Origin of the sequence: Streptomyces sp. NPDC014764, from assembly GCF_043082785.1 — a bacterium.
Classification (GTDB): domain Bacteria; phylum Actinomycetota; class Actinomycetes; order Streptomycetales; family Streptomycetaceae; genus Streptomyces; species Streptomyces althioticus.
Genome location: NZ_JBIBXY010000018.1, coordinates 1 through 55669, shown reverse-complemented (window position 1 = coordinate 55669; position 55669 = coordinate 1). Strand labels below are relative to the sequence as shown.

The window sequence follows — 55669 nt, the reverse complement described above, 5'->3', positions numbered from 1 at the left end:
AGGACGTGTCGGACCATCCGTGGGCGGCCTGGGCGGACGAGGCGGCGCACGCGTCGGCGCGGCTGCCCGGCGCCCCGAGCCGCTGGACGGGCAAGAAGGACCTGTCGTGGGTGCCGCTGCGGCCGGAGCGGGTGGCGGAGGTCGCGTACGACCACATGGAGAACGGGCAGCGCTTCCGGCACACTGCCCGTTTCCGCCGCTGGCGCCCCGACCGCACCCCGGAGAGCTGCACGTACGCGCAACTGGAGGAGCCGGTCCGCTACGACCTCGCCGAGATCCTCGGCGGGCCGTGAGCGGAGGGGCCGCCGGTCAGGGCTGGAACAGCACCTTGACCGCGCCGTCCCGCTTCTTCTGGAACATGTCGTAGGCCTCGGGGGCCTCGGCCAGGGACACGCGGTGGGTCGCGAAGTCGTCGACGCCCAGCGGGTCCTCGTCGGTGAGGTAGGGGATGATCTCGTCGCTCCAGCGGCGCACGTTGGCCTGGCCCATGCGCATCTGCACCTGCTTGTCGAACAGGGTCAGCATGGGCATCGGGTCCGCCATGCCGCCGTAGACGCCGGACAGCGAGATGGTGCCCCCGCGGCGTACCAGGTCGATGGCGGTGTAGAGGGCGGCGAGCCGGTCGACGCTGAAGCGTTCCGCCATCGGGCCGCTGATCTTGCGGGGCAGCAGCGCCGAGGCGTTCTGCACCATGCGGGCCGCCGCGCTGCCGTGCGCCTCGGTGCCGACGGCGTCGATCACGGCGTCGGGGCCCCGGCCGTCGGTCTGGTCGCGGATCGCCTCGACGAGTTCCTTCTCGTCGTCGAAGGAGCGCAGGTCGAAGGTCTCCACACCGCGCGCCTTGGCCCGCCGCAGCCGTTCCGGGACCAGGTCCACGCCGAACACCCGCCCTGCGCCCTGGACCTGGGCGATCCGGCAGGCCATGTCGCCGATGGGGCCGAGGCCGAGCACCGCGACGCTGCCGCCCTTGGGGACCTCGGCGTAGGCGACGGCCTGCCAGGCGGTGGGCAGCACGTCGGAGAGGTAGACGAAGCGGTCGTCCGCCGGGCCCTCCGGCACCTTGATGGGGCCGTACTGGGCCTGCGGCACCCGCAGGTACTCGGCCTGGGCGCCGGGCACCGCGCCGTACAGCCGGGTGTAGCCGAACAGGGCCGCGCCCATGCCCTCGGCGGTGACCTGTGTGGTCTCGCACTGGGTGGGCAGCCCGGTCAGGCACATCCAGCAGTTGCCGCAGGCGATCTGGAAGGGCACGACGACCCGGTCGCCGACCTGGAGGTCGGGGACGGCCGCGCCGACCTCCTCCACGATGCCCATCGGTTCGTGCCCGAGGATGTCGCCGGGGGTCATGAACGGGGTGAGCACCTCGTACAGGTGCAGGTCGGATCCGCACAGGCCGCTGGAGGTGATGCGGATGATCGCGTCCGTCGGCTCCTCGATCTTGGGATCGGGGACGGTCTCGACCCGTACGTCCCGCTTCCCCTGCCAGGTCAGTGCCTTCATCGCCGCCTGCTCCCTCCGTGCCGGCCGGTGTGTCACGCCGTGCGGGTCCGTGCGCCGCCCGTGCGGTTGCGTCCGGGTACCCGAGGCGCCGGCCGCCGAACCGCCGATCGCTGGGCCGATCGGCGGACTCCACCGCGCGGAATCCCGGCTGCTCGGCCAGCGGCGTAGACGATCGGAAAAGCGCACAATCGAATCAACGGATGACTGAGGACGGCCGGTGGCGACGGTGGGCACGGAACGAGGGGCACGGCGACGGCGCGGCGGCAGGCGGGCCGGAGTACTGCTGGCCGCCGTGCTGGCGGCAGGACTGGCGGCGGGATGCACGTCGGGCGGCGACGGGGACGACGGACGCGGAACACGGGAGTCACCCACCGCCACGCGGGACGGGGCGGCCCCTCCCGCCCTGGCCGTGAAGATCGACAACGCGCCCGCCGCCCGGCCCCAGTCCGGCCTCGACGCGGCCGACGTGGTCTACGTCGAGCAGGTGGAGGGCGGGCTGAGCCGGCTGATGGCGGTGTACGCCACCCGGCTGCCCGAGTCGGTGGGGCCGGTCCGCAGCGCCCGCGAGTCCGACCTGGAGCTGCTCCGCCAGTTCGACGAGCCGCTGCTCGCCTTCTCCGGCGCCCAGAGCAAGCTGCTGCCGCTGATCGACGAGGCGCCGCTCACCCCCGTGGACCCCGCGTCCGAGGCCGGCGCCTTCGACCGGGACCCCGCCCGGGCGGCGCCGCACAACCTGTTCCTGCGCCCGGACCGGGTCCTGGAGGACCCGCCCGGCGAGTCCGCGCTGACCACCGGCTTCCACGAGGGTCCCGCACCCTCCGGCGGGACGCCCGAGGAGGAGGTCACCGTGCGCTTCCCGGCGGCCCGCTTCACCTTCACCTGGTCGGACGCCGACGGGCGCTGGCAGGTGTCGATGGACGGCTCCCCCGCGACCACCCGGGACGGCGACCGGCTGACGGCGGCCACGGTGGTCGTCCAGGACGTGACCGTGCGCCGGTCCGGCTTCCGCGACTTCCTCGGCAACAACACGCCGTACACGGAGACGGTGGGGTCGGGGAAGGCGACGGTACTGCGCGACGGGCGCGCCCACCCGGCGTCCTGGAGCCGCCCGGCCGCCGAGGACGGCACGTCCCTCACCACGCCGGACGGCGACCCGGTGAACGTCGCGCCGGGACCGGTGTGGGTCCTGCTGACGTCCGCGCGCTGAGCGTCCGCGTCAGCGCGCGGCGGCGGGCCGGTCCGGGTCGCGGAGCGTCTCGGCGGCGTCGGCCACCCGCCGGATCAGGTCGATGAACACATCTCGCTCGTCGGGGCCGAGGGGGGCGAGGAGCACCTGGTTCATGCGCGCGGTGCGCACCGTCAGCTTGCGGTGGACGCGGGCCCCCTCGCCGGTGACCCGCAGCAGGGACCGCCGCCCGTCGCCCGGGTCGCGCACCTTGTCGAGCAGGCCGCGGCGCAGCAGCCGGCCGACGACCTCGGCGATCGTGGAGCGGTCCAGCCCGACCCGCTCCCCCACGGTGCGCTGGTCGAGTCCCGGTTCGGCGACGAGCGTGTTGAGGACGGCGTACTGCGGGGAGGTCGTCTCCTCGGAGACCATGCTGGTCCACAGCAGATGGTGCGCCTGCTGCAGCCGGCGGGCCAGGTGCCCGGGGTGGGTGGTGAGGTCCACGGCGGCCATGCGCGCTCCCGAAGGTCGTCCGCGTACTGAGGGTCTGGCGATGCGGAACAGTACTGGACATGGGAGTCACCCCACCCAATACTCAGTGCGCTGACCGTTTCCAGGTGGACCGACCCTCGGGGAGGGGCTGTCGTGGCCGACGCGCTCACGCAGGCCGGCATCGACCGGGAGATCGCCGCGCGGCGCGCTGCGTACCGGGAGCGCGTCGACGGGGGCGCGCCCGTCGAGCACCATCCGCGCCGTGACTACGCGCCCTACCGGTCCTCGGCGCTGCGGCACCCCAAACGCCCGCCGGTCGCGGTCGACGTGTCGCGGGACCCGGAGCTGGTGGAGCTGTCGTCCCCCGCCTTCGGGGAGCGGGACGTCACCGAGACCGACAGCGACCTGACCCGGCAGCACACCGGGGAGCCGATCGGCGAGCGCATCACCGTCTCCGGGCGGCTGCTGGACCGGGAAGGACGTCCGGTACGCGGCCAGCTCGTGGAGATATGGCAGGCCAACGCGGCCGGACGGTACGCCCATCGCAACGAGCAGCACGACGCGCCGCTCGACCCGAACTTCACCGGCGTGGGCCGCACCCTCACCGACGCCGACGGTCGCTACCGGTTCACCACGATCCGCCCGGGCCCCTACCCGTGGCGCAACCACGTCAACGCCTGGCGACCGGCGCACATCCACTTCTCCGTCTTCGGCTCCGCGTTCACCCAGCGGCTGGTGACGCAGATGTACTTCCCGGACGACCCGCTGTTCCGCTACGACCCGATCCTGCAGTCGGTCACCGACGACGCGGCGCGCCGGCGGCTGATCGCCGCCTACGACCACGACCTGTCCGTGCCGGAGTTCTCCCTCGGTCACCGCTGGGACATCGTGCTCGACGGGCCGAGGGCCACCTGGGCCGAGGAAGGGCGCCGGCCGTCATGACGCAACTCGGCACCGGCGGCACGGGACATCTGCCGCCCACCCCCTCGCACACCGTCGGCCCCTTCTACGGCTACGCGCTGCCCTTCCCCGGCGGCGAGGACGTCGCCCCGCCGGCCCATCCGGACACGGTCACCGTGCACGGGTACGTGTACGACGGCGCGGGGCGGCCGGTGCCCGACGCGCTGCTGGAGGTGTGGGGGCCGGACCCGCACGGGGAGATGCCGCGCGTCGACGGCTCGATGCGGCGCGACCCGGCGAGCGGAGGGTACGCGGGCCGCAACGGCGTGGAGTTCACCGGCTTCGGGCGCATCCAGACCGACGCCGACGGCCACTGGTACGTCCGCACCCTGCGCCCCGGCGCGCGCGGACGGAACGCGCCGTATCTGAGCGTGTGCGTCTTCGCGCGCGGTCTGCTCGTCCACCTGTACACCCGGATCTACCTTCCGGGCGACGCGACGGCGCTGGACGGGGATCCGCTGCTCGCGCGGCTGGAGCGGGAGCGGCGCGACACGCTGGTCGCGGGCGAGGAGGGCTCCGGCACGTACCGTTTCGACATCCGCCTCCAAGGCGAGGACGAGACCGTCTTCCTGGAGTTCCCGTGACAGCAGCCGCAGCAGACACCGGGCTGCTCGCCCCGGGCCGGGCCGCCTCCGCGGCCACCGAGGAGACCGGGGACGCCGCGTATCTGCGGGCCCTGCTCGACGCGGAGGCCGCCCTGACCCGGGCCCAGGCCGCGCTGGGGCTCGCCCCGGAGGCGGCCGCCTCGGCGGTGACGGAGGCCGCCGACCCGCGCCGCTTCGACCTCGCCTCGCTCACCGTGCGCGCCCGGGAGAGCGGCAACCCGGTCGTCCCGCTGGTCGCGGACCTGACCCGGGCGGTGGGTGAGGAGCACGGTCCGTACGTGCACCGGGGGGCGACCAGTCAGGACATCATGGACACGGCGACGATGCTGGTCGCCCGCCGCGTGCTCGCGGTGGTCCTCCCCGATCTGGAGTGCTGCGCGCGGGCGCTGGGCGGACTGGCCGCCGAGCACCGTGACACGCCGATGGCCGGCCGCACGCTCACGCAGCACGCCGTGCCGACGACGTTCGGGCTGAAGGCCGCCGGGTGGCGGTCTCTGGTGCTGGACGCCCGTGACCGGGCGACGGCGGTCCGGGACGCGCTGCCCGCCCAACTCGGCGGTGCGGCCGGAACCCTGGCCGCGTTCACCGCGTACGGCGCCGAGGACTCGACCGCGCCGCCCGCCGCCTACGGCCGTGAACTCGGGCTGCGCGCACCCGCCTTGCCGTGGCACACGCTGCGCACGCCGGTCGCCGACCTCGCCGGGTGCCTGGCGTTCACCGCCGGTGCGCTGGGCAAGGTCGCGGCGGACGTCCTCACCCTGTCCCGCACCGAGATCGCGGAGGTGTCCGAGCGCAGCGGCGGCGGCTCCTCGGCCATGCCCCACAAGGCCAACCCGGTGCGGGCCACGCTGATCGCGGCGGCGGCCCGGCGCGCCCCGCAGCTCGCGGCGACGCTGTACGGCGCGCTGGACGCCGGGGACGAGCGGCCCGCCGGGGCCTGGCACGCGGAGTGGGAGCCGCTGAGGGACCTGCTGCGCCTCGTCGGCGGGGCCGCGCGGGACGCCGCCGAACTCGCCGAGGGACTGCGGGTGCACCCGGAGGCCATGCGCCGCAACCTGGACCTCACGGGCGGCCTCGTGCTGTCGGAGTGGCTGGCCGCGTCGCTCGCACCGGTGCTGGGCCGGACGCGGGCGAAGGAGCTGCTCACGGAGACCGCCCGGCGCGCCCGCGCCGAGGGCCGCCCTCTGGTCGAACTCCTCTCCGCCCAGCCGGAGTTGCGGGGCATGGATCTCGACGCGCTGACCGATCCCGTACGCTGCGCCGGAGCCGCCGGTCTCCTCACCGACCGTGCACTGGAGCGGCGTTGACCGACACCCTGCTCGACCACCGTGTCGAGGGCCCCGCCTCGGCGCCTCCGCTGTTCCTCGGGCCCTCCCTCGGCACCTCCTACGCGCTGTGGGACGCGGTGGCGCCGGAGCTTGCCGTCACCCACCGCACCGTGCGCTGGAACCTGCCCGGCCACGGCGGGGCGGACCCCGGGCTCGTCGGTCCCGGCGCGACCGTGGGCGACCTGGCGGACCTGGTGCTGGCGCTCGCCGACGCGCTGGGCGTCGAGCGGTTCGCCTACGCGGGTGTCTCCCTCGGCGGGGCGGTGGGGCTGCATCTCGCGGTGCACCATCCGCACCGGCTGTCGTCCCTGGCCGTGATCTGCTCCTCCGCCCGCTTCGGCGCCCCGGAGCAATGGCGGGAGCGGGCGGCCACGGTACGGGGCGGGGGGCTCGCGGACCTGGCCGCGAACGCCGACGCCCGCTGGTTCACCCCCGGGTTCACCGTGCCGCGGCTGGTGCGGGACCACCGGGACGCCGATCCGGGCGCGTACGCGGCCTGCTGCGACGCCCTCGCCGTGTTCGATCTGCGGGGCCGGCTGGCGGGGGTCCCCGTGCCGACGCTCGCCGTGGCCGGCCGGGACGACCCGGCGACGCCGCCCGCGCATCTGCGGGAGATCGCGGACGCGGTGCCGGACGCCTCCCTCGTGGAGATCCCCGGCGCCTCGCACCTGGCGGTCGCGCAGTGTCCGGAGGCCGTCCTCACGGCGCTGCGGGCGCACCTGCGAGGGCACGCCGGCCTCGGGACGGCCGTGCGCCGTGAGGTCCTGGGGGACGCGCACGTGGACCGGGCACAGGCCCGTCAGACACCGTTCGCCGCCCGCTTCCAGGACCTCATCTCCCGCTACGCCTGGGGCGAGATCTGGACCGACCCGACACTCACCCGCCGTGAGCGCAGCATGGTCACGCTGACCGCGCTGGTGGCACGCGGCCATCAAGAGGAGCTGGCGCTGCACGTGCGGGCGGCCCGGCGCAACGGGCTGACTCCGGAGGAGATCGGCGCGGTGCTGCTGCAGACGGCCGTCTACTGCGGGGTCCCGGCGGCCAACACGGCGTTCGCCGTCGCGCAACGGGTGCTCGACGAGGAGGACGAGAGCTAGCGGTGGTCGGCCCGCGCCCGCGTGGCCGTCTCCGGATGCACCGCCGATCCGACGGGCGCAGAGTGGACGCGTGAGTGGAAGGCCTACCGAACCGGGCGGGAGCACCCCGCGTGCCGGTCACGACGCCGCCTCCCAGCCGCTGGCGCTCGCGGCGATGATGTGCGCGGTGGCGATGACCTTCATCGACCAGACGATCGTGTCGATCGCCGCCCCCGACATCGTGTCGGAACTCGGCCTGTCCGCCTCGGGCATGCAGTGGGTGATCAACGCCTATCTGCTGTCCCTGGCGGCCTTCTTCGCTCTCGGCGGGCGCCTCGCCGATCTCTGGGGTCCGCGCCGGGTCGTCATCGCGGGCACCGTGGTCTTCGTCGTCTCCTCGGTGCTGTGCGGCTGCGTGCCCGACGACGGCTACGCGCTGCCCTGGCTCGTCGTCTTCCGCGCCACCCAGGGCCTCGGCGCCGCGCTGCTCTTCCCCGCCGCGCTCGCCGTGGTCGTCGCGGTGTTCCCCGTGGAGCGGCGGGGCCGCGCCCTCGCCCTCTTCTTCGGCCTCACCGGCGCCCTGACGGCCCTGGGGCCGCTGCTCGGCGGCTGGTTGACGGCCTGGACCTGGCGCGCGGTCTTCTGGGTGAACGTCCCCGTCGCGGTCGTCGCGCTGGTCCTCACCGTGCTCGCCCGGATCTCCGACCGGCGACGCAAGGAGCCGCTGGACGTCACGGGCGCCCTGCTGATCGTCGCCGGCATGGGTCTGAGCGTCCTCGGCTTCCAGCAGGCGTCGGCGTGGGGCTGGGACAGCGCGTGGACCTGGCTGTGCATCGCGGGCGGCCTCGCCGTGCTCGCCGTGTTCTGCCGTTACGAACTGCGCCAGCAGCACCCCCTGGTCGACCTGGCCGTCTTCCGCAGCCGCGCCTTCACCGTGGACGCGCTGGTGCTCTTCTTCGCCATGCTGGCGTTCGTCCCCGTCTTCTTCTTCGCCTCGGTCTACGCCCAGGTCTCCCTCAGCGCCTCGCCCAACCAGGCCGCGCTGTACCTGCTGTACTTCTTCGCCGGGTTCGCCCTCGCCTCCCAGTGGGGTGGACGCATCCTCGACAAGCAGGGTCCCCGTCCGGCCCTGCGGCTCGGCTGTGCCGTCGGCGCCGCCGGCTTCGCCCTCTGGGCAGGCAAGCTCACCGACCTCTCCATGCACGACCAGTGGCCCTACGTCGCGCTGGCGGGCGCGGGCATCGGGTTCATCCTGGCGCCGGCCTCGACGGAAGCCGTCAACCGCGCGATCGACGCCTCTTACGGTGAGGTCACGGGCATCACGCAGACGGTCCGCAACTACGCGGCGAGCGTGGGCCTGGCCGTGTTCGGCACGGTTCTGACGCACACGATGACCGACCGGGTCACCGAGACTCTCCGCGGCAGCGGCGTCCCGCCGGACGCGCGGCCGTCCGTCGCCCGCGACATCACCGAGGCCGTCACCGGCCACGCGGACGAGCGCACGCCCACCGGCGGCGACGCGACGGCGACGGCGATGCGGGAGGCGATGCCCGCGATCCGCATGGACTTCGCCGAGGCCAACCAGTGGGTCTTCTACGGCATGGCGATCGCCCTCGGCATCGGCTACTTCTGCGCTCTGCGGCACCCGGGAGGCCGGGCGGCCGAGGCGACGCCGGCAGACGGCCGGCAGACGCAGCACGCGCCCAGTGCGTGACGGGCCCTAGCGGCGTCCGACACCCGTGGCCAGTTCGGCGCGGGCCCGCTCCGCCAGGCCGTCCGCGCCGCAGGAGCGGGCCAGCGCCTCTCCCCGCTCCAGGTCGGGCAGGGAACGGGCGAGGACGCCGTACTCGATGCGGGCGGCGGCGTGCTCGTACTGGCAGGGCGAGGACTCCAGGTAGGTGACCGCCTGACCCGCGAGACGGACCGCGCGCTGCCCGGTGTCCAGGGCGGCCGCCACCCTCAGCGCCTCTCCTATCGCCGTGTCCGTGCCGAGACGTTCGGCGCGGCGGCGGACGTCGACGGCGAGCCGGGCCGCTCGGGCGGGATCCTCGGTGGCGAGGGCGCGGGCCAGGTCGGCGGCGGCGAAGACGTGCACCGGGTTGAGGTGGCCGCGCGCGGCGGCGGCCTTCTCCGCCGCCTCCAGTTCGTTGACGCCCTCCTTGGTGCGGCCCACGGCGAGCAGCAGCCGGCCGCGCACGGAGCGCGGGTCGGGCAGCACGACGGTGGACGGGTAGGGCGGCGCGAACCCGTGCCGTTCGGCCATGGCCCACGCCTCCTCGACGTGGCCGCGGGCGAGTAGCGTGTCGACGAGGTTGCAGGTGGCCGTCCAGTACAACGGCAGTCCCCGGCCGACGCGTTCGGCGAGGCGCAGCGACTCGCGCAGGGAGTTCTCCGCCGCCTCCAGTCTGCCGCGCCTGCGGTGGGCGAGACCGACGTAGGCGTGGGCGAGGACCAGGTGGCCACCGCCCCAGCCTGCCGTGTCGTACGCCTGGAGCGCCTCGCTGTAGAGGGCTTCGGCGCGGTCGAGTCGGTCGGTGTAGGCGTACGAGCCGGCCAGCATCAGCAGCAGTTCGACGCCCCACTCGCCGTCCGTCCAGCCGAGGCCGGGGGCGAGGCGGCCGTTGACCAGGGCGCGGTCGCAGATCTCGGCGATCTCCTCGGCGTTCTCGCCGCGCATCATGGCGTCGAAGCCGCGCAGGATGAGCAGCGCGCGCTCGGCGTTGTCGCGGCCGGTGCAGGTGGCGGCGAGCTCGGCGAGGCGTTCGGAGCGGCCGGGGGTGAGGGACTCGCCGGCGTGCACGCCCTCCCACATGAACTGCACGGCCTGGAGCCGCATCCGGGTCGGTCCTGGCGGCATCCTCGCGGCCTCCGCCTCGACCGTGCGGACGGCTTCCTCCATCTGGTCGTTGTGCAGCAGTGCCTGGGAGAGGCGGATCACGGCGTCCACCCGCCGGTCGCCGTCCAGGCCGGGCATGCCGAGAGCGGTGCGCAGATGGCCGATGGTGCGGGCGGGCGCGGTGAGGAAGGTGGCGCAGCCCAGTTCGTGGAGGACGTGCGCGTGCACCTCGGGGCGGGGCGGCTCCTCCAGGGCTCGTTCCAGGCAGCGGCGGGCGGCGTCCGGCGCGCCGACGGCGAGGTGTTCGCGGGCGGCCTCGCGCAGCTGCCAGACGAGTTCCTCGTCGTCGTCCGGGTGGACCTCGAGGAGGTGCCGGGCGGCCGCGGCGGCGCCGCGCCCGGAGTCGGTGACGATACGGGCCGCGATGCCGTGCATGGCGCGGCGCAGGGCGTCCGGGACGGAGTTGTAGACGGCGGTCGCGATCAGCGGGTGCACGAACTCCAGCTCGGCGGGTCCGGCGGACGCCGGGTCGCGCACCGTCAGGATGCGGGCGCCGCGGAGGCGTTCGGCGCAGCGGACCGCCTCGTCGGGGCCGAGCGTGGCGAGCTGGGCCACCAGGTCGACCGTGATGCCGTCGCCGAGGATGGCGGCCGCCCAGGCGAACCGGGTGGCGTCTATGCCGAGTTCCTCCAGGCGGGCGACGAGGCCGCCGCCGCGGGCGGAGCGGTTCAGCTCACGCAGTTCGCCCGCGTGGGCCTCGACCGGGTCCAGCTCGGTGTCCTGCACCTTGGCGAGGAGCTCGACCGTCTCGTACGGGTTGCCTCCTGTGACGGCCCACACCTCGCGGCAGAACGCGGCGTCCGCGTTCTCCCCGAGCGCGGCGCGGGTGAGTCCGGTCGCCGCCTCGGGGGTGAGGGCGCTGAGGTTGGTGACGGGGCGTCCGGCCGCCTCGGCGACGGCGTCCAGGTGACGGGCGCTCACCCCGGTGATCTCGCCGGGGCGGCGGGCGACGACGACCAGCACCGACAGGTCGGCGAGGCGTTCGGCGAACACGGCGAGCCAGTACAGGGTCTCCTGGTCGGCCCAGTGGGCGTCGTCGACGAGCAGCACCAGCGGCCAGTCGCGGCGGGCCAGCCGGCGGACCGCGGCGACCAGACCTTCGCACACACCCTGCGGGTCGGCCTGTCCCTCGCCGGGGTCGGCTATGCCGAGGGCGGGGCCGGCGATGCCGTACCAGTCGCCCAGGTACTCGCGGGCCTCCTCCGGCAGCATCGACACCAGGGCGGGCTGGAGGAGTTGGCGCACCACGTTGAACGGCACGGTGCGCAGGGTCTCGCCGCCGCGGGCGGACCAGACGGTGCAGCCGCGCCGTTCGGCGATGCGGCGGGTCTCGGCGAGCAGGGCGGTCTTGCCGAGACCCGCCTCGCCGCGCAGCACCAGCAGGGTGCCGGGCGAGTGGCGGTCGGCGCACAGGACGTCGACGGCCTCCGCGATGGCGGCGAGTTCCTCGTCGCGCTCCCACAGGGCGGCCGAGGGTGCCGCCGGGGGCCGTACCTCCGTCATCCCGCTACCTCCCCGAGTCGCCCGAATGACGTACGGGACCCGAGCGTAGTCCTCCGCCCGGCCGAGCGGAGCCCGGTCGCGCCACGTGTTGCCGTGACGAGTGACACCGGTCGCCGCGAGTCGACGCGGTCCGCCCCTCACCAGGGACCTGTCGGTCAACACCTGTCCTCTTCCGACCCGTTGACGGCGCACGCGCCGTACCGGTAAAGGGCCGCTCCGCCTCGACCGCGGACTCTCTCATCCGCCTTTCACCGACGCCTCATACGGTGGGAACATGACGCAGGTGACTCCCGCCGGGTGGTACCCGGACCCCGGACAGAAGCACGACGGCCCGCCGACGGAGCGGTGGTGGGACGGCACGGCCTGGACGGCGCGTGTCCGGAGGACGGGTACGGCCGCTCCGGCGACGCCGGACGCGGGTGCCGCCGCGGGGCGGGCGGACGGGGCTCCCGGGCAGCGCGCCGGAGACGACGGCCCCGCGGGGCGGGCGGATGCGGGAGAGGCGGGCGCCGGGCGCGCCGGTGCCGCGGGGCCGGCAGGCACGGGGCACACCGCCGCAGGGCAGGTTGATGCGGACGACGCCCCTGCCGGGCGGGCGGAAGCGGGGCGAGCTGTCGACGGCCGGGCCGATGCGGGGTCGACGGCCGCCGGTCAGGCCGACGCGACGCAGACGGACGGGCAGCAGGCCGATGCCGGTCGGGGGACCGAGGGCCGGCTCGACGCCGGAGAGGCGGCCGCGGGTCAGGGCGGCGGCCGGATCGACCCGGTGCAAGGGGCCGGAGACCCGGCCGCCGGCGGGCAGGCCGCGCCGGGGCAGGTGACCGGTGGCTGGGGCGCCGGGCCCGGGTACGGCGTGCCCGGTGCGGGGCACGACGCGCCCGGTGCGGGGCAAGGTGGGAGCTGGGGGCCCGTGGAGACCCTGGGCGGCGGGATTCCCGGTCACCCCGGCTACCCCGGCTACCCCGCCACGCCCCCTCCCCCGCGCGGGCGCCGGCTGCGGATCGGGATAGCCGTCACCGTGGCCGCCGCCGTCCTGGCGAGTATCGGGGTGGGGGTGTACGCCCTCACCGACGACGGCGGGGGGCGGAGTACCGCCACCTCTCAGCAGCCCGGCGCGCCGGAGGACGACGCTCCCGATCGCGAGGGCGACGGCGGCGGCGACGAACCGCGTCGCGTCGAGAGCGGCGCCGTGACCGACTCGCTGAGCGGGATCAGTCTGCCCGTGCCCGACGGGTGGTACGGCGAGGAGTTGCAGGTCGGCGCCGCTCTCACGTCGAAGAAGTCGTACGACTGCCCCGGCGACACCTCGAAGACCTGCGTCAAGGGCGGCGCGTACTCGGCGCCTGCCGTGGTGCTCGGCACGCGCGGTGACACCGCCGAGGAGGTCGCGAAGGCGGACATCGCGGCGAACGCGGAGGAGAGCTACGGCGGCGAGGCGTACGGGCGGATCACCTCGCACGACGTGCTGGCGTCGAAGGCGGTGACCGTTGCCGGGCAGAAGGGGTACCTGGTCCGCTGGAAGGCGTCGACGCAGGAGGGGTCGGACGGTTTCGTGCAGTCCCTCGCGTTCCCGTCCCCCTCCCGCCCCGACCAGATCGTGGTCGTCCGCTTCGGCGTGGACACCGACCAGCAGCAGAAGATCCTGGACGAGATCACCGAGGGCATCGAGGTGGCCGAGGGCGGCCGCGGCAACGGGCAGGACGTCTGACGGGCCGCCGGGTCCGACGTAGTACGGCCGGGTGGGGCACCCCTCCGCTCAAGAGGTGTCCCACCCGGCCGGGTGGTGCGCCGCCCCCGTCCCCACGGTGCGGCGCGCTCGGGCCTCCGTCCGGTCGTCCCCATGACCGGCGGGGCCCGGGTCTCATTGCAGTCCGAGCGCCGGCAGCACCGCCGCCTCGACGAAGCGGAGCACGTAGTCCGGGTCCGCGTTGCGCCCCTCGAGCACGGGCCTGACCCGCAGCACCCCGAAGATCTGTGCCGGGATGTACTCCAGGGCCGGGTTGTCCGCGTCGACCTCCCCGCGCTCGACACCCCGCCGCAGGATCTCGTTCAGCGCGGCGATCTCCGGGTCGATCAGCGCCTCCCGCAGCGCCTGCGCCAGCTCACGGTCCTGGAGAACCGCGTGCCCGAGCGCCTGGAACAGCGTGGCGTCCTCGGGCGACCACTCCCCCGCGCAGCGCGCGGCCTCCCGCAGGTCCCCGGCGAGGGTGCCGGTGTCGATGAGAGCGAACCGCGCCCGTGCGCTCGACCGGAGGGCGGCGGCGACGAACTGCGGCTTGGTCCGCCACTGCCGGTAGAGGGTGGACTTGCTGCACCGCGTGCTGGCGGCGACGCCCTCCATGGTGACGGCGTCGTACCCGCACGTCCGGATCTGCTCCAGTACGGCGTCGAAGAACTCCCGCTCCCGCTCAGGCGTGATCTTCGAGCGGCGCGAGGCACCGGCCGGTCCCGGTCGGTCCGCGTCCTGCGACGTCATCGGTTCGGCTCCCTCTCCCTCGACGGAGTGTGTCGTACGCAATCGGTACTCGAGTGTACCGGTACACGACCGTATCGGTACACTGGCGTATCGGTACGGATCCGTATCGGTACGTTCGCGTATCGATCATGGTCCGCACCGATGAGCTGGACCCGGTCCCCGAGTCAGCAGCTCCGCCTGCATCACGACACGCACCACCGTCAGCGAAGGGACCGGGGGCATGCACGCGCGCGAGGAACCCGAACCCGTACCACCGGGACCCCGTACCCGCGACCGGCCGCCGCTGTTGCGCGAACTCCTGCTGGTGGCGGGCCTGTTCCTCGTCTACAAGCTGGGCCGGCAGCTCGCGGCCGGCCACACCGCCCAGGCGTACCGCAACGGCCGGGAGATCTGGGACCTGGAGCGGGCGCTGCACCTCCCCGGGGAGGGCGCGGTGCAGTCCTCACTGCTGCACGGCGACACGCTCGTCCAGCTCGCCAACACCTACTACGCGGCCGTCCACTTCCCCGCCACCGCGGCCTTCCTGGTCTGGCTCCACCTGCGCCGCCCCGGACACTACGTCTGGGCCCGGCGCGCGCTGGCGGCGGTCACCGCGGCGGCGCTGGTGCTGCACCTGGCGTACCCGCTGGCCCCGCCCCGGCTGCTCCCGGCGACGGGCCTGGTGGACACGGCGCGACTGTACGGGCCGTCGGTCTACGGACCGCCCGACGCCGACCAGTTGTCGAACCAGTTCGCGGCGATGCCGTCGCTGCACTTCGGCTGGGCGCTGATGGTGGCGATCGGCCTGATCGCCGTGACCCGGACGGCGTGGCGGTGGCTGTGGCTGCTGCACCCGCTGGTGACCCTGCTGGTGATCGTCGGAACGGCGAACCACTTCTGGCTGGACGCGCTCGCGGCGGCGGCCCTGCTCGGTCTCACGCTCGCGGTGGTACGCCGACCGCGCCGCGCCCCCGCGCCGGCGCCGGTCCCCCGGCCGAGGCGTCCGGGCGCACTCGTGGGGGCGGGCCGATGAGCGCCCTGCTGATGGCGGTCCTGCTCTCCCTGGTGTCGGCCGTCGCCTACGCCTTCGCCGCCGTGACACAGGCGCGGCTGGCCACCCGCGACTCCGGCCCCGGGGCGCTGCGGCTGCTGGGCAGCGGCGCGTGGTGGGGCGCGGTCGCCCTGAACGCGGCGGCCGCGCTGCTGCACGTCGTGGCACTGAAGTACGGCCCGCTGACGGTGGTCCAGCCGCTGGGCGCGCTCACCCTGGTCGCCGCGGTGCCGCTGGGAGCGCGGATGGCGGGGCGGCCGGTGAGCGCGGTGGAGTGGCGGGGCACTGCCCTGACCCTGGCCGGTCTGGCGGCGCTCCTCGCGGCGGCGTCCGGACCGGCGCCGGACGACGTGCTGAGCGTGCCCGAGGCGCTGGCCGTCGCGGGCGCTACGGCGTCACTGATCGGCCTGCTGTCGTGGCCCGGCAGCCGTCCCGGTCTCCGTCACGCCACGGCGTCGGGCATCGCGTCGGGGATCGCCTCCGCGCTGACGCAGACGGTGACGGTCGCGGTGACCGACCGCACCGGCCCGCTGCTCGACGTGCGCGTGATCGGGGTGGCGCTGCTGGTCGCCGTCTTCTCGGCCGGGGGCCTCCTCCTCGCGCAGACCGCGTACCGGGGCGGCCTCGGGGCCCCGTTGGCGATGGTCACGCTCGCCAACCCGCTGGCGGCGGCGGTGATCGGCCTGGGCCTGCTCGGCGAGCACCTCCGGGGCGGCGCGTCCGGCGCGGTGTTCGGCCTGGTCGGCGCCGGCCTCGCGGCGTGGGGCGTGGTCCTGCTGTCACGCGCCGCCGAGGGGACCTCCACCGGTCCGTCGGAGGCTCCGGACGAGCCGGACACACCCCCGGCGGCGGTACGCGTACCGGTTCCGGCGTCCACAGGCGCGTCCGGCTTCCCGCGCCGGACGCCTTCGGGGGTCGCGGGACCGTACGCGCCGAGCCCGGCCGTCCTCCCCCCGGCTCGCGCCCAGGACCCCACGGCTCTCCACCCCTCCCGGAGGCGGCCCGGGCTGCGACGGAGGAGGCGGCACGGGTGTCCCGGGCGGAGGGCCGGGGAGCGCCGCGCCGCCTGAAGCACGCGCTGCGTCACACGGAACGGCGGGTCGGTTCCGGCGCCCTCCGGCCGACGTACGCCGGCCAGTCCATGATCGGCACCGCCGCGCCCGCCGCCTCCGCACCCCGGCAGTGGGCGTGGTGCCGGCGGGCGATGCCGTCCAGGTCGAGGTGCGGGCCGAAGGCGGGATGCGCGGTGAGCCGCCGGGCGTAGGCCAACAGCCGCGGATGTCCGGTGATGCGGTGCACCGCCGACGCGTCCAGGTGGTGCCGGTGCACGGTGTCCAGCTGCACCAATGTGACCCACAACCGCACGTCGGCAAGAGTGAGTTCGTCGCCGAGGACGTACTCCTGGGAGGCGAGCCGCAGTTCCAGCACGTCCAGGGCGCTGAGCAGCGTGGCGAGCGCGGCGTCGCGTTCCGCGCGGTCGCCGCCGTGCAGCCCGGCCCGCTGGGCGGTCGCGTCGACGCCCTGCTCGCAGAGCCGTTCGACGGCGGCGTACGCCTCGTCGGCGTCGCGCGGGAGCAGACAGGTCCCGCGTCCGCCGAACCGCCGGGCCAGGTCCCGGACGATGTCCGGGGCGTGGGTGCTGACGACGGTCCCGGTCCAGTTGTCGTGGAGGACCGGCGCGAGGGCCGGGCCCGGGTGGAGGTGCGCACTCGCCTCGTACAGCGGGCGCAGCGCCCGGTGCCCGCCGTCGGGGGCGTCGGGCACGGCGGGCAGCAGCGTCACGGGGAGGACGTCCCCGAGGCCGAGGAGGCTGTGGGTGACCGCGATCTGGAGAGCGTGCGGACACGTGAGCGACAGGTGGAGGCGGTAGCGGTGGGGCGTGGCGTAGTACCCGCTGCGCGGGTCGTCGCCGATCCTGCCCCGGAACGGCGGCACGGCGACGGTCGGGGTCGAGGCGGACATACGTCTCCCAGGGTGCTCGGTGACGGGCGTACGGGCGTGGCACGGCGCACCGGAGGGGCCGTCGGGGCGGCCGGGATGCGGTGTCGGGGACGGAAAGGGCGAGAGAAGAGGGGGCGTCAGAGGGGCGTGGGGACGGCGTCGTCCGCGGAGCCCGTCGCGCCGCACACGCGCGCGAGGTCGATGTGCCGCCGGGACGTCAGCAGGGGCAGCCGACCGAGGGCGACACGCACGGTGTCCCCGCCGAGGTCAGGAGCTGCACGGCCCATCGCATTCCCTACTGATTCACTAGGATTCCCGTCGGGAGTCTCGAGGCAGGGCCCGCCCGCGTCAAGAGGACCGACGACCCTCCCACCCGAGCGTCTCACCATGTGAGAGCGGCGGTGCGGGAGCCTTCGCCCCCCGGGGGCGCCCCGGCAGGGACCGAGCACCGGCTCGCCCCGCCGTCGGCGCTGACGTCGGCCCGGGTCGGCTTCGAAGGCGCTCCGGCCCCGCCGACCGGCTCCGCGCGCTCAGCATGTGAGACACTCCCCTCTTTTCCTACAGATTCACTAGGAAAAGCTTGACGGTGTTCACGGGGGGTGCGCAGCATGAGGGACATGTCCCCTGTGCAGCAGCGACTCGTACGTCGTCGGCATGTCGACTTCGGTCACGTCGTCAGCGCCGCCTGCCGTCGCGCCTGAACGCACGGCCCGCACACCGGCCGCGCACTCCGGCCCCTTCCCGGCTTCGACGCACCACCCCCGCGTCCGCCGGGACCAGACTCCTTTCCCGAGGGACTGACGCCTCCATGACCACGGCACTGCCGCACCCGACCGCCTCGCTCCGCCCGCTGCCCGACACGCGCCGCCTCCACCTGGTGGCCGACGGGGTGCGGCACGACGGCGAGGACCCCGCGCCCCCGGGGCTCGTCGGCTACCTCCTGCTGGTCCCCCAGGGCACCGATCCCCTGGACCTGTTCGTGAAGGACCGGCCGCGGCCCGAGTTCCGCCCGGTGGCCGCCGGCATGACCGCGGACGTGACCGCCGGCGCGACCGCGCCGCCCGTGCGGCAGCCGGCGGACGACGCCGTCCGGATCGACACCGCGCGCCGCACCGCCGAGGTCGACGGGCGTGAACTCGACCTGACGTACTTGGAGTTCGAGCTGCTGGCGCACCTTGTGCGGCGGCCGCACCTCGTGCAGTCGCGCGAGACGCTGGTGGCGGCCGTCTGGGGCTACCACCACGTCGGCGACGGCCGGACCGTCGACGTCCACGTCGCACGCCTGCGCCGCAAGCTGGGCGCCGCCCACCGCCACCGCATCGTGACCGTCCGGTCCGTCGGCTACAAGTACGTCCCCGACCGGCAGGACACCCCCCACGCCGCACCCTGCGGCCGATCCTGAGGAGAGCGCCGCCATGTGCCCTGCCGCCGCCGCGCCGGCCAGCCCCGCGCCCCCGGCCGAACCCGTCGCGCACGGCCGGGCGCACTGGCTGCGCGTGGCCCGTGAGGCGGCGGACGACCTCGCCACGGACACCGTGGTCCGGGAACAGGCCGGCAAGGCGCCCGTCGACGAGGTGTCCCGGCTGCGCGAGGCGGGGCTGCTGACCCTGCTCACACCGGCCGGGCCGGGCGGCGCGGGCGCGGACTGGGACACGGCCTACGCGGTGGTGCGGGAGATCTCCACGGCCGACGGGGCCATAGGACAGCTCCTCGGCTCCCACTACTTCCTCTCGTGGAGCGCCCGGTTCTTCGCCGACCCCGGGACGGCCCTGCGGACGGTGGAACGCTCGGCGGCCGAACAGTGGTGCTGGGGTGGCGGGTTCGCCCCGCAGGACCCTCCGCTGACGCTTTCCCGCACGTCCCGCGGCCTGGTTCTCGGCGGCCGCCAGAACTACCCGACGGGGGTGCTGGTGGCCGACCGGCTCGCCGTGCGGGCGGTACGGGAGGACACCGGCGAGCCCCTGGCCGTCGTCGTGGACCCGGCCCGCAGGGGCGTGGTGGTCGACGCGGCGGGCGACACCTTCGGGCTGCGGCTCGCGGGCGGCGGCAGCGTGGAGTTCGACGACGTGCCGGTGGCCTCCGACGACGTCCTGGGCTCGCTGTCCGCGGACGAGGACCACCTGGTCCCCCGGGCCGCCCTGGCCGCGCCGGTGGGCCGGCTGTTCTCCGTGCAGCTGCTGCTCGGCACGGCCGAGGGGGTGCTGGCCGAGGTACGCGAGTACAGCAGGGCCGGGCACCACCCGTGGCAGCCCGTCCCGTCCGCCGGCGCGCCCGACGACCCGCAGGCACTCACCGCGTACGGCGAACTGACCGTGCTCGCCCGGTCCGCGTCCGCGCTGTGCGAGCAGGCCCTGGACGCCGTACGGCGAGGGCTGGAGCGCGGCGAGGACCTGACGTACGACGAGTACGCGGACGTGTCCGCCCTGGTGTCCATGGCCGGGACGGCGGCCTCCCGCGCGGCGCATGAGTCCGCGACCCGGGCGCTCGACATCGTCGGCCCGCGCTCGGCGTCCGCGCGGCTCGGCTTCGACCGCTTCTGGCGCAACGCCCGGACACATACCCTGTACGAGCCCGTCGCGCACCGGTTGCGTGACGTCGGGGACTACTTCCTCAACGGCGCCCACCCCCCGTTCGTGCTGCCCGCCTGACCCCTCGGGACCTTTCTCCTAGGACGTGCCGTGACCTGGTCCACCGGACTCGCCGGACTGGCAGCGGGACTGGTCATCTCGGTGGCGACCACGCCGGCCGGGGTGTCCGGCGCGGTGTTCCTGCTGCCGGTGCAGCTCAGCGTCCTCGGGGTGCCGAGCCCGGCGGTCACGCCGACGAACCTGCTGTTCAACGTGGTGGCCGGGCCCGGCGCGCTGCTGCGGCACCACCGCACGGGTCTGCTGCGCGACCCGCTGACCCGCCGTCTGGTGAGCGGCACCCTGCCCGGAGTGGTCGTGGGCGCGGCCGTGCGGGTGTTCGCCGTCCCCGGCGCCACCGTCTTCCGGCTGCTGATCGCCGTGCTGCTGGTGCCGCTCGGCCTGTGGCTGATCCGGCGCACGGTGAAGCCCGCCCAGGCGGCCGGGGGCGCCGAGCCGTCGCCGCGCGTCGTGACCGGGCTGGCCCTGGCGGTCGGCGTCGTCGGCGGGGTCTACGGCATCGGCGGAGGCTCGCTGCTCGGGCCGCTGCTGGTCGGGCGCGGCATGTCCGTCGCCAGGGTGGCCCCGGCGGCGCTCGCCTCGACGTTCGTCACCTCCGTCGCGGGCGCGGGCGCCTTCGCGCTGCTGTCCCTGGCGGGCACCGGCGACGTGGCCCCGGACTGGCACCTGGGGCTGGCCTGCGGACTGGGCGGACTGATCGGCGGGTATCTCGGGGCGCGGCTCCAGCCACGCCTTCCCGAGACCGGGCTGCGTCTGCTGCTGGGTTCCCTCGCCACCGCGGTGGGCGTCCTCTACGCCGTGCAGGCCCTCCGCTGACCCACCGCCGGGCGCCCTCCTCGACGCGGGTGGAGGGCGGCACGGGCCGTACGGGATAATGACCGCATGCGGATCTCAGCCAGGGCGGACTACGCGGTGCGCGCCGCGCTGCAACTCGCGTCGTCCGGGGACGACGGGCCGCTCAAGGCCGAGGCGATCGCCGACGCTCAGGACATCCCGCACAAGTTCCTGGAGAGCATCCTCAACGACATGCGCCGGGGCGGGCTCGTGGTGAGCCAGCGCGGCGGGAACGGCGGATACCGGCTGGCGAAGCCCGCCGACGCGATCAGCATCGCCGACGTCATCCGCGTCGTGGAGGGCCCGCTGGTCTCGGTGCGCGGCGTGCGCCCGCCCGAGCTGTCCTACTCCGGTCCCGCCGAGTCGCTGTTGCCGCTGTGGATCGCGCTGCGGTCGAACGTGCGCCAGATCCTGGAGGGCGTCTCCCTCGCCGACGTGGCGTCGGCCCGGCTTCCGGCCGGGGTGGCCGCGTTGGCGGACGCCCCGAAGGCCTGGGTGAATCCCTGATTCCGGTCGCCGAACAGGCGTTTCTCATCATGTGAGCGATCGGCGTCCATCATATGAGCAGCCTCTTGGGGTGGGGGCTGCTTTCTGCCACGATCCCTAGCAGCCAGGTAGGAAAACTAGGGATCCACAGGGGGTGGCCATGCCCGCGCGTCCGTCCGACGTCGCCGCACGCCTCCTGCTGACCTCGCGCCGCCACATCGACTTCGGCCGCACCTCCAGCGCCATCTGTCGGCCGGTCTGAGGCCCCGCCGGAACCGCACCAGCGGCCGGCGACGCCCCTGAGCCCGCTCGTTCCCCGCACCGCACGCGAAGCCGCGGCCGCCTCCCCCCGTGAGGCCGGCCCGACGGCCGCGTGCCCCTGAGCCACACCCGTACGCCGGTCTCGTCCCGAACCGCGCTCTCCCGAGAGGACACCTCCGTGTCTGCCGCACGACCGCTCACCATCCTGCGCACCGTCGCCGCCCTGGCGGCCCTCCCGCTCCTGCTCACCGCCTGCGGCTACGGGTCCGACGCCGAGGACGACGCCCCACGGGCGGAGGTCGCGGCGGACGCGAAGAAGCTCTCCGCCTCCGAGGTGAAGATCGGCTACTTCCCCAACCTCACGCACGCCACCGCACTGGTCGGCGTGCAGGAGGGCCTCCTCCAGAAGGAGTTGGGCGGCACCACGATCAAGGCGTCGACGTTCAACGCCGGTCCTTCCGAGATCGAGGCGCTCAACGCCGGGTCCATCGACATCGGCTGGATCGGCCCCTCCCCGTCCATCAACGGCTACACCAAGTCCGCCGGCAAGAACCTGCGCATCATCGGCGGTTCGGCCTCCGGCGGCGTGAAGCTCGTGGTGAACCCGGACAAGATCAAGACCCTGGACGACCTCAGGGGCAAGAAGATCGCCACGCCGCAGCTCGGCAACACCCAGGACGTGGCCTTCCTGCACTGGATCGCCGAGAAGGGCTGGAAGGTCGACGCCCAGAGCGGCAAGGGCGACGTGTCCGTGGTGCGCACCGAGAACAAGATCACCCCGGACGCCTACAAGTCCGGCTCCGTCGACGGCGCCTGGGTGCCCGAGCCCACCGCGTCCAAGCTGGTCGCGGACGGCGCGAAGGTGCTGCTCGACGAGTCCGAGATCTGGCCGGACAAGAAGTTCGTGATCACCAACATCATCGTGTCGCAGAAGTTCCTCAAGGAGCACCCGGACGTCGTCGAGGCCGTCCTGCGCGGCTCGGTGAAGACCAACGCGTGGATCAACGCCAACCCGGACGAGGCCAAGGCGTCCGCGAACAAGGCGCTGGAGAAGCTGTCCGGCAAGGCCCTGCCGGACGAGGTCCTCAACCCGGCGTGGGAGTCCATCACCTTCCTCGACGACCCGCTGGCCTCCACCCTCGACGCCCAGGCGGCCCACGCGGTGTCGGCCGGCCTGCTGGAGAAGCCCGGCCTGAAGGGCATCTACGACCTCGAGCCGCTCAACAAGGTCCTCAAGGCCGAGGGCAGGCCGGCGGTCGACGACGCCGGTCTCGGCGTCCGCTGACCACCCCGCGCCCCGACGAGATCCCAGGAGATGACGACCATGGCCACCACGATGGCCGGGACGGCCGAGGACACCACGACGGCGGAGTACGCCGCACGGGTCGGGCACGTCTCGAAGTCCTTTCCCGCTCCGGGCGCCCCGGGCGGACGGCAGCTCGTGCTGGACGACATCACCCTCGACGTCGCGCCCGGCGAGTTCGTCACCCTCCTGGGCGCCTCGGGGTGCGGCAAGTCGACACTGCTCAACCTGGTCGCCGGGCTCGACCGGCCGTCCGCCGGCACCATCGGCACCGACGGCCGGCCCGCCCTGATGTTCCAGGAGCACGCCCTGTTCCCGTGGCTCACCGCGGGCAAGAACATCGAACTCGCCCTGAAGCTGCGCGGGATGGGCAAGCCGGAGCGCCGTCAGGAGGCGGAGCGGCTGCTGGAGCTGGTGCGGCTGAAGGACGCGCACGGCAAGCGGGTGCACGAGCTGTCCGGCGGTATGCGCCAGCGTGTCGCCCTGGCCCGCGCCCTCGCCCAGGACAGCCGGCTGCTGCTGATGGACGAGCCGTTCGCCGCGCTCGACGCCATCACCCGTGACGTGCTGCACGACGAACTGACCCGGATCTGGCGGGAAACGGGCCTGTCGGTGCTGTTCGTGACGCACAACGTGCGCGAGGCGGTGCGGCTCGCCCAGCGCGTCGTCCTGCTGTCGTCCCGGCCGGGCCGCATCGCCCGGCAGTGGACGGTGGACCTGCCGCAGCCGCGCCGCCTGGAGGACTCCGCCGTCGCGGAGCTGTCCGCCGAGATCACCGAAGAACTGCGTGGGGAGATCCGCCGTCATGGCCAGCACTGAGAAAGCCGCCGCCGTCACGGGGAGGACCGCCTCGCCCCCGGACCCGGACGACCTCGCCGGTCTCGAAGCGGGCCTCGACGCGCTGGACGCGACGCAGACGGTCCGCACCCCGGTCGGACAGACGCTGCTGCGCAAGGTGCTGCCGCCGGTCACCGCCGTCGCCCTGGTGCTGGTGGTGTGGCAGGTCCTGGTGTGGGCGGAGGTCGCTCCCCCGTACAAGCTCGCCTCCCCGTCGGACGTGTGGGGCGAGGTGCGCGCGGCCTGGCTGCAGGGCACGCTGCTCGACTACATCTGGACGTCCGTCTCGCGCGGTCTGCTCGGCTTCCTGTTCGCGCTCGCCATCGGCACCCCGCTCGGTCTGCTGGTGGCACGGGTGACCTTCGTCCGGGCGGCCATCGGCCCGATCCTGTCGGGCCTGCAGTCGCTGCCGTCGGTCGCCTGGGTGCCGCCCGCCGTGATCTGGCTGGGCCTGAACGACTCGATGATGTTCGCGGTGATCCTGCTCGGCGCGGTCCCGTCCATCGCCAACGGCCTGGTGGCGGGCATCGACCAGATCCCGCCGCTGTTCCTGCGCGCCGGACGCACCCTGGGCGCGACCGGGCTGCGCGGCGCGCGGTACATCGTGATGCCCGCCGCGCTCCCCGGCTACGTGGCCGGTCTCAAGCAGGGCTGGGCGTTCTCCTGGCGATCGCTGATGGCCGCCGAGATCATCGCCTCCTCGCCCGATCTCGGCGTCGGCCTCGGCCAGTTGCTGGAGAACGGCCGCAACAACAGCAGCATGCCGCAGGTGTTCCTGGCGATCCTGCTGATCCTGTGCGTCGGCATCGCCATCGACCTGCTGATCTTCAGCCCGCTGGAGCGGCGCGTGCTGCGCGGGCGGGGTCTGCTCGTCAGCCGCTGACCCCGCCCGCTTCGCGAGGTCAGGACCCGTACACCTCCACCTCGCCGAACTGGGCGGCCGGCCAGCCGGTGTTGCCGGTGACGTGCAGCCGCAGATGGCGCAGGCCGGCGTCGACCGGAACGGTCACCGTGTTCCCGGTCGCCGGGTCGAAGCGGTGCTCCCGGGCTGCGGCCAGCGTCGTGTACGCGGAGCCGTCGGTGCTGCCCTGCACGGACAGCGTCTGGGTACGCGCCTGCCACGCGGCCTGCGGCGGCAGCTTCAGCACCACCCGGCGTACGTCGCGGGTGGCGCCCAGGTCGACCGTCAGGGTCTGCGGGAAGGCGTGGTTGGCGGACTCCCAGTAGGTGTTCGGGTCACCGTCGACCGCCTTGCCGGGGGTGTACACGTCCTGCGAGCCGGTGGCGGTGGCCGGGCGGTTCAGGGCCAGGTTGCGGTCCGGGCCGGGCTGCGGCTCGCCCTGGCCGGGCTCGGGCCAGGTGGAGCAGTCCTGCCAGGTGCTGTCCCAGCCGGAGTTGCCGCCGCCGTCGGTGACGGTGAAGGCGCCGGATCCCGCGGGGTAGGGGCAGTTGTAGATCCCGGCCGAGCCGACGCCCGTCGCGGTGACGTTCCGGAAGGTGGCGGCGCCCTGGGTCTCCGCCTGTACGACGACCGTCCCGACCCGGTTCACGGTGGCGCCGTCGACGGTGATGTTCCGTGCGGCGAGGCCGCGTCCGCCGCCGGAGACGAACTCGAAGGCGCTGTACGGGCTGTCGGTGATCGTGGTGTTCGTGATCCGCACCTGGGCCTCGACGGCGCTGTCGTAGGAGTCGACGCGCAGGGCGGCCATCGGATGGTTCCAGTTGGGGTTCATCGCTCCCGTGCGGACCAGCGTGTTGCCGTCGACGGTGATGGTGCCGGACAGCGGGTGGAACGGGTCCAGGAACTTCTGGTTGGAGATGGCGATGCCGCTGCCGAGGGCGTTGGTGTCGGCGATCAGGTTGTTCCGGACGGTGATGTCGGTGCCGCCGTAGATCGCGATGCCGTTGGCGAGGTTCGGCTGGGTGATCGTGTTGTTCTCGAAGACGCTGTTCACGTCGGGCGCGTTCAGCGACCACATGGCGAGGGCGTCGTCGCCCTGGTTGCGCAGGAAGTTGTTGCGGACCTTCACCCCGCGGGCGTTGCCGTTGAGGTTGAGACCGTCGGCGGTCATGTCGAGGAAGCGGCTGTTCTCGACGACGAGGTTGTCGTTGTTCCCGGTCAGCCAGAGACCCACCTTGAGGTGCTGGAGCCACATGCCGGAGACGGTCGAGTCCGGGCCCAGGGAGCCGTTGACGAAGTTGTCCGGGTTGGCGTCGACGCGTTCGGTGACCTCGCCGATCACGGCGAAGTCCTTGATGTGGACCTTGCCGGAGGAGGTCGTCTGGTCGATGAAGCGGGAGCTGCGCACGACTGAGTGCCAGTGGCCCGCGCCCCGGAGGGTGACGTTCTGGACGCCGTTCAGGGACGAGGTCAGCCGGTACTCCCCCGGCGGGATCCACACGGTCCCGCCCTGGGCGGCGGCGACGGCCTCCCGGAACGCCTGGGTGGAGTCGCCCTGCCCGGTGGGGTCGGCGCCCTTGTCGGTGACGGAGACGGAGCCGGAGGGGCGGGCGGCGGCGCCGGGTGCCTGCTCGAAGTCGGCCACGTCGACCGTCACTTGGACGTCGCCGGCCTGGAGGGCGACGGTGTCGCCCGCCTGGACGTCACGGCCGAGCAGCATGCGCGCGTTGGCGTAGAGGTGGTGGGTGCGGGCGCCCGGGATCCACGGGGTGTCCACGTAGCTGTACTTGGAGGTGACCGGCAGGGTCCGGTCGAGGCGCTGTCCGTTGACGTACACGTCCAGCGAGCCGGACCGGCCGTCGGGGACGCTGTACGCCACGGTGACGGCGTTGGCGGCGCGCGGCACGGTGAACTCCACGCGCTGCCCCGCGTTCAGGCGGACCGCCTGGCGGCCGGACGCCTCGGAGGCGAGGGTGCCCTGGGTGTGGTCCGGGCCGATGCGGCTTCCGGTGTGGGTGGCGGACTCGGCCTCGACGGAGGTGAAGGGGAGGGTGGCGCCGGCCGCGGCGCGGGCGGGCGCCGGGGCGACGGCGACGAGCAGGCCGGCGGTGAGGGCGACGGCGGTGGCCGCCGCCGACACGCCTCTGACGGTGGGGGTGGTCATGGTGCTGGTCCCTTCGTGTGGGGGTGCGGGAACAGACGGGGCGCGGCTCAGGCGCGGAGCCACACCGCGGTGTCGCCGGGCAGCCGTCCGGCGTCGTCGAGTGGGCGGCTGGCCAGGAGCAGCGCGGAGTGGGCGGGGAGGTCGGCGGGTGTGTCCGAGAGGTTGACCACGCACAGGGCGTCGGCGCGGGCGAAGACGAGGACGCCTTCCGGTGCGGGCAGCCAGGTCAGCGGGCCGTCGCCGAACACGGGTCGCAGTCTGACCGCCTCGCGGTAGAGACGGAGCACGGAACCGGGGTCCTCGGCCTGCAGGTCGGCCGCGTAGGCGGCCCAGCCGTCGGGCTGCGGCAGCCAGGGCTCGCCGCCGAATCCGGCGTACGGCTCGCCGGCCGACCAGGGCAGCGGGACCCTGCATCCGTCGCGGCCGGGGTCGGTGCCGCCGGAGCGGGCGTGCATCGGGTCCTCGATGCGGTCCAGCGGGATGTCCGCCTCGGGCAGTCCCAGCTCCTCGCCCTGGTAGACGTAGACGGCGCCGGGCAGGGCGAGGGACAGCAGGGCGGCGGCGCGGGCCCGGCGGGTGCCCAGGGCCGGGTCGGTCGGGGTGCCGAAGGCCTTGGTGGCGAAGTCGAAGCCGGTGTCGGAGCGGCCGTAGCGGGTGACGGTGCGGGTGACGTCGTGGTTGCACAGCACCCAGGTGGCGGGGGCGCCGACGGGGGCGTGCTCGGCGAGGGTGTCGTCGATGGAGGTGCGCAGGCGCGCGGCGTCCCAGGGGCAGGTCATGAAGGAGAAGTTGAACGCGGTGTGCAGTTCGTCGGGGCGCAGGTAGCGGGCGAAGCGTTCGGTGTCGGGGAGCCAGACCTCGCCGACGAAGACGGCCCCGTACTCGTCGGCGACGGCCCGCCAGGCGCGGTACACGTCGTGGAGTTCGTCGCGGTCGACGTAGGGGTGCGGGTCGCGGCCCGCGGTGAAGTCGGGCAGCTCGGGGTCCTTGGCGAGCAGCGCGGCGGAGTCGATGCGGACGCCGGCGACGCCCCGATCGAACCAGAAGCGCAGGATGTCCTCGTGCTCCTGGCGGACGGCGGGATGCGCCCAGTTGAGGTCGGGCTGCTCGGGTGCGAACAGGTGCAGGTACCAGTCGCCGTCCGGGAGCCTGGTCCAGGCGGGGCCGCCGAACTCGGACTGCCAGTCGTTGGGCGGGAGTTCGCCGTGGGCGCCACGGCCGGGGCGGAAGTGGAAGAGCTGCCGTTCGGGGCCGCCCGCCAGTGCCGCGCGGAACCAGGGGTGCTGGTCGGAGACGTGGTTGGGGACGATGTCGATGATGGTCAGGATGCCCAGTTCCCGTGCCTCGGCGATGAGTTTCTCCGCCTCGGCCAGGGTGCCGAAGGCGGGGTCGATCGCGCGGTAGTCGGCGACGTCGTAGCCGCCGTCCTTCATCGGGGACCGGTACCACGGGTTGAACCACAGCGCGTCGACGCCCAGTTCGGCGAGGTACGGCAGCCGGGCGCGGACGCCGGCCAGGTCGCCGGTGCCGTCGCCGTCGCCGTCGGCGAAGCTGCGGACGTACACCTGGTAGATGACGGCGGAGCGCCACCAGCCGTCGTCGGTGGCAGGGGTGGGCTGTCGTCCCACGTGGGTGCCTCTCTCTTCTGTGGACGGGGGCCGGTGTCAGCCCTTGGTGCTGCCCGCGCTGATCCCGGCGATGATGTGCCGCTGGAAGACGAGGAACAGCGCGACCATGGGGATGCTGGCGATCACCATCGCGGCGATCAGCACGGTGAGCTGGATGTTCTGCGACAGCTGGACGAGGGCCACGCTGATGGGCTGCTTGTCGGTGTCGGAGAAGACCATCAGCGGCCAGAGGAAGTCCTGCCATACTGCGACCAGCGCGAAGATCGACACCACGCCGAGCACCGGCCGCGACATGGGCAGCACGATCGACCAGAGGATGCGCAGCTTGCCCGCGCCGTCGATCTCGGCGGCCTCCAGGACGTCCCTGGGCAGCTGGTCGAAGAACCGCTTGAGCAGGTACAGGTTGAAGGCGTTGGCGACGGCCGGCAGCCAGATGGCGAGCGGGTCGTTGAGCAGTCCGAGGTCCGCGACGGTCAGGTACTTCGGCACGACGAGGGCCTGGGCGGGAACCATCAGCGTGGCGAGGATGCCGCCGAGGATCAGGGTGCCGAAGGCCGGGCGGAGCTTGGACAGGGCGTAGGCGGCGGCCGTGCAGAACACGAGCTGGAAGGTCCAGGCGCCGGCCGCCTGGACCACCGTGTTCCACAGATGCGTGGGCAGCTGCATCAGCTCCCAGGCGTCGGCGTAACCGGCGGTGCTCCAGCTCTCGGGGACGAGGGTGGGAGGGGTGCGGGCCACCTCGTCCGGCGACTTCATCGCGCCCGTGGCCATCCAGAACACCGGGAACAGGAACGCGAGCGTGAACAGCAGGACGACTCCGGTGAAGACCGTCCAGTAGACGGCCCTGCCGCGCGGGCGGGCCAGGACCGCCGGTGACACCAGGGTGCGGGTGCCGCTGCTCATACGGCCTCCTCTCCGGAACGGGTGAGGCGGAGGTAGACGGCGGAGAACGCGCCGAGCAGGGCGAGCAGCATGACGCTGAGTGCGCAGGCGCCGCCGAAGTCGTTGTAGAGGAAGGCGTACTTGTAGATGAGGTAGAGGACGGTGACGGTGGCGTTCTCCGGGCCGCCCCCGGTGATCACGAACGGTTCGGTGAACACCTGCATGGTGGCGATGATCTGCAGCAGCATCAGCATGAGGATCACGAACCGGGTCTGCGGGACGGTGACGTGCCGGACGCGCTGGAGCAGGTTCGCCCCGTCGAGTTCGGCGGCCTCGTACAGCTCGCCGGGGATGGACTGGAGCGCGGCGAGGTAGATGAGCACGGTGCCGCCCATGTTGGCCCAGGTGGCGACGATCACCAGGGAGACCAGGGCCGTGTCGGCGCCGTTGGACCAGTTCGAGGTCGGCAGGTGGAGGAGGCGCAGCGCCTCGTTGGCGAGGCCGGCGCCCGGGTCGTAGAACCACTTCCACAGCAGGGCGCTCACCACGGGCGGGATCATCACCGGCAGGTAGACGACGACCCGGAAGAACGCCTTGGCGTGGCGGAGTTCGTTGAGGACGAGGGCCAGCACGAAGGGGACCGCGAAGCCGATCAGCAGGGCGAGCAGGGTGAAGGTGAGGGTGTTGCGCCAGGCGGCGGCGAACTCGGGGTCCTGCCAGACGCGGGTGAAGTTGGCGGTGCCGACCCATTCGGGGTCCGAGCCGGGCGTGTACTTCTGGAAGGCGATCACGACGGCGCGGACCGCGGGGTACCAGGAGAACAGCGCGAAGCAGATCAGCCCGCCGAGGAGGAAGCCGTACGCGCGCAGGTGGTCGGTGAGGCGGCGCCGCCTGCGGTCACCCGCAGGGGGCGGCGCCTTCACCGGACGGACCCGCACTGCGGGCGGCCGTTCGGCCGTCTTCGTCACCGTCAGCTCCGGGAAAGGATGCCGTCGATCTTGGCGGCGGCGTCCTTCAGCAGCTGGTCGATGTCGGCGTCCTCCTTGGTGAGGACGGCGGAGACGACGCCGTCGAGGACGGAGTAGAGCTGCTGGGCGTTCGGCGGCTCGATCTTCATCTCGAGCTTCTGGTTGCCGTCGAGGAAGGCCTGGTAGTTCCCCACCGGGACATTGGCGTGGGCCTCCTTGACCTGCTGGTCCCTGGCGTCGGCGGCGCCGGTGAACAGGCGCGGCTCGGGCAGGCCGACGGGGGCGTCGTGCTGCTTGGCGCGGGCGTAGTCGCCGAGGAACCCGTCGCCGGGGGTGAGGAACATGTGGTCGAGCCACTGGAGGCCGGCGCGGATCTGCTCGGGGGTGGCCTTCTTGCTGAACATGTAGCCGTCGCCGCCGACGAGGGTGGCCTTGCCGCCGGGCATGGGGGCGATGGCGATGTTCTCGTACTCGGCGCCCTTCTCCTTCACCAGGATCGGGATGTTGTCGGGGGCAGCGAGGTACATGCCGAGCTTGCCGGAGCCCATCATCTGCTGGGCGTCATTGATGACGAGCAGCTGCTTGCTGCCCATCGACTCGTCCTTCCACCGCATGTCGTGGAGGGTCTGCAGCACGGCGCGTCCCTCGGGGGTGTCGACGGTCGCCTTCTCGCCGTCGGCGCTCACCACCTCCCCGCCCTGGGAGTACAGCTCGGCGGTGAAGTGCCAGCCGCCCTGGTTCTGCGCGCTGTAGTCGGCGTATCCGACGACGCCGTCGCCGAGGGCAGCGATCCTCTTGGCGGCGGTGCGGACCTCGTCCCAGGTGGCGGGCGGGGTGTCGGGGTCGAGACCGGCCTTCTCGAACAGTTCCCGGTTGTAGATCAGGCCCATGGAGTAGCCGGTGCGGGGGATGCCGTAGACCTTGCCGTCGACGGTGTAGATGTCGCGGAGCTGCTGCTGGATGGTGCCGTAGCTCTTGAGCTCCTTGACGTACGGGGTGAGGTCGGCGGCCTGGTCGATGTCGACGACGTGCCGGGCGTCCGTGAAGTACGTGTAGAACACGTCCTCCATCTGGCCGCCGGCGAGCTTGGCGTCGAACGTCTTGGGGTCCTGGCAGGGGAACGCGTCGTGCGGGACGACGTCGATGTCCGGGTTCTTCTTCTCGAAGGCGGCGATCTCGTCCTCGAAGAACTGGCGGTCGACCTTGGCGCTCTTGGGCGGCATGCAGTTGACGGTGATGCGTGTCTTGCCGTCGGCGGCGTCGTCGCCGCCCGAGCCGCAGGCCGTCAGCGCGAGGGCGCCGACGCCGAGCGCGACGAGGGTACGGCTGATCCCGGTGCTTCTCATCGGTGGACCCCTTACGGGACAGGAGCGAGTGAACCCCTCGGAACAGGAGCGGTGGGCGGGGCACACTCAAGCACCGACAACATCGGTCCGCAATATGTCGCGCAGAATTTGCAATTATTCGACAGTTGACGGCAGGTCAGCCGCGCGGTGCCTGTCCGGTCGAGCCGCGCACCACCAACTCGGGCTCGAACAGGAGCTCTTCCGGCGCCACCGTGCTGCCGCTGATCTGAGCGTTGAGCAGTTCCACCACCGCCTTGCCCATGGCCTCGATGGGCTGGCGCACGGTGGTGAGCGGGGGTTCGGTGCAGTTCATCAGCGCGGAGTCGTCGTACCCGACGACGGAGATCCGGCCCGGGACGTCGAGCCCCTTTCGCCGGGCGGCGCGCACGACGCCGAGGGCGAGGGGGTCGCTGGCGCAGATGAAGCCGGTGACGCCCCGCTCGATGAGCCGGGTGGCCGCGGCGTGGCCGCCCTCGATGGAGAACATGGCGCGGGCGACGTGCTCCTCGGGCACCTCGCCGGCCACCGCCCGCGCGGCCGCCAGCTTGCGCGCCGACGGCACGTGGTCGCCGGGGCCGAGCACCAGGCCGATGCGTTCGTGCCCGAGGGAGGCGAGATGGCGCCAGGCCTGCTCCACGGCCACGGCGTCGTCGCACGACACGGCCGGGAAACCGAGGTGTTCGATGGCCGCGTTGACGAGGACGACGGGAATGTTGCGCTCGGCGAGCTGCCGGTAGTGGTCGTGGGGGGCGTCGGCCTGTGCGTACAGGCCGCCGGCGAACACCACGCCGGACACCTGCTGTTGCAGCAGCAGCGTGACGTAGTCCGCCTCGGAGACCCCGCCCCGGGTCTGGGTGCACAGCACGGGGGTGAGTCCGAGCTGGGCCAGCGCGCCGCCGATGACCTCGGCGAAGGCGGGGAAGATCGGGTTCTGCAGCTCGGGCAGGACCAGGCCGACCAGCCGGGCGCGCTCGCCGCGCAACTGGGTGGGCCGCTCGTAGCCGAGCACGTCGAGGGCGGAGAGCACCGCCTGCCGGGTCGCCTCGGAGACTCCCGGCTTGCCGTTGAGCACCCGGCTGACCGTGGCCTCGCTGACCCCGACCTTCTTCGCCACCACAGCAAGTCGTCGCGTCATGGCCGCAAGCGTAGCGTAAGATACGCAAGCTGCTTGCGTAATCGCGCAAGACTCCGAGTCAGGGCGCTGCCCACAGCCCTCTCACATGCCCGAGGTGACGGGTCATCACCGCGCGTACGGTGCCGGTGTCCCGGGCGAGCAGCGCGTCGAGGAGTTCGAGGTGCTCCTCCGCCGACGCCCGCAGCCGCCCTTGCTCCGCCAGCGCGGTCAGCCCGTACAGCCGGGAGCGGCGGCGCAGGTCCCGGACCACCTCGACGAGATGGGCGTTCCCGGCGAGCGCGAGCAGGCCGAGGTGGAAGCGCCGGTCGGCGTCGATGTACCCGATGAGGTCCCCGGCCGCCGCGGCGGCGACGATCTCCCCGGCGACCGGACGCAGTGCGGCGAGCGCGGCCGGGTCGGCCGTGACGGCCAGCGCCGCCGTGGTCGGGATCTCGATCAGGGCGCGTACGTGCTTGTACTCGTCGAGCTGCCGCTCGGAGACGGCGGTGACCCGGTACCCCTTGTTGGGGACCGCGTCCACCAGCCCTTCCTTGGCGAGGTCGAGCAGCGCCTCGCGCACGGGCGTGGCGGAGACGCCGAAGCGGGCCGCGAGCCCCGGCGCCGAGTACACCTCGCCGGGCCGCAGTTCACCGGCGGTCAGCGCGGCCCGCAGGGCGTCCGCGACCCGCTCGCGGTAGCTGGGCCCGCGTCCGCCGAGCGCGGGCAGGGCGGGGCCGCCGGCGGTCACAGGACGAACCCCGCGGGGAACGGGTCCGTCGGGTCCAGCAGGTACTGGGCGGTGCCCGTGATCCAGGCGCGTCCGGTGAAGCTGGGCAGCACGGCGGGGCTCCCGGCCACCTCGGTGGTGCCGAGCAGCCTGCCCGTGAACCGGGTGCCGATGAAGGACTCGTTGACGAACTCGGTGTGCAGCGGGAGTTCGCCGCGGGCGTGCAGCTGGGCCATGCGGGCGCTGGTCCCGGTGCCGCACGGCGAGCGGTCGAACCAGCCGGGATGGATCACCATGGCGTGCCGGGAGTGCCGGGCGGTGGAGCCGGGCGCGGTCACCTGGACGTGGTGGCAGCCGTGGATGGACGGGTCCTCCGGGTGGACGGGCTCACCCTCGGCGTTGATCGCCTCCATGAGGGACAGCCCGGCCGCCAGAATCTCGTCCTTGCGGGACCGCTCGAAGGGCAGCCCGAACCGCTCCAGCGGCAGGACGGCGTAGAAGTTCCCGCCGTACGCCAGGTCGTAGGTGACCGTGCGCCCGTCCGGCAGGGTCACCTCGCGGTCCAGGGCGACGGCGAACGAAGGCACGTTGCGCAGGGTCACGGCGGTGGCGGAGCCGTCCGCGACCTCCACCTCGGCGACGACGACACCGGCGGGGGTGTCCAGGCGCACGGTGGTGACCGGCTCGACGACCTCGACCATGCCCGTCTTCACCAGCACGGTCGCCACGCCGATGGTGCCGTGCCCGCACATCGGCAGGTAGCCGGACACCTCGATGTAGACGACGCCCCAGTCGCAGTCGGGCCGGGTCGGCGGCTGGAGGATCGCGCCGCTCATGGCCGCGTGGCCCCGCGGCTCGTTCATCAGCAACTGCTTCACGTGGTCCCGGTGTTCACGGAACCACAGGCGTCGTTCGTTCATCGTGGCACCCGGGATGACGCCGATGCCGCCGGTGATCACACGGGTGGGCATGCCCTCGGTGTGCGAGTCGACGGCGTGCAGGACGAGTGAGCTGCGCATCTCCCTGCCCCCTCTACGCCGGTCCGGCCGCGACGGCCTTCTCGGTTGCGGCGCGCACGGCCGCCTCCTGCTCCGGGTCCAGCGGGACACGCGGCGGGCGGCAGGGCCCGCCGTGACGGCCGACGAGGTCCATCGACAGCTTGATCGCCTGCACGAACTCCACGCGCGAGTCCCAGCGCAGCAGGGGGTGCAGCTGCCGGTACAGCGGCAGCGCGGTGGCGAGGTCCCCGCCGGCCGCGGCGCGGTACAGCTCCACACAGGTGCGGGGCACGGCGTTGGGGTACCCGGCGATCCAGCCCTTCGCCCCGGCGACGGCGAGCTCCAGCAGTACGTCGTCGGCGCCGGCCAGCAGATCGAGTTCCGGCGCGAGTTCGGCGATCCGGTAGGCGCGGCGCACGTCACCGGAGAACTCCTTGACGGCGCGGACGTACCCCTCGCCGTGCATGCGGGCGAGCAACTCCGGCACCAGGTCGACCTTGGTGTCGATCGGGTTGTTGTACGCGACGACGGGCAGCCCGGTGCGGGCGACCTCGGCGTAGTGGGCGAGGACGGACCGTTCGTCGGCGCGGTAGGCGTTGGGCGGCAGGAGCATCACCGCCCGGCATCCGGCCTCGCCGGCCTGCTCGGCCCAGCGGCGCGCCTCGGCGGATCCGTAGGCGGCGACCCCGGGCATCACCCGCTCCCCGCCGACGGCGGCCACGGCCGTCTCGACGACACGGGCCCGCTCCTCGGGGGTGAGCACCTGGTACTCCCCCAGGGACCCGTTCGGCACGACCCCGTCGCACCCGTTCGCCACGAGCCACGAACAGTGCTCGGCGTACCGGTCGAGGTCGACGGTCAGATCGTCGCGCAGGGGCAGCGCGGTGGCGACGAGGACTCCCCGCCAGGGGCGGTGGTCGGTCATGGTGATCCTTCCTCGGGGCGCGGACGGTCGTCGTGCGAGGTGGTCCGGTGGTGCTGTGCCGCCAGGACGCCCAGGGGCACCGGGCGGGCGAAGGGGCGGCGGGCCGGTGCGGGCGGGAGGCCGGTGACGGCCGCCACCCCCGAGGCGCACATGCGTCCCTGGCACCAGCCCATTCCCGCGCGGGTGAGCAGCTTGACCGTGCGGGTGTCGCCGGCGCCGAGGGTGAGGGCCTCGCGGACGGCGCCCGCGGTGACCTCCTCGCAGCGGCAGATCACCGTGTCGTCCGGGACGTCCTCGCCCCAGTGGGCGGGCGGGCTGTGCAGGGCGTGCAGGGCCGCCGCGGCCGTACGCCCCCGGGAGCGGGCCCGGGCGGCCGGCGCCCAGGCGTCCGCGTCGGGCGCCGTGCCGCGCAGCCGGGCCGCGATCGAGCGTCCCGCGATGTGCCCTTCGGCCAGCGCGAGTGCCGCGCCGCCGATGCCCGTGGCCTCCCCGGCCGCCCACACCCCCGGTGCGTCGGTGCGCTGTTCGGCGTCGACGGCGACGGCGTGGCCGTCGAGCCGGCAGCCGAGGGTCTCCGCGAGGTCGGTGTGCGGCAGCATGCCGTGTCCCACCGCGAGGGCGTCGCACGGCAGCAGCCGCTCGGTACCGGGCCGGACGCGGCCCCGCGCGTCGAGGGCGGCGACGGTGACGCCGGTCAGCCGGTCCTCCCCGTGGGCGCGGACCACGGTGTGCCGGGTGAGCACCGGTACGCGGTGGCGCAGCAGGCGCGCCGCGTACCCCGCCGCCTCGGGCAGCCTGCCGGCCAGGGCGCGGGCGTGGCGTGGCAGGCGTGCGGGGTCGGAGGACTCGACGAGCGCGGCGACGCGGACGCCCGCCGCCGCGAGTCCGGTGGCCACGGGCAGCAGCAGCGGGCCGGCCCCGGCGACCACGGCCGTGTGCCCCGGGGTGACGAGACCGCCCTTGAGCATGGCCTGCGCGCCGCCCGCCGTGACGACGCCCGGCAGGGTCCAGCCGGGGAACGGCAGCACCGTCTCGTACCCGCCGGTGGCGAGGAGCACGGCGTCGGCGCGCAGTTCGACGGATTCCCGCTGTTCCGGCCCGAGCAGCGCGTGCACCGTCAGCCCTGCGGACTCCCGCTCGACACACCACACATGGTGCTCCGGCCGTACGTCGACGGTGCTCGCCGCGAGGGCGTCCCGCAGCCGGGTCCAGGTGCGCGGCCCGTGCCGCGGGACGGCGCCTTCCGTGTCAAGGCCGGGCGCGGGCTGCCGGAAGTACTGTCCGCCGGGCCCCGGCGCCGCGTCGACCAGCGCGACCCGGATGCCGCGCCGCGCCGCCGCGAGGGCCGCGGCGATGCCCGCCGGGCCCGCGCCGATCACCGCGAGGTCAGTCCTCATGGCCGGTGCCCTCCTGGGTGCGGATGACGTCCCCCGGGCGCGCCGGCACCAGGCACGCGCGTTGGTTCGGGCGGCCGTTGACGGTGACGAGGCAGTCGAAGCAGACGCCGATGCCGCAGAACACCCCGCGAGGGCGCCCGCCGTCGCGGGTGGTGCGCCAGGTGGTGACGCCGGCCGCCCAGAGCACCGCGGCGACCGTCCGCCCGGGCAGCGCCTCGACCGGCCGCCCGTCGAAGGTCACCTCGAACGCCCGCCCCGTGCCGTCGCCTTCGGGAGTTCTCACCGCGCGGCCTCCTTCGTCGGGCGGGGGAAGCGGTCGGGCCGGAAGGGCGCGAGGTCCAGCTCGGGCGACTTCCCGGTGAGCGCCTGTGCGATCAACAGCCCCGTGCCCGGCGCCAGCCCGATGCCGGCGCCCTCGTGCCCGCAGGCGTGGAACAGCCCCGGCGCCCGCGGGTCGGGGCCGATCGCCGGAAGATGATCGGGCAGGTACGGCCGGAACCCGGCGTACGTGCGCAGGGCGCGCACCCCGGACAGGAACGGGAACAGCCGGGTCGCCCCCGCGGCCAGCGCCCGCACGGCGCCGAGCGACAGGGAGCGGTCGAACCCGACGCGTTCGCGGCTGGCGCCGACGAGGACCGGTCCCGCGGCCGTCCCCTCCACCACCGGGGAGGTCAGCAGGTCCGCCGTGTCGCCCGCGACGTCGGCGACGTAGTCGGCGGCGTACACCTTGTGCCGGATGCGGGGCGGCAGCGGCTCGGTGACGAGGACGAAGCCGCGCCTGGGCATGACCGGCAGGAACACGCCGGCCCGGGAGGCGAGTTCGCCGCCCCAGGTGCCGGCCGCGTTGACGACCGCGGGGGCGTGGAGGTCGCCGCGCGGGGTGCGGACGCCGCGCACGGTGCCGTCGCGGGCGCGCAGGACGCTGGTCACCTCGCGGCCGGTGAGGAGGCGGGCGCCGGACGCCTTCAGCAGGTGCGCCGCCGCGAGGGCGGGCATCACCTGGGCGTCCTGCGGGTAACGCACCCCGCCCGGGAGGCCGGGCGCGAGGCGCGGTTCGAAGTCGTGGAGACGGCCGGCGGGCACGGGTTCGGCCGTCACCCCGGCCGCGCGCTGGACGTCGGCGAACGCCCGCAGCCCGTCGTACGCCTCGGGGGTCTCCGCGACGACCAGGCCGCCCTTGGCGTCGTACTCGACGTCGGGGCCGTGGTGCGCGGCGAGCTCCGCCCACAGCCGGAGGGACAGCAGCGCCAGATCGAGCTCGGGTCCGGGCGCCTTGTCGGAGACGAGGAGGTTCCCCTCCCCCGCGCCGGTCGTCCCGCCGGCCACGGGGCCGCGGTCCACGACGGTGACGTCGAGTCCGGCGCGAGCCGCGTACAGGGCGCAGGCGGCGCCCGTCATCCCGGCGCCCACCACCACGACATCGCAGGTCAGCGACTCGCTCACGCCAGTACTATGTCACACATCACACGGGCGGGGAACAGGGCGGGAACGGGTGTTCCCGGGGGTGTTCAGTCGGTGCTGGGGACCACGCGCAGGTGGGAGGCGGCGCGTCGGGTCCTGCGGTCCCGGCCGGCGGCGCGGGACGGCTCCCGGAGGACGAACGTCACCCGGCGGCACTCCGTCTCCTCGAGGACGGAGGTGGTCTCCACCAGCAGACGGCACTCCGTGGCGCCCCAGCGGGGATCCGGGTGCAGCAACGGCCGTACCGAGCCGTCGTGTCCGGCGGCCCGCTCGCCCACGGCGCGCAGCCAGTGCGGCAGACCCTGCCGGAAGGCTGCGTCCATGATCGGGTCCTGGGCGATGTCCCGCCGCACGGCGTGCAGCACGGGGTCGTGGGGGTGCCGCTCGGCGGTCGCGGAGAAGTCCGCCAGCATGGGCAGGCACCAGCCCGCCTCGTGGTCGCCCAGCACCGTGGCGGCATCGGGATGGAACAGCACGAAGCGGAGGAAGTTGGCGCCGGGGTGGGCCGTCGGATGTGGTTCCACGCCCTGGAAAAGTGTCCGGAAGGCGCCGTTGGTGAGCAGGACGTCCCACCGGTGGTCCACGACCAGCGAGGGGAAGGGAACGGAGTCCAGCAGGACGGCGTAGTCCCGCAGATAGTCCTGGGCGGCCTCGGGAGTCCCGGGGCCGGGCCGCGGTGCCGGCCGCTGCCCTCCTGCCTGAAATGCCATCGGGAGGTCACCCCTCTTGCCTGTGCGGCCTTGACGCGGCGCCCCGATCCTGCTGCCCGGAACGTCGGCGTGTCAACTATCGTGGCATTCCGCGACGGTTGACGGCCGAAATTGGCCACAGTTGTGGCGAGGCCTGGATGCGAGTTCGATACACCGGCTAGTCTCCGTGAGGTTCACGGCAATCGCTTGTGAGAAGCCTGTGAGAGACGTAGGAGATCTTTCGGTGACAGGTGGCTTCGAGGGTCCGGGCACCGCGCCGACGCACGCGCTGTCCGCCGTCGTCGCCCGGGTCGCCGCACTGGCCGACCGGCTCGGCGTGGGGCACGGTGAGGTCTTCGACGTGGGCCGGCTGTCGGTGGCGTCCGGCGTCCCGGAGCCCGTGGTCAAGGCACTGCTGAGCGGACAGCCCGCGGGCGAGCCCGATGTGCAGGCGCGGTTCCTGCAGCGGCTGGACCTCCTGCGCCGTACGCGGCTGAAGCCGAACGGCCGCAAGTACACGCAGCAGGAGATCGCCGACGGCGCGGGCATGTCCCGGCAGCAGGCCGGCGCGCTCATCAACGGCGACCGGCGGCCCACCATGGAGCACTGCGACGCCCTCCAGCGGTTCTTCGGGGTGCACGCCGGTTTTCTCACCGCCGAGGACCCGGAGGCGCTGGCGAGCGCCCTCCAGCACACCGAGCAGGAGCTGCTGCAGAAGCTCGCGGAGCGGGAGTCGGCCACGGCGGCCGACGATCCGCTCGAGCGGCTGCTGCAGGACCACGGGGTGCGGGGCATCGCCTGGCGGGCCGCGCAGCTGCCCACCGACCAGCACCGCGACAAGGTCGCGGAGTGGCTGGACATGCTCCTGGAAAGCGTCCAGCGGCCCAAGTCGTGACCCGGGGAGAACTGTGGGCATCGGTAGGGAAATGCGCCGCCTGTGCGGCGAGTTGGTCACGGAGCTGACGCTTCCCGTCCCGGCGCGGCCCGCCGATCTCTACGCGGCGCTGTGCGAGGCGATGAGCCGGCGCCGCGGGCGGCCGGTGCTGTTCCGCACGGCGGCCTTCCCGCCGGGCACCGCGAGCGGGCTGTGGCTCGACATGGCGGACCAGGACCTCGTCGTGGTCGAGGAACGCACGGCGCCCGACCACCAGTTGGTGATCCTGGGCCATGAGCTGTGGCACATGAAGGCCGGCCACTGCGGCCACCATGTGGAGGGCGCGGGCGCGGAGGTCGCGACCCGGTTATGGGGCGCTCCCCGCGACGACGACGCGCTGCGGGCGACGGTGCTGCGGGTCGCGGCGCGCACTCGGTTCGACCTCGCGGACGAGAAGGAGGCCGAGGCGTTCGGGCTGCTGCTGGCCAGCAAGTGCCGGACGTTCCTCACCGGTTCCTCGCTGCGCGGGCCCGTCCAGCGGGACCATCTGGCGGGGCGGATCGGGGCGTCGCTGGGGTACCTGGGGCCGCAGAGCTGACGCCTCCGGGCGGATGCGCGAGGGCCCGAGGCTTCGCCTCGGGCCGATTGTCAGTGGTGGGCGGCAAGCTGGTGGTGCGCCCTCGTTCGTGCCGGGGGTGCGGGGACCCACGACGACGACACGGGGAGAGCCGAGCGATGCCCACCGCCGTACTGACCGACCGCGAGCGCGCCGCCGTCCAGGCCTATCTCAGACTGCTGCACACGGTGAGGGCCGCCTTCGGTCACGACGGGTCCGGCCCGGCGGGGCCGGCGGTGCTGCCGGTGGTTCCGCCATCTGTACTCGCGGAGGCGGAGGCCGCGTTGGAGGGGGCGGGGCTGGCGGGGAACGAAGAGGAGTTCTTCCGGATGGTGCGCGACTGGCATCCCGCCGGCTAGAGGCTGCCGCCCGGGCGCGGCACGCTCGTGTTCTCCGGCGCGACACGCCCGGTCCGCCCGGAGGTCGAGCGGCTGCGGCCCGGTGAGGGCTTGTCGCGACGTTCCCCCCGTGCCCCTCGCGGAGCACGGAGCGCTCAGCCCTCGCCGGGCCGCACTCACCCGTGTGCGACGGTGACCGCTGTCGCGATGAGCGGGCCCCGGGTGGTCCACGTGCCGGTGAAGTGGTCGAGGCGGCGACCCTGGACGACGGGGCCGGGGACCAACAGGGCCGCGTGGAAGGTGCCGTCCTCCTGGACGGCGATGTCCGCCTCCGAGAAGTCGAGCCACCTGTGCGTGAGCGGGTACCAGGCCTTGTAGACGGACTCCTTGGCGCTGAACAGCAGGCGGTCCCAGTGGACGTCCGGGCGTTCCTCGAGGAGGCGGTCGACGCGGGCCGCCTCCCGGGGCAGGGCGATGGTGGTGAGCACGCCCTCGGGGAGCGGGGCGTGGGGTTCGGCGTCGATGCCGAGGGACGCCAGGTCGTCGGCGCGCACCAGCGCCGCGGCGCAGTAGCCCTCGCAGTGCGTCATGCTGCCGGCCAGTCCGCCGGGCCAGACGGGGGCGCCGCGCTCGCCCGAGACGACGGGCGCCGCGGGCACGCCGAGCTTCTCCATCGCGCGCCGGGCGCAGAAGCGTGCGGCGGTGAACTCCCGGCGCCGTTTGGCGACCGCGCGCGTGAGGAGGGCCGCCTCCTCGGGGAACAGGGGGGCGTCCACGCCCTCGTCGCCGTAGGCCTCGGCGGCGGCCACCGTCGGCGGGAGCAGCTCCTCGATCACAGTGCCGGCTCCTCCGCGGGCAGGATCCGGCGCAGCCGCCCCGGTGGTTCCTCGCGGTCGCGCCACTCGCGTGGGTAGCCCACCGAGACCTCCTCGAAGCGGACGCCGTCCTGACGGGTCGTCCGGGGGATGTGCAGATGGCCGTAGACCGCGGTGTGCACGGGATACCTGCGGTGCCAGTCGTCGGTCAGCTCGGTACCGCACCACATGGCGAACTCCGGGTACCACAGCACCTCGGTCGGATGGCGGTGCAGCGGCCAGTGTGTGACGGGGATCAGGGGGAGGTCCGAGGGGAGTTCGGCGAGCCGCCGTTCCGTCTCGGCGACGCGGGCGTGGCACCAGTCCTCGCGGGCCGGGTACGGGTCGGGGTGCAGCAGCCGCTCGTCCGTGCAGACCACCCCGGTGCCGTGCGCGTACTCCAGTCCCTCCTTCTTGGTGGTGCAGCCGGGCGGGAGGAACGAGTAGTCGTACAGGAGGAAGAGGGGCGCCACGGCGACCGGGCCGCCGGGCCCCTCCCAGATGGCGTACGGGTCCTCCGGGGTGAGCACGCCGAGCTCGCGGCACTGTTCGACCAGGTGCTCGTAACGGGCGACGCCCCGCAGGGTGACGGCGTCACTCGGGTGGGTCCACAGTTCGTGGTTCCCCGGCGTCCAGATCACGCGGGCGAAGCGGCCCGCAAGGGTTCTCAGGGCCCAGCGGATGTCCTCCACCGTCTCCGCGACGTCGCCGGCCACCAGCAGCCAGTCCCCGTCGGACTCGGGCCGCATGCCCTCGACGAGGTCACGGTTCTCGGTGTAGCCGATGTGCAGATCGCTGATGGCCCACAGCTGAGGGCCGTCTCCACCCGTCGCCATCACGGTCGTCCCTTCAGCAGCCGCCGGACCTCACCACGAGATCACATCGGCCCTACCGGAACAACCGCGGACCGTCACCCGGGCGTGGTGTCAGGACGGCTCCTCTTGGTCGTATGATCTGCCCTACACCACCGTCATGGACACGTCTTTTCCGCACGGCGGTTCGGTGCACCTCCCTACGTCATGCCCGGGCTCGGGCTGCTCCGCCCTGCCCGCACACCGTTGAAAGGCGGCCTGCATGGTCTCTCGCGTACGCGTCTGGCTCAACCGCACGTACGCGGAGAACGTGTTCTTCATGGATCAGCTGCGGCGAAATCCCAGCGACAGGGCCGTGGAGATCCACGCCACCCACGGTGACCCCGACTCCCCCGTCCTCGCCGCGGCCGACACGGCCGAGCTGGAGCCGGCGGGCCTCTCCCCCGCGGCATACGTCGAGTACGCGCTCACCCAGTGCGAACGGCGCGGGATCGACGTGTTCGTGCCCCGGCTGCACCAGTCGGCGATCGTCGCGCACCGCGCCGACTTCGAGGCGGCCGGGACCGCGCTGCTGGCGCCGCCGCCCGAGGCGGTGGCCGTGTTCGAGGACAAGGTGGTCGCCTATCAGGCGGTCGAGTCGATCGGCGTCCCGGTGCCGCCGTGGTGGCGGGTCCGGCACGCGGACGAACTCCTCAACGCAGTCGAGGAGTTGGAGCGACTTGGGCACCGGGCGTGCTTCAAGCCCGCGGCAGGTGCGGGCGGGGTCGGCTTCCGCATGATCACCCGCGAGCCCTTCTCGCTCTCCCAGTTGAAGGGTTTCCCCAGCCCCGAGGTCCCGCTCGACGTGGTGCTGGAGTCCCTGCGGCGGGCCGAGGAGCCCGTCGACTGGCTGGTGATGCCGCGGCTGGAGCAGCCTGAGGTGTCCGTGGACTGCCTCACCGGGTCCGACAACCGGGTCAGGCTGGCGATCGGCCGCACCAAGCACGGCCGCCGCCGGGGATTCACGCTGCACGAACGGTGGCTGGAGCCGGCCCGGCGCATCGCGGAGGGCTTCGGCCTGCACCACCTGTCCAACATCCAGTTCCGGATGCTCGGCGACCGGCCGGTGCTGATGGACGTCAACACCCGCCCCGCGGGCGGGCTGCACCAGCTCGCGCTGTGCGGGGTGAACGCGCCCTGGGCCGCGGTGCGGCTTGCGCTCGGCGACGACCCGGGCGAGATCAGCCCGCCGTTCCTCGGCCAGGACTACACGGTGGTGTCCGCGCCGCGCCCGCTGCTGCCGCTCACGGTGCCACGGCAGCGGACCGGCTCGCCCACGGTCACGGGCACGCTGGACGCCCTGCCTGCGCCGGCGGCGCCCGTGAAGCCGCGGGCGGCGTCGGGGGCGTTGCAGTAAGGGCCACCGCGTCGGGGGGACAGCGGGCCGCCGACAGGCTTCCGGAAATTTCTGAAGGAAAATCTCCGCCAGGGTGTATCAGGGCCCGGTGTGCGTGCTCTTGATGGTGAACGGCGACTGGGGAAGCCGCCGGGGGGAGCACGGGGGACCGGGGGGAGCTCGGGTCGGTCGGCCGCTGTCACGGGGAGCGACCGGCCGGCCCGATGCCGGTTTCGCTTGTGCCGGCGCCGGTGGGCGAGCTGCTACCGGCCCAGGTAGGCGAGTCCGGGGTGGACGGCCGTGTAGCCGTCCACGAGCCGGCGGGCCACGCTCACCGAATCCACCAGAGGGTGCAGGGCGAACGCCTTGACCGCCGTGGCACGGGACCCCGACCGGGCGGCGGCCAGCACCTCACGCTCCACGGCCTTCACGGCGCAGACGAGACCGACGGCGTGCCCGGGAAGCGGATCGACGGAGACGGGGTGCGCCCCGTTGGCGTCCACCAGGCAGGGCACCTCGATCACGGCGTCCTCGTCCAGCGGGGAAAGGGTGCCGCGGTTGCGGACGTTGAGGATCAGGGTGGCTCGCTCGTCCCGGGCGATCGCCCGCATCAGCGCGAGCGCCACCTTCTCGTAGCCGCCCGACAGATCGTCCGCCTCGCGCTCGCCCGCGCCGGCCGCCTCCCGGTTCTCACTCATGTAGGTCGCCTCCCGCTCGGCGCGGGTACGGTCCCACAGCTCCAGCGCGGACACGCCGGGGTCGGCCGTCCCGGCGTAGAAGCTCTCCTGCTGGTCCCGCAGGAAGGCCCCGCGGGTCCGCTCCGCCTGCTGGTACGCCCGCACGGCCTCGCGGTTGAAGTAGTAGTAGTGCAGGTACTCGTTGGGGATCGCCCCCAGCGAGCGCAGCCACTCCGCCCCGAAGAGCCGTCCCTCCTCGAACGAGCCGAGCAGCGCGGGGTCGGCGAGCAGGCGCGGCAGCTGGTCCTGGCCGGCCACGCGCAGACCGCGTACCCAGCCGAGGTGGTTGAGGCCGACGTAGTCGATCCACGCCTCGTCCGGCTTCGCGCCCAGCACCCGGGCGATGCGGCGGCCGAGGCCGACCGGCGAGTCGCAGATGCCGATGACGCGGTCGCCGAGGTGGTGGGACATGGCCTCGGTGACCAGGCCGGCCGGGTTGGTGAAGTTGATGACCCAGGCGTCGGGGGCGAGGCGGGCGACCCGGCGGGCGATGTCGACGGCGACGGGCACGGTGCGCAGTCCGTAGGCGATGCCTCCGGCTCCCACGGTCTCCTGCCCGAGCACCCCCTCGGCGAGGGCTACCCGCTCGTCGTCCGCCCTGCCCAGCAGTCCGCCGACGCGGATGGCGGAGAACACGAAGTCAGCGCCGCGCAGCGCCTCGTCCAGATCGGTGGTCGTGATCACCTCCGGCGCGTCGGACACCCCGGCGGCCTGCTCACCCAGCACCCGCGAGACGGCCCGCAGGCGTCCCGCGTCCACGTCGTGCAGCACCACGCGGGTCACCCGCCCGGCACCCCGGTCCCCGAGCAGCGCCCCGTGGACGAGCGGCACCCGAAACCCACCACCACCAAGAATCACCAGCTTCACACCGACACCTTTCCACACTCGCACCCCGCAGAGGCGCGAGGAACCGCGCGACCGCGAGCCCTCGAACCCACCGCGCCCTGAGGGGCGCGGGGAACTGCGCGATCAACTCCCACGCCGCAGCACCCGCCACAAGCACCCCCTGGAGGCCCTGTCCCGAAATCCCTCTCACCGGCGAGGCGCCACCCCCGCCCTCCTCCCGATACTGAAATCCCCGCCCCGAGGAGCCCCCCTCATGACCCTCCGCTCCACCGTCGCCGAGGCGACGACCCGCTGGCGCCCCACCAACCCCTACGTCCTGGACGCGGCCCTGGCCGCACTCATCCTCTTCGCCGTCTCCCTTCAATGGATCTTCCCCGACGAGGGAGACGACCCCCTCTCGTGGCGGGGCTGGCTCCTCGGCGCCGCCACCGCCGTCCCCCTGATCTGGCGGCGTCGAGCCCCCTGCACCGTCGCCTGTGCGGTCTCCGTCGCCACCCCCGCTCAGGCGCTGTACCACGCACCCCCTCCGGACGTGATGTACGGCGGCATGGTCGTCCTGTACACGATGGCGGCCCAGGCCCGTCCCTGGCAGCGGCGGCTGATGCTCGCCGGCTGGATCATCGGCGTCGTCGTCACCATGCGGCACCAGACACACCAGGCCCCCTTCGAGTACGCCTTCCATCTGATGGGCCTCGTCGCCGCCTACGCACTGGGCATGCTCGCGCGCGTGCAGCGGGCCTACACCGCCGAACTGGAGGACCGCGCCCGCCGCCTGGAGCGGGAGCGGGCCGCGGACACCGCCCGGGCGCGGGCGGAGGAACGCGCCCGCATCGCGCGGGACATGCACGACATCCTCGCGCACGCGGTGAGCCTGATGGTGGTGCAGGCGGAGGCCGGTCCGGTGGTGGTGCGCAAGGACCCGGACCGCGCGGAGGCCACCTTCGACACCATTGCCTCCACCGGCCGCGACGCGATGGCACAACTTCGGCGTATCCTCGGCGTGTTGAAGGAGGAGCTGCCGGAGGGCGACACCGGGTCGGCCCGGTTGCCGCAGCCGGGTGTGACGGCGTTGCCGGAGCTGGTCCGGCAGGTGGGGCGGTCCACGGGTCTGCGTGCCGAGCTGCGGACCTCCGGGGAGCCGCGTCCGCTGTCCTCGGACACGGAGGTGGCGGCGTACCGGGTGGTGCAGGAGGCGCTCACCAACACCGTGAAGCACGCCCGCGCCTCCCGAGCGGTGGTGGAGCTGGACTGGGCGGACGACCATGTGTCGCTCACGGTGACGGACGACGGGCGGGGGCCGTCCACCGGGCCGGGCGGGCACGGGCTGATCGGCATCCGGGAGCGGGCCGCCGCCTGCGGGGGCAGCGCGGAGACCGGTGAGGCTCCGGGCGGCGGGTTCCGGGTCGCCGTGCGGCTCCCGGTGGCGGCGCAAAGGGAAAGGGCGCTCGGCTGAACGCCCGGGCGACGGCGGAGGCGCCAGGCCGCCCGGCTCGGCGTTCCGGCGGCGGACGAGCGGAGCCGCTCGGCCGAGCGTACGGCGACGGTGGACAGGGAGGGGCGCTCGGTTGAGCATCCGGGTGGTGGTGGCGGACGACCAGGAACTGGTCCGCGCGGGTTTCGGCATGATCCTCGACGCCCAGGACGACATCGAGGTGGTGGCCGAGGCGGCGGACGGGCAGGAAGCCGTGTCGGCGGTGCGCCGGCACGGCCCGGACGTGCTGCTGCTCGACATCCGCATGCCGGTGATGGACGGCCTGGAGGCGACCCGTCTGGTGTGCGCGGAGTCGGCCTGCAAGGTGGTCATGCTGACCACGTTCGACCTGGACGAGTACGTGTACGAGGCGCTGTACGCGGGCGCCAGCGGCTTTCTGCTGAAGGACGTGCGCCGCGACGACCTGGTGCACGCGGTGCGGGTGGTCGCGGCGGGCGAGTCGCTGCTCGCGCCGACGGTGACCAGGCGGTTGGTCGCGGACCTGGTGAGACGCCGGACGGAGCGGCCGGCGGCCGCAGACGGTCCTCCCCCGCCCGGCCTGGACGCGCTCACCGCCCGCGAGGTGGAGACGCTGCGCCTGCTGGCCCGCGGCCTGTCCAACGCGGAGATCGCCGGCACCCTGTTCGTCAGCGAGCACACGGTCAAGACGCATGTGAGCAACGTGCTGTCGAAGCTCGGTCTCAGGGACCGGGTGCAGGCGGTGATCCGCGCGTACGAGTCGGGTCTCGTCACCCCAGGAACCCTCTGAGGCCGCGCGAGATCCCTCTGAGGAGTGAGCCGACAGGCCCCCTCCCCCGTACGGGCGAGGGACACGAACCGCTCCTCCTGGCGATCCGCCGGACCTCCCCGCTGCACGACGCTGAAGGTGTTCGACGCACCGTCAACGCCGGGGAGGGATCGTGCTCACCGCACTCGCCCGGACGGCCACCCGCCGTCCACTGACCGTGATGCTCCTGTGGGGGCTCTTCCTGCTGCTGGGCTTCGGCCTGGGGACGGGCGTCTTCGCGCGCCTCTCCGACAACGTGCCCGAAGTGCCCGGCACCGAGTCGGAGTCGGCTGCGCGGTACCTCGAGGAGATGGACCCGGCGGGCTCCTCGATCACCGGCGTGGTGGCCGGCACGCCCGTCGCGGACGCCGGCCTGCGCGGGGAGGTCGAGCGGGCCGTGGCCGACGTGCGGGAGGTGGCCGGGGTCGCCGCCGTGCCGGACCCTTACGCCACGCCCGGGATGATCGCCGAGGACGGCCGCGCGCTGATCGTCCCCGTCACCCTCGAGGGCGGGCTCGACGACGACGCGGAGGAGCGCACGCTCGACGCGGCGGCCGAGCGGATCCGGGAGATCGACGCGCCCGACGTCCATGTGAGCGGAGGGCCGCTGCTGGGGCTGCAGATGGGCGAGCGGGCCCAGCAGGACGTGAAGAACGCCGAGTTGATCTCGCTGCCGGTGGTGCTGGCGCTGCTGCTGGTGGTGTTCGGCGGGCTGCGGTCGGCGCTGCTGCCGCTGGTGGTCGCGGTCAGTGGCATCGCGGGTGCGTTCCTGGCGCTGTTCCTGTTCAGCGAGGTCACCGACATCTCGGTGTACGCGATCCAGGTGACGACGATGCTCGGCCTCGGACTGGCCGTGGACTACGCCCTGTTGATGCTGGTGCGGTTCCGTGAGGAACGCCGGACCACGGAGGACGTCGTCGAGGCGGTGCACCGGACGGTGGCGGCGGCCGGGCGGACGGTGCTGTTCTCGGGGCTGACCGTCGCCGTGAGCCTGACCGGGCTGCTGGTGTTCCCCAGCGTGTTCCTGCGCAGCATGGGGCTCGCGGTGGCGGCGGTGGTCGTCATCGACATGCTCGCCGCCCTGACGCTGCTGCCTGCGCTGCTGGTGCGGTTCGGCGGGCGCATCCCGCCGGCGAAGACGCCGGGGGACGGCGAGGAGGAGGGCCGGTTCTTCGCCCGCGTCGCCCGCTTCGCGGCCCGGCGCAAGGTGGCCGTCCTCGCCGTGACGGTGCCGGTGCTGCTGGTGCTGGCCCTGCCCGTGTCGGGGATGAGCATCGCCGTCGGGGACGCACGCCAGCTCCCCGCGGACAGCGAGGCGCGGCAGCTCCAGGACACCGTCGCCGCCCACTTCCCGCCGGGCACCGGCGTCTCCCCCGTGGTGGTGGTCGCCAGGCCGGGCACGGACGACGCGACCGCCGACCGGATCCGGGCGCTGGAGCCGGGAGCCACGACGCGTGAACTGCCCGGCGGCGGTGCGGTGATCGAGATCCGGCCGCCCGGGGAGGCGGACGGCGCGGAGGCGACCGCGCTGGTGGAGCGGGTGCGGGAGGTCCGCGGCGACGCGCCGGTCGAGGTGACCGGCACGGCGGCCCATCTGGTCGACTTCCGGAAGATGCTCGCGGAGCGGGCGCCCTGGGCGGCGCTGACCGTGCTGTCCGGCATCGTGGTGCTGCTGTTCGCGTTCACCGGCTCGGTGCTGCTGCCGCTGCGCACCGTCGTCACCACGCTGCTCAGTCTGGCCGCCGCCCTGGGCGTGGTGGTGTGGGTCTTCCAGGACGGTCATCTCGCCGGGCTGCTGGGCGCGGAGGGCCTGGGGGCGCTGAGCCTCACCGCGCCGCCGCTGATCGTCGCGATCGCGTTCGGACTGGCCATGGACTACGAGCTGTTCATCCTGGCCCGGATGCGGGAGGCGCGGCTGTGCTCCGGCGACGACCGGGAGGCCGTGGTGACGGGGCTGAGCCGCTCGGGCCGGGTGGTCACCTGCGCGGCGCTGCTGCTGGCGGTGGTGTTCGCGGCGTTCATGACGGGCGGGTTCTCCCCCATCCTGCAGATCGGTCTGGGGCTCACACTGGCCGTTCTGATCGACGCGACGGTCGTGCGGATGCTGCTGGTGCCGGCCACGATGGCGCTGCTCGGCCGCCACGCCTGGTGGGCGCCGCGCCCTCTGCGCCGCGTCCACGACCGGTTCGGTGTGCGGGAGGAGCAGCCCGAACTCCCGCGGGAGAAAGTGCCGTCGGGAGTGTGAGGGGCCGTGCGGCGCCCGGGGCTCCGGCCACCCGGGCGCCGCGCTCGTGCGCACGCCGGCCCGGTTTCCCCGGTTCGCTCCCATTCGAGAGCTGAACTGTCGTGCAGGCAAGAGACTTTCACGGTTACACCTCTTGACGTCCAAGAGCCCCCGGAGCACATTGGCGGGACCGTGAGAGCGCTCTCATGCAGTGTTCCGGGCTCTCCGGTCGCCCACCCCCACACGATCAGCTCCGAGAGGTTCATCCCCCCATGAAAGCCACCTCCGGCACCCCCCGTTCCCCCCACAGGCGACGCCGGCTCCGGCACACGCTCGTCGCCCTCACGGGCGCACTGGCGCTCGGGGCCGGCGTCCTCGCCCTCAACGGCCCCGCCGCCGTCGCCTCCGTGCCGCCCCCGCCGTCGGGCTGGACCCAGGTCTTCGCCGACGACTTCGACGGCGCCGAGGGCAGCGGGGTCGACACCGGCAACTGGCGGTACGCCACCGGCACCGGTTACCCCGGCGGCCCCTCCAACTGGGGCACCGGCGAGATCGAGACGATGACGTCGAACCCGGAGAACGTCTCCCTCGACGGCAACGGCAACCTCCGCATCACCCCGCAGCGCGACGGCGCCGGCAACTGGACGTCGGGGCGCATCGAGACCGACCGCGACGACTTCCAGCCCCCGGCCGGCGGCAAGCTGCGGGTCGAGGCGCGTATCCAGGTCCCCGACGTCACCGGTGACGCGGCCAAGGGCTACTGGCCCGCGTTCTGGATGCTCGGCGCCCCCTACCGGGGTGACTACTGGAACTGGCCCGCCGTCGGCGAGCTGGACATCATGGAGAACACCCAGGGCATGAACACGGTGTTCGCCACGATGCACTGCGGCACCTCGCCGGGCGGCCCGTGCAACGAGACCAGCGGTATCGGCGGCGAGACCACCTGCCAGGGCACGACCTGTCAGGCCGGCTTCCACACCTACCGGATGGAGTGGGACCGCTCGTCGGAGGTGGAGGAGATCCGCTTCTACCTCGACGACGACAACTTCCACACCGTCCGTGAGGACCAGGTCGACGCGTCCACCTGGTCGAACGCCACGGACCACGGCTTCTTCGTCATCCTCAACGTGGCGATGGGCGGCGGTTTCCCCGACGCGTTCGGCGGCGGCCCCGACGCCGGCACCCAGCCCGGCCACTCGATGCTCGTGGACTACGTGCAGGTGCTCACCGCCTCCTGACCCGCCGGTCCCACCCCCCACACCCGGCCGCCCCGGCCGGTGACGAGGGCCCCGCGCGACCTCGGGTTCCGACGGTCCTCGCGACACCCGCGCTCTGTGGGGGTCGCGAGGACCGTGGGCGTCGAGCGGGACGAGTACGAGCGGCCGCGGGCCGTCGGTGTCGCGCGTCGGGAGACATCCCGGATGGCTGCGCACCGCGCGTCAGGCCGCCTGTTCGCAGATCCTTTCGGCGACCAGGCCCAGTGTCCGGGCCGCCGCGGTGCCCGCCTCTGCCAGCCCGTGACGATCCGCCAGCCACTGCGCCGAGTTGTACGTCATCCGCACGGCGCCCCGTTCGTCCTCCCACACCAGGATCTTGGACGGCAGATCGACGCCCGCCGTCCGCCGGTCCTGCATCAGCTCGGTGCCGACGTCGGGCTTCCCGAAGAGCACCAGGACGGTCGGGGGGAGGTCCATGCCCGCTTCGACGGCGTTCCCGGCATGGTCGACCCGAGCGAACACGTGGTACCCCGCCGAGGTCACCCCGGCGCATACGCGCTCCACCGTGTCGTGGAAGGACCGGCTGCCCGCCACCGTGATCATTCCTGATGAGTCCCGCATGCGCTCACGGTAGGCGCCTCGACCCGTTCGAGCACGTCGAGTCACGGCCCGCGGTCCCGTGGAAGACGCCCGGCACCGCGGGTACGGCCCGCTGCATCCCACCGCTCCGCGGCTCCCCCGTCGCTCAGCGGTGCTCCGCGCGGAACGCGGCCGGGGCGGCGCCCGTGTGCTGCTGGAAGAACTTGGAGAAGTTCGCCGCGTCCGCGAACCCGACGGCGGCTCCCACCCGCCCTGTGGGCAGATCGGTGTGCGCGAGGAGCCGTTTGGCCTCCAGCACCACCCGCTTGTCTATGAAGGCCTTCGGCGTCTCCCCCGTGGCGGCGCCCACCGCGCGTGCCAGGGTGCGCCGGGAGTAGCCGAGGGCGTCGGCGTACGCGCTGACGCTGTGGTTGGTGACGAAGTCCCGCTCCACCGCCTCCCGGAACAGGGTGAAGGTCCTGTCGTCGGCCGGCCGGCCTGAGTCGCCCGTGCCGGCGGTGAGATGGGCCAGCCGCAGCAGGAACGCGGTGAGGGAGTGGCGGAGCACGGCCGTGTGCAGACTCAGCGGCAGGGTGGCCGTGTCCTCGTACTCGCGGCGAAGTTGGGCCGACGCGGCCCTGAGCGCGGCGAACTGCGCCGGGCCGGGGCGCGTCAACGGCGGGCGGTCGTAGCGGTAGAGGCCGGTGGCCTCGACGGTCGCGCGGGGCAGGAAGCCGGGCTGCATGGCGAGGACGGTTCCGCGGTACTCGGCGTCGCGGGAGAAGCGGTGGACCTGCCCCGGGCGGATCCACAGCACGTCGCCCGCCGTGGCCTCGTACTCGGTGAAGTCGATCATGTGCCGGAGCGGTCCGCCGTCCAGCAGCATCACGATGTGGAAGTCGATGCGGTGCACCCGGTCCAGGGGCGCGTCGGCGCGCCAGGTGCGGTCGGGGCCCATGGGGGCGATCTGCATGCCCACCCCGCAGACGCTCCGTTCGACCGGAAAGGGGAAGGTTCTGATTCCGCCACCGTCGCCCTCGTCCGCCGTCCGGGCGCCGCCGTCACCCCCCTGGGGGAATCCGCCTGCCATGTCTCCCATATCCGTCACATGCCTGTCGGGCACCCCGCCGGAGGGTGCCCGTGTCCCACTTTCACCACAGGCTGGCACACCGGAACCTCGTTGTGAATAAGTCAGACTTTTACTTTTGAACGCGCTGCAGAGTTCCTTGCGCCCGGATCGAGGACCACGTGGAGACGAGCACCCGCACGGCGGACCGGCACGGCGGCCGGCGGGAATCCGCGGACGCCGGACGCGGTTGACGCGAGCGCGAGAAAGAAGACGATCAGCGTGATCCGCACCATGCACGAAGAAATGTTCGATATATCCGGCAGGTCCGGAGCCGGTGGCCGGCCGCCGTCGCGGGGGTGCACCGGGGTGAAGGACCCCGCGGACGAGGACACCCTGTATGGGAAGGACCGCTCCGCGACGGCCGGGAGCGCGTACGGCGAGGTGACGCGGCAGCCGGGGAACCCGGGCAGGGCGAGGTTCATGGACGCCGGGCCGTGGCCGCACCAGGCGGCGGCGACGGCGTCCGACAGCGAGGGAGTTGACGCGGAATGACCGACGAGACCACCGAACCGGCGGTGGACGCCCCCGAGGCGGCGCGGGAGGAGCGCACGGACGCCGGCCCCGCTCTCGCCGCGCCCCCGCCCGGCTGGGCCAACCCGCTGCGCGATCCCCGGGACCGCCGGCTGCCCCGGATCGCGGGCCCCTCCGGTCTGGTCATCTTCGGGGTGACCGGCGACCTGTCCCGCAGGAAGCTGATGCCGGCCGTGTACGACCTCGCCAACCGGGGGCTGCTGCCGCCCGGCTTCTCCCTGGTGGGCTTCGCCCGCCGCGACTGGGAGGACCAGGACTTCGCCGAGGTGGTGCACGACGCGGTCAAGGAGCACGCGCGCACCCCCTTCCGTGAGGAGGTCTGGCAGCAACTGTCGGAGGGCATGCGGTTCGTGCCGGGCGACTTCGACGACGACCACGCGTTCGACCAGCTGCGCAAGGCAGTCGACGAGCTGGACGCCTCCCGCGGCACCAGCGGCAACTACGCCTTCTACCTCTCGGTGCCGCCGAAGTTCTTCCCCAAGGTGGTGCAGCAGCTCAAGAGGCACGGGCTCGCGGACGCGCCCGAGGGATCCTGGCGGCGCGCGGTCATCGAGAAGCCCTTCGGACACGACCTCAGGTCCGCGCAGGAGCTCAACGGGATCGTGCACGAGGTGTTCGACCCCGAGCAGGTCTTCCGGATCGACCACTACCTGGGCAAGGAGACCGTCCAGAACATCCTGGCGCTGCGCTTCGCCAACCAGATGTTCGAGCCCATCTGGAACCGGTCGTTCGTGGACCACGTGCAGATCACCATGGCCGAGGACATCGGCATCGGCGGCCGGGCCGGCTACTACGACGGCATCGGCGCCGCCCGCGACGTCATCCAGAACCACCTGCTCCAGCTCATGGCGCTCACCGCGATGGAGGAACCCGCCTCCTTCGACGCGGCGTCGCTGCTCACCGAGAAGCTGAAGGTGTTCCGTGCCGTGCGGCTCCCCGAGGACCTCGGGCGGCACACCGTGCGCGGCCAGTACGCGGCCGCCTGGCAGGGCGGCGCGAAGGTGCGCGGCTACCTCGAGGAGGACGGCATCGACCCGTCCTCGGCCACCGACACCTACGCGGCGATCAAGCTCGGGGTGGACAACCGCCGCTGGGCGGGTGTGCCGTTCTACCTGCGCACCGGCAAGCGCCTCGGCCGCCGCGTCACCGAGATCGCGGTGGTCTTCCAGCGGGCGCCACACTCCCCCTTCGACTCCTCCGCCACCGAGGAGCTCGGCCAGAACGCCATCGTGATCCGCGTCCAGCCGGACGAGGGCATTACGGTGCGGTTCGGCTCCAAGGTGCCCGGGACCTCCATGGAGCTGCGGGACGTGACGATGGACTTCGCCTACGGCGAGTCGTTCACCGAGTCCAGCCCGGAGGCCTACGAGCGGCTCATCCTGGACGTCCTCCTGGGGGATGCCAACCTGTTCCCCCGTCATCAGGAAGTGGAAGAGTCCTGGAAGATCCTCGACCCGGTCGAGGAGTACTGGGCGTCGCACGGCAGGCCTGCGCAGTACACATCGGGCAGCTGGGGACCCGCGGAAGCCGACGAGATGCTCGCACGAGACGGACGGAGCTGGCGCAGGCCATGAAGATCGACCTGACCGACACCACGGCAAGCAACATCAACAAGGCGCTGGTGCGGGGCCGCCGCGCCATCGGCACCCCTGCCGTGGGCATGGTCCTGACGATGGTGATCGTCACGGACGAGGAGAACGCCTACGACGCCATCAAGGCGGCCGAGGAGGCCTCGCACGAGCACCCCTCGCGCACCCTGGTCGTCATCAAGCGGCACGCCCGCAACCCGCGCGAGCGCACCCACTCCCGGCTGGACGCCGAGGTACGGGTGGGGTCCGAGGCGGGCACGGGCGAGACGGTGGTGCTGCGCACCTACGGCGAGGTGTCCGAGCACGCCGACTCGGTGGTGCTGCCGCTGCTGCTGCCGGACGCCCCGGTGGTGGTGTGGTGGCCCGCCGACGCGCCCGAGAACCCCTCCAGGGACCCGCTCGGCGCGCTCGGCCAGCGCCGGATCACCGACCTGTACGCGGTGGAGAACCCGATGGAGGCGCTGCGCGCCCGGCAGCGCGCCTACGCGCCCGGCGACACCGACCTGGCCTGGACCCGGCTGACCCTGTGGCGTTCCATGCTGGCCGCCGCCCTCGACCAGGACCGGACCGCCGTCACGTCGGCGACCGTCGAGGCCGAGGCGGAGAACCCGGCCGCGGAACTGCTGGCGCGCTGGCTGGAGGCCCGGCTGCGGGTCCCCGTCGACCGCGTGGTGACCGCGGGCCCCGTGGTCACGGCGGTCCGGCTGGGCACCGAGGACGGCGAGATCGTCATCGACCGCCCCGAGGGCCCCCTGGCCACGCTCACCCTGCCCGGCCAGCCCCCGCGCCGGCTGGCCCTGAAGGTCCGATCCACCGCAGAACTCATCGCCGAGGAGCTCAGGCGCCTCGACGCGGACGAGATGTACGCCGTCGCCCTGCGCGGCGAGGCCACCGAGGAGACCCCCGCCCATGTCTGACGTCCCCGAACCGACCCGCCGCCCCGAGTGGGCCGCCCTGGAGCAGCACCGCGCACAAGGGCTGCCGGGCCTGCGCGACCTGTTCGACACCGACCCGTCCCGCGCCGACCGGTACGTCGTGCACGTCGGCGACCTGCGGATCGACTACTCCAAGCATCTGGTCACCGACGAGACGCTGCGGCTGCTGCGGGAACTGGCCGCGGCCACGGACGTGTTCGGTCTGCGGGACGCGATG

At 73.4% G+C, this 55669-nt stretch carries 51 protein-coding genes and 3 pseudogenes (1 of these 54 cut by a window edge); 30 read left to right on the top strand and 24 right to left on the bottom strand.

The window, feature by feature from the left end; all coding sequences use genetic code 11:
* Positions 1-293, top strand: the end of a protein-coding gene (locus ACF1AG_RS29310; protein WP_387797478.1) for an ATP-dependent DNA ligase. The gene continues 775 nt to the left of window position 1, outside the view; only the last 293 of its 1068 coding nucleotides appear in the window; its start codon lies beyond the left edge, outside the window; its stop codon occupies positions 291-293.
* Between the two features lie 16 nt (positions 294-309).
* Here the strand turns inward: ACF1AG_RS29310 and ACF1AG_RS29305 are convergent, their stop codons facing one another.
* Positions 310-1500 carry a zinc-dependent alcohol dehydrogenase gene (locus tag ACF1AG_RS29305; RefSeq protein WP_387797477.1) on the bottom strand — a complete coding sequence of 397 codons (1191 nt, stop codon included), beginning with the start codon at positions 1498-1500 and terminating at the stop codon, positions 310-312.
* A 217-nt stretch (positions 1501-1717) separates the two neighbouring features.
* Between ACF1AG_RS29305 and ACF1AG_RS29300 the strand changes: the two genes are divergently transcribed.
* Positions 1718-2707: a DUF3048 domain-containing protein gene (locus tag ACF1AG_RS29300; protein ID WP_391810651.1), complete on the top strand. Its 990-nt coding sequence runs from the start codon at positions 1718-1720 to the stop codon at positions 2705-2707.
* Positions 2708-2716: 9 nt separating this feature from the next.
* Here ACF1AG_RS29300 and ACF1AG_RS29295 read toward each other — a convergent pair whose 3' ends face one another.
* Positions 2717-3178, bottom strand: a complete 462-nt coding sequence (locus ACF1AG_RS29295) for a MarR family winged helix-turn-helix transcriptional regulator (protein WP_387797473.1) — start codon at positions 3176-3178, stop codon at positions 2717-2719.
* A gap of 132 nt (positions 3179-3310) precedes the next feature.
* Here ACF1AG_RS29295 and pcaH point away from each other — a divergent pair, with 132 nt between their 5' ends.
* From pcaH to ACF1AG_RS29270, 5 genes are all read left to right on the top strand, one after another.
* On the top strand, positions 3311-4099 hold the full coding sequence (pcaH, locus tag ACF1AG_RS29290) for a protocatechuate 3,4-dioxygenase subunit beta (protein ID WP_391810650.1): 789 nt from the start codon (positions 3311-3313) through the stop codon (positions 4097-4099).
* Positions 4096-4701: a protocatechuate 3,4-dioxygenase subunit alpha gene (pcaG, locus tag ACF1AG_RS29285; RefSeq protein WP_391810649.1), complete on the top strand. Its 606-nt coding sequence runs from the start codon at positions 4096-4098 to the stop codon at positions 4699-4701. Before pcaH ends, pcaG begins: the two co-directional genes overlap by 4 nt.
* Positions 4698-6029: a 3-carboxy-cis,cis-muconate cycloisomerase gene (gene pcaB / locus ACF1AG_RS29280; RefSeq protein ID WP_391810648.1), complete on the top strand. Its 1332-nt coding sequence runs from the start codon at positions 4698-4700 to the stop codon at positions 6027-6029. The genes pcaG and pcaB overlap by 4 nt, the downstream gene beginning before the upstream one ends.
* Positions 6026-7147, top strand: a complete 1122-nt coding sequence (gene pcaC, locus ACF1AG_RS29275; RefSeq protein WP_391810647.1) for a 4-carboxymuconolactone decarboxylase — start codon at positions 6026-6028, stop codon at positions 7145-7147. The genes pcaB and pcaC overlap by 4 nt, the downstream gene beginning before the upstream one ends.
* A gap of 154 nt (positions 7148-7301) precedes the next feature.
* Positions 7302-8840: an MFS transporter gene (locus tag ACF1AG_RS29270; protein ID WP_391810675.1), complete on the top strand. Its 1539-nt coding sequence runs from the start codon at positions 7302-7304 to the stop codon at positions 8838-8840.
* A gap of 6 nt (positions 8841-8846) precedes the next feature.
* Here the strand turns inward: ACF1AG_RS29270 and ACF1AG_RS29265 are convergent, their stop codons facing one another.
* On the bottom strand, positions 8847-11525 hold the full coding sequence (locus tag ACF1AG_RS29265) for an ATP-binding protein (protein WP_391810646.1): 2679 nt from the start codon (positions 11523-11525) through the stop codon (positions 8847-8849).
* Between the two features lie 274 nt (positions 11526-11799).
* Between ACF1AG_RS29265 and ACF1AG_RS29260 the strand changes: the two are divergent.
* Together ACF1AG_RS29260 and ACF1AG_RS29255 are read left to right on the top strand one after the other, a co-directional pair.
* Positions 11800-11919: pseudogene (locus ACF1AG_RS29260) on the top strand (DUF2510 domain-containing protein); the annotation flags it as partial.
* 363 nt (positions 11920-12282) lie between these two features.
* Positions 12283-13233, top strand: coding sequence for a hypothetical protein (locus tag ACF1AG_RS29255; RefSeq protein WP_391810674.1), 951 nt, complete (start codon positions 12283-12285; stop codon positions 13231-13233).
* A gap of 153 nt (positions 13234-13386) precedes the next feature.
* On the opposite strand, the gene ACF1AG_RS29250 is transcribed toward ACF1AG_RS29255, so the two are convergent.
* On the bottom strand, positions 13387-14001 hold the full coding sequence (locus tag ACF1AG_RS29250) for a TetR/AcrR family transcriptional regulator C-terminal ligand-binding domain-containing protein (RefSeq protein WP_387797467.1): 615 nt from the start codon (positions 13999-14001) through the stop codon (positions 13387-13389).
* Between the two features lie 220 nt (positions 14002-14221).
* On the opposite strand from ACF1AG_RS29250, the gene ACF1AG_RS29245 reads away from it, so the two are divergent.
* Both ACF1AG_RS29245 and ACF1AG_RS29240 read left to right on the top strand, forming a co-directional pair.
* Positions 14222-15013, top strand: a complete 792-nt coding sequence (locus ACF1AG_RS29245) for a phosphatase PAP2 family protein (protein ID WP_391810645.1) — start codon at positions 14222-14224, stop codon at positions 15011-15013.
* Entirely contained in the window at positions 15010-16101 is a 1092-nt protein-coding gene (locus ACF1AG_RS29240; protein WP_391810644.1) for a hypothetical protein, read from the top strand. The genes ACF1AG_RS29245 and ACF1AG_RS29240 overlap by 4 nt, the downstream gene beginning before the upstream one ends.
* A gap of 13 nt (positions 16102-16114) precedes the next feature.
* Here ACF1AG_RS29240 and ACF1AG_RS29235 read toward each other — a convergent pair whose 3' ends face one another.
* Together ACF1AG_RS29235 and ACF1AG_RS29230 are read right to left on the bottom strand one after the other, a co-directional pair.
* Positions 16115-16993 carry a glutathione S-transferase C-terminal domain-containing protein gene (locus tag ACF1AG_RS29235; protein WP_391810643.1) on the bottom strand — a complete coding sequence of 293 codons (879 nt, stop codon included), beginning with the start codon at positions 16991-16993 and terminating at the stop codon, positions 16115-16117.
* A gap of 116 nt (positions 16994-17109) precedes the next feature.
* Positions 17110-17259 (bottom strand): hypothetical protein, encoded by a 150-nt coding sequence (locus tag ACF1AG_RS29230; RefSeq protein WP_387797462.1) that lies wholly within the window; start codon positions 17257-17259, stop codon positions 17110-17112.
* A gap of 521 nt (positions 17260-17780) precedes the next feature.
* On the opposite strand from ACF1AG_RS29230, the gene ACF1AG_RS29225 reads away from it, so the two are divergent.
* The 8 genes from ACF1AG_RS29225 (at position 17781) to ACF1AG_RS29190 (ending at position 24221) form a co-directional block, all read left to right on the top strand.
* On the top strand, positions 17781-18374 hold the full coding sequence (locus ACF1AG_RS29225) for a winged helix-turn-helix domain-containing protein (protein WP_391810642.1): 594 nt from the start codon (positions 17781-17783) through the stop codon (positions 18372-18374).
* Positions 18375-18387: 13 nt separating this feature from the next.
* A complete protein-coding gene (locus tag ACF1AG_RS29220) occupies positions 18388-19620 on the top strand; it encodes an acyl-CoA dehydrogenase family protein (protein WP_391810641.1) in 1233 nt (410 codons plus the stop codon).
* Between the two features lie 30 nt (positions 19621-19650).
* Positions 19651-20433: a TSUP family transporter gene (locus tag ACF1AG_RS29215; protein ID WP_391810640.1), complete on the top strand. Its 783-nt coding sequence runs from the start codon at positions 19651-19653 to the stop codon at positions 20431-20433.
* Between the two features lie 66 nt (positions 20434-20499).
* Positions 20500-20958, top strand: coding sequence for an Rrf2 family transcriptional regulator (locus tag ACF1AG_RS29210; RefSeq protein WP_359751669.1), 459 nt, complete (start codon positions 20500-20502; stop codon positions 20956-20958).
* Between the two features lie 139 nt (positions 20959-21097).
* On the top strand, positions 21098-21199 hold the full coding sequence (locus ACF1AG_RS29205) for a putative leader peptide (RefSeq protein ID WP_359751667.1): 102 nt from the start codon (positions 21098-21100) through the stop codon (positions 21197-21199).
* 177 nt (positions 21200-21376) lie between these two features.
* Positions 21377-22483: an aliphatic sulfonate ABC transporter substrate-binding protein gene (locus tag ACF1AG_RS29200; protein WP_387797454.1), complete on the top strand. Its 1107-nt coding sequence runs from the start codon at positions 21377-21379 to the stop codon at positions 22481-22483.
* A 30-nt stretch (positions 22484-22513) separates the two neighbouring features.
* Positions 22514-23320 (top strand): ABC transporter ATP-binding protein, encoded by an 807-nt coding sequence (locus tag ACF1AG_RS29195; RefSeq protein ID WP_359751663.1) that lies wholly within the window; start codon positions 22514-22516, stop codon positions 23318-23320.
* A complete protein-coding gene (locus ACF1AG_RS29190; protein ID WP_391810639.1) occupies positions 23307-24221 on the top strand; it encodes an ABC transporter permease in 915 nt (304 codons plus the stop codon). Before ACF1AG_RS29195 ends, ACF1AG_RS29190 begins: the two co-directional genes overlap by 14 nt.
* A gap of 19 nt (positions 24222-24240) precedes the next feature.
* Here ACF1AG_RS29190 and ACF1AG_RS29185 read toward each other — a convergent pair whose 3' ends face one another.
* The 13 genes from ACF1AG_RS29185 to ACF1AG_RS29125 form a co-directional block, all read right to left on the bottom strand.
* On the bottom strand, positions 24241-26403 hold the full coding sequence (locus tag ACF1AG_RS29185; protein ID WP_387797451.1) for a discoidin domain-containing protein: 2163 nt from the start codon (positions 26401-26403) through the stop codon (positions 24241-24243).
* Positions 26404-26450: 47 nt separating this feature from the next.
* On the bottom strand, positions 26451-28031 hold the full coding sequence (locus tag ACF1AG_RS29180) for a glycoside hydrolase family 13 protein (RefSeq protein ID WP_391810638.1): 1581 nt from the start codon (positions 28029-28031) through the stop codon (positions 26451-26453).
* A 36-nt stretch (positions 28032-28067) separates the two neighbouring features.
* The gene (locus tag ACF1AG_RS29175) at positions 28068-28934 is read right to left on the bottom strand and encodes a carbohydrate ABC transporter permease (protein ID WP_391810637.1); all 867 of its coding nucleotides are present in this window, start codon (positions 28932-28934) and stop codon (positions 28068-28070) included.
* On the bottom strand, positions 28931-29881 hold the full coding sequence (locus tag ACF1AG_RS29170) for a carbohydrate ABC transporter permease (protein ID WP_391810636.1): 951 nt from the start codon (positions 29879-29881) through the stop codon (positions 28931-28933). The genes ACF1AG_RS29175 and ACF1AG_RS29170 overlap by 4 nt, the downstream gene beginning before the upstream one ends.
* A 2-nt stretch (positions 29882-29883) precedes the next feature.
* Entirely contained in the window at positions 29884-31227 is a 1344-nt protein-coding gene (locus tag ACF1AG_RS29165) for an ABC transporter substrate-binding protein (protein WP_387797445.1), read from the bottom strand.
* 136 nt (positions 31228-31363) lie between these two features.
* Positions 31364-32362 (bottom strand): LacI family DNA-binding transcriptional regulator, encoded by a 999-nt coding sequence (locus tag ACF1AG_RS29160; protein ID WP_320587676.1) that lies wholly within the window; start codon positions 32360-32362, stop codon positions 31364-31366.
* Between the two features lie 58 nt (positions 32363-32420).
* Positions 32421-33089 carry a GntR family transcriptional regulator gene (locus ACF1AG_RS29155; RefSeq protein ID WP_387797443.1) on the bottom strand — a complete coding sequence of 223 codons (669 nt, stop codon included), beginning with the start codon at positions 33087-33089 and terminating at the stop codon, positions 32421-32423.
* Positions 33086-34087: a proline racemase family protein gene (locus ACF1AG_RS29150; RefSeq protein ID WP_391810635.1), complete on the bottom strand. Its 1002-nt coding sequence runs from the start codon at positions 34085-34087 to the stop codon at positions 33086-33088. The genes ACF1AG_RS29155 and ACF1AG_RS29150 overlap by 4 nt, the downstream gene beginning before the upstream one ends.
* 13 nt (positions 34088-34100) lie before the next feature.
* A complete protein-coding gene (locus ACF1AG_RS29145; RefSeq protein WP_391810634.1) occupies positions 34101-34991 on the bottom strand; it encodes a dihydrodipicolinate synthase family protein in 891 nt (296 codons plus the stop codon).
* A complete protein-coding gene (locus ACF1AG_RS29140) occupies positions 34988-36388 on the bottom strand; it encodes an NAD(P)/FAD-dependent oxidoreductase (RefSeq protein ID WP_391810633.1) in 1401 nt (466 codons plus the stop codon). The genes ACF1AG_RS29145 and ACF1AG_RS29140 overlap by 4 nt, the downstream gene beginning before the upstream one ends.
* On the bottom strand, positions 36378-36671 hold the full coding sequence (locus ACF1AG_RS29135; protein WP_391810632.1) for a (2Fe-2S)-binding protein: 294 nt from the start codon (positions 36669-36671) through the stop codon (positions 36378-36380). The genes ACF1AG_RS29140 and ACF1AG_RS29135 overlap by 11 nt, the downstream gene beginning before the upstream one ends.
* A complete protein-coding gene (locus ACF1AG_RS29130; RefSeq protein WP_387797434.1) occupies positions 36668-37831 on the bottom strand; it encodes an NAD(P)/FAD-dependent oxidoreductase in 1164 nt (387 codons plus the stop codon). The genes ACF1AG_RS29135 and ACF1AG_RS29130 overlap by 4 nt, the downstream gene beginning before the upstream one ends.
* Before the next feature lie 65 nt (positions 37832-37896).
* Complete coding sequence (locus ACF1AG_RS29125; RefSeq protein WP_391810631.1) at positions 37897-38559, bottom strand: hypothetical protein; 663 nt, start codon at positions 38557-38559, stop codon at positions 37897-37899.
* 223 nt (positions 38560-38782) lie between these two features.
* Here ACF1AG_RS29125 and ACF1AG_RS29120 point away from each other — a divergent pair, with 223 nt between their 5' ends.
* The 3 genes from ACF1AG_RS29120 (at position 38783) to ACF1AG_RS29110 (ending at position 40387) form a co-directional block, all read left to right on the top strand.
* A complete protein-coding gene (locus tag ACF1AG_RS29120) occupies positions 38783-39433 on the top strand; it encodes a helix-turn-helix transcriptional regulator (RefSeq protein WP_359751629.1) in 651 nt (216 codons plus the stop codon).
* Positions 39434-39464: 31 nt separating this feature from the next.
* Positions 39465-40010, top strand: a complete 546-nt coding sequence (locus tag ACF1AG_RS29115; RefSeq protein ID WP_359751627.1) for a toxin-antitoxin system, toxin component — start codon at positions 39465-39467, stop codon at positions 40008-40010.
* Positions 40011-40147: 137 nt separating this feature from the next.
* Entirely contained in the window at positions 40148-40387 is a 240-nt protein-coding gene (locus ACF1AG_RS29110) for a hypothetical protein (RefSeq protein ID WP_359751625.1), read from the top strand.
* A 155-nt stretch (positions 40388-40542) separates the two neighbouring features.
* Here ACF1AG_RS29110 and ACF1AG_RS29105 read toward each other — a convergent pair whose 3' ends face one another.
* Both ACF1AG_RS29105 and ACF1AG_RS29100 read right to left on the bottom strand, forming a co-directional pair.
* Complete coding sequence (locus ACF1AG_RS29105) at positions 40543-41202, bottom strand: 4'-phosphopantetheinyl transferase (RefSeq protein ID WP_391810630.1); 660 nt, start codon at positions 41200-41202, stop codon at positions 40543-40545.
* Positions 41199-42056 (bottom strand): metallophosphoesterase family protein, encoded by an 858-nt coding sequence (locus tag ACF1AG_RS29100; protein ID WP_387797431.1) that lies wholly within the window; start codon positions 42054-42056, stop codon positions 41199-41201. The genes ACF1AG_RS29105 and ACF1AG_RS29100 overlap by 4 nt, the downstream gene beginning before the upstream one ends.
* 238 nt (positions 42057-42294) lie before the next feature.
* Between ACF1AG_RS29100 and ACF1AG_RS29095 the strand changes: the two genes are divergently transcribed.
* Complete coding sequence (locus ACF1AG_RS29095; RefSeq protein ID WP_391810629.1) at positions 42295-43428, top strand: ATP-grasp domain-containing protein; 1134 nt, start codon at positions 42295-42297, stop codon at positions 43426-43428.
* A 242-nt stretch (positions 43429-43670) separates the two neighbouring features.
* Here ACF1AG_RS29095 and ACF1AG_RS29090 read toward each other — a convergent pair whose 3' ends face one another.
* Positions 43671-45011, bottom strand: a complete 1341-nt coding sequence (locus ACF1AG_RS29090) for a 6-phospho-beta-glucosidase (protein WP_391810628.1) — start codon at positions 45009-45011, stop codon at positions 43671-43673.
* Positions 45012-45243: 232 nt separating this feature from the next.
* Here ACF1AG_RS29090 and ACF1AG_RS29085 point away from each other — a divergent pair, with 232 nt between their 5' ends.
* The 4 genes and pseudogenes from ACF1AG_RS29085 to ACF1AG_RS29070 form a co-directional block, all read left to right on the top strand.
* Positions 45244-46443: a sensor histidine kinase gene (locus tag ACF1AG_RS29085; protein ID WP_391810627.1), complete on the top strand. Its 1200-nt coding sequence runs from the start codon at positions 45244-45246 to the stop codon at positions 46441-46443.
* Between the two features lie 112 nt (positions 46444-46555).
* Positions 46556-47230: a response regulator gene (locus ACF1AG_RS29080; RefSeq protein WP_391810626.1), complete on the top strand. Its 675-nt coding sequence runs from the start codon at positions 46556-46558 to the stop codon at positions 47228-47230.
* A 151-nt stretch (positions 47231-47381) separates the two neighbouring features.
* Positions 47382-49493: an MMPL family transporter gene (locus ACF1AG_RS29075; protein WP_391810625.1), complete on the top strand. Its 2112-nt coding sequence runs from the start codon at positions 47382-47384 to the stop codon at positions 49491-49493.
* A gap of 251 nt (positions 49494-49744) precedes the next feature.
* Positions 49745-50738: pseudogene (locus tag ACF1AG_RS29070) on the top strand (glycoside hydrolase family 16 protein); the annotation flags it as partial.
* Positions 50739-50911: 173 nt separating this feature from the next.
* Here ACF1AG_RS29070 and ACF1AG_RS29065 read toward each other — a convergent pair.
* Both ACF1AG_RS29065 and ACF1AG_RS29060 read right to left on the bottom strand, forming a co-directional pair.
* A complete protein-coding gene (locus ACF1AG_RS29065) occupies positions 50912-51310 on the bottom strand; it encodes a DUF302 domain-containing protein (protein ID WP_391810624.1) in 399 nt (132 codons plus the stop codon).
* 124 nt (positions 51311-51434) lie between these two features.
* Complete coding sequence (locus tag ACF1AG_RS29060; RefSeq protein WP_387797422.1) at positions 51435-52358, bottom strand: helix-turn-helix domain-containing protein; 924 nt, start codon at positions 52356-52358, stop codon at positions 51435-51437.
* 527 nt (positions 52359-52885) lie between these two features.
* Here ACF1AG_RS29060 and zwf point away from each other — a divergent pair.
* From zwf to ACF1AG_RS29045, 3 genes and pseudogenes are all read left to right on the top strand, one after another.
* Positions 52886-54502 carry a glucose-6-phosphate dehydrogenase gene (gene zwf, locus ACF1AG_RS29055; protein WP_387797421.1) on the top strand — a complete coding sequence of 539 codons (1617 nt, stop codon included), beginning with the start codon at positions 52886-52888 and terminating at the stop codon, positions 54500-54502.
* On the top strand, positions 54499-55434 hold the full coding sequence (opcA, locus tag ACF1AG_RS29050; RefSeq protein WP_391810623.1) for a glucose-6-phosphate dehydrogenase assembly protein OpcA: 936 nt from the start codon (positions 54499-54501) through the stop codon (positions 55432-55434). The genes zwf and opcA overlap by 4 nt, the downstream gene beginning before the upstream one ends.
* Positions 55427-55669, top strand: a pseudogene (locus ACF1AG_RS29045) (glucose-6-phosphate isomerase); the annotation flags it as partial. The gene opcA and the pseudogene ACF1AG_RS29045, both read left to right, overlap by 8 nt.

What these genes read in the sequence shown, in the direction of transcription:
- ACF1AG_RS29205 (WP_359751667.1), top strand. Translation starts at nt 21,098, where the DNA reads ATGCCCGCGCGTCCGTCCGACGTCGCCGCACGCCTCCTGCTGACCTCG.
- zwf (WP_387797421.1), top strand. Translation starts at nt 52,886, where the DNA reads ATGACCGACGAGACCACCGAACCGGCGGTGGACGCCCCCGAGGCGGCG.
- pcaG (WP_391810649.1), top strand. Translation starts at nt 4,096, where the DNA reads ATGACGCAACTCGGCACCGGCGGCACGGGACATCTGCCGCCCACCCCC.
- ACF1AG_RS29110 (WP_359751625.1), top strand. Translation starts at nt 40,148, where the DNA reads ATGCCCACCGCCGTACTGACCGACCGCGAGCGCGCCGCCGTCCAGGCC.
- ACF1AG_RS29060 (WP_387797422.1), bottom strand. Translation starts at nt 52,358, where the DNA reads ATGGCAGGCGGATTCCCCCAGGGGGGTGACGGCGGCGCCCGGACGGCG.
- ACF1AG_RS29185 (WP_387797451.1), bottom strand. Translation starts at nt 26,403, where the DNA reads ATGACCACCCCCACCGTCAGAGGCGTGTCGGCGGCGGCCACCGCCGTC.
- ACF1AG_RS29295 (WP_387797473.1), bottom strand. Translation starts at nt 3,178, where the DNA reads ATGGCCGCCGTGGACCTCACCACCCACCCCGGGCACCTGGCCCGCCGG.
- ACF1AG_RS29265 (WP_391810646.1), bottom strand. Translation starts at nt 11,525, where the DNA reads ATGACGGAGGTACGGCCCCCGGCGGCACCCTCGGCCGCCCTGTGGGAG.
- ACF1AG_RS29125 (WP_391810631.1), bottom strand. Translation starts at nt 38,559, where the DNA reads ATGGCATTTCAGGCAGGAGGGCAGCGGCCGGCACCGCGGCCCGGCCCC.
- ACF1AG_RS29230 (WP_387797462.1), bottom strand. Translation starts at nt 17,259, where the DNA reads ATGGGCCGTGCAGCTCCTGACCTCGGCGGGGACACCGTGCGTGTCGCC.
- ACF1AG_RS29140 (WP_391810633.1), bottom strand. Translation starts at nt 36,388, where the DNA reads ATGAGGACTGACCTCGCGGTGATCGGCGCGGGCCCGGCGGGCATCGCC.
- ACF1AG_RS29160 (WP_320587676.1), bottom strand. Translation starts at nt 32,362, where the DNA reads ATGACGCGACGACTTGCTGTGGTGGCGAAGAAGGTCGGGGTCAGCGAG.
- ACF1AG_RS29115 (WP_359751627.1), top strand. Translation starts at nt 39,465, where the DNA reads ATGCGCCGCCTGTGCGGCGAGTTGGTCACGGAGCTGACGCTTCCCGTC.
- ACF1AG_RS29085 (WP_391810627.1), top strand. Translation starts at nt 45,244, where the DNA reads ATGACCCTCCGCTCCACCGTCGCCGAGGCGACGACCCGCTGGCGCCCC.
- ACF1AG_RS29150 (WP_391810635.1), bottom strand. Translation starts at nt 34,087, where the DNA reads ATGCGCAGCTCACTCGTCCTGCACGCCGTCGACTCGCACACCGAGGGC.
- ACF1AG_RS29095 (WP_391810629.1), top strand. Translation starts at nt 42,295, where the DNA reads ATGGTCTCTCGCGTACGCGTCTGGCTCAACCGCACGTACGCGGAGAAC.
- ACF1AG_RS29145 (WP_391810634.1), bottom strand. Translation starts at nt 34,991, where the DNA reads ATGACCGACCACCGCCCCTGGCGGGGAGTCCTCGTCGCCACCGCGCTG.
- ACF1AG_RS29305 (WP_387797477.1), bottom strand. Translation starts at nt 1,500, where the DNA reads ATGAAGGCACTGACCTGGCAGGGGAAGCGGGACGTACGGGTCGAGACC.
- ACF1AG_RS29225 (WP_391810642.1), top strand. Translation starts at nt 17,781, where the DNA reads ATGACCACGGCACTGCCGCACCCGACCGCCTCGCTCCGCCCGCTGCCC.
- ACF1AG_RS29065 (WP_391810624.1), bottom strand. Translation starts at nt 51,310, where the DNA reads ATGCGGGACTCATCAGGAATGATCACGGTGGCGGGCAGCCGGTCCTTC.
- ACF1AG_RS29100 (WP_387797431.1), bottom strand. Translation starts at nt 42,056, where the DNA reads ATGGCGACGGGTGGAGACGGCCCTCAGCTGTGGGCCATCAGCGATCTG.
- ACF1AG_RS29240 (WP_391810644.1), top strand. Translation starts at nt 15,010, where the DNA reads ATGAGCGCCCTGCTGATGGCGGTCCTGCTCTCCCTGGTGTCGGCCGTC.
- ACF1AG_RS29250 (WP_387797467.1), bottom strand. Translation starts at nt 14,001, where the DNA reads ATGACGTCGCAGGACGCGGACCGACCGGGACCGGCCGGTGCCTCGCGC.
- ACF1AG_RS29270 (WP_391810675.1), top strand. Translation starts at nt 7,302, where the DNA reads ATGATGTGCGCGGTGGCGATGACCTTCATCGACCAGACGATCGTGTCG.
- ACF1AG_RS29235 (WP_391810643.1), bottom strand. Translation starts at nt 16,993, where the DNA reads ATGTCCGCCTCGACCCCGACCGTCGCCGTGCCGCCGTTCCGGGGCAGG.
- ACF1AG_RS29210 (WP_359751669.1), top strand. Translation starts at nt 20,500, where the DNA reads ATGCGGATCTCAGCCAGGGCGGACTACGCGGTGCGCGCCGCGCTGCAA.
- ACF1AG_RS29175 (WP_391810637.1), bottom strand. Translation starts at nt 28,934, where the DNA reads ATGAGCAGCGGCACCCGCACCCTGGTGTCACCGGCGGTCCTGGCCCGC.
- ACF1AG_RS29195 (WP_359751663.1), top strand. Translation starts at nt 22,514, where the DNA reads ATGACGACCATGGCCACCACGATGGCCGGGACGGCCGAGGACACCACG.
- opcA (WP_391810623.1), top strand. Translation starts at nt 54,499, where the DNA reads ATGAAGATCGACCTGACCGACACCACGGCAAGCAACATCAACAAGGCG.
- ACF1AG_RS29220 (WP_391810641.1), top strand. Translation starts at nt 18,388, where the DNA reads ATGTGCCCTGCCGCCGCCGCGCCGGCCAGCCCCGCGCCCCCGGCCGAA.
- ACF1AG_RS29190 (WP_391810639.1), top strand. Translation starts at nt 23,307, where the DNA reads ATGGCCAGCACTGAGAAAGCCGCCGCCGTCACGGGGAGGACCGCCTCG.
- ACF1AG_RS29165 (WP_387797445.1), bottom strand. Translation starts at nt 31,227, where the DNA reads ATGAGAAGCACCGGGATCAGCCGTACCCTCGTCGCGCTCGGCGTCGGC.
- ACF1AG_RS29245 (WP_391810645.1), top strand. Translation starts at nt 14,222, where the DNA reads ATGCACGCGCGCGAGGAACCCGAACCCGTACCACCGGGACCCCGTACC.